At 48.4% G+C, this 53,820-nt stretch carries 49 protein-coding genes; 26 read left to right on the top strand and 23 right to left on the bottom strand.

The features are described 5' to 3' along the window. A partial coding sequence (locus HPY28_RS28455; protein WP_217444919.1) for a BclA C-terminal domain-containing protein occupies nucleotides 1-3,280 on the top strand: 3,280 nt, incomplete at its 5' end. A 146-nt stretch (nucleotides 3,281-3,426) separates the two neighbouring features. After that, nucleotides 3,427-4,569: a sensor histidine kinase gene (locus HPY28_RS28450; RefSeq protein ID WP_174231868.1), complete on the top strand. Its 1,143-nt coding sequence runs from the start codon at nucleotides 3,427-3,429 to the stop codon at nucleotides 4,567-4,569. 87 nt (nucleotides 4,570-4,656) lie between these two features. On the opposite strand, the gene HPY28_RS28445 is transcribed toward HPY28_RS28450, so the two are convergent. The 7 genes from HPY28_RS28445 to HPY28_RS28415 form a co-directional block, all read right to left on the bottom strand. Next, nucleotides 4,657-5,697, bottom strand: a complete 1,041-nt coding sequence (locus tag HPY28_RS28445; protein ID WP_069852956.1) for an acyltransferase family protein — start codon at nucleotides 5,695-5,697, stop codon at nucleotides 4,657-4,659. Between the two features lie 190 nt (nucleotides 5,698-5,887). After that, nucleotides 5,888-6,196, bottom strand: coding sequence for a hypothetical protein (locus HPY28_RS28440; RefSeq protein WP_017251885.1), 309 nt, complete (start codon nucleotides 6,194-6,196; stop codon nucleotides 5,888-5,890). 84 nt (nucleotides 6,197-6,280) lie between these two features. Then, on the bottom strand, nucleotides 6,281-6,487 hold the full coding sequence (locus tag HPY28_RS28435) for a cold-shock protein (protein ID WP_017251884.1): 207 nt from the start codon (nucleotides 6,485-6,487) through the stop codon (nucleotides 6,281-6,283). Nucleotides 6,488-6,641: 154 nt separating this feature from the next. Next, nucleotides 6,642-9,530 (bottom strand): ATP-binding protein, encoded by a 2,889-nt coding sequence (locus tag HPY28_RS28430; protein WP_174231867.1) that lies wholly within the window; start codon nucleotides 9,528-9,530, stop codon nucleotides 6,642-6,644. Continuing rightward, a complete protein-coding gene (locus tag HPY28_RS28425) occupies nucleotides 9,527-9,889 on the bottom strand; it encodes a response regulator transcription factor (protein ID WP_174231866.1) in 363 nt (120 codons plus the stop codon). The genes HPY28_RS28430 and HPY28_RS28425 overlap by 4 nt, the downstream gene beginning before the upstream one ends. Nucleotides 9,890-9,901: 12 nt before the next feature. Beyond that, nucleotides 9,902-11,524: a GGDEF domain-containing response regulator gene (locus HPY28_RS28420; RefSeq protein WP_017251881.1), complete on the bottom strand. Its 1,623-nt coding sequence runs from the start codon at nucleotides 11,522-11,524 to the stop codon at nucleotides 9,902-9,904. Nucleotides 11,525-11,634: 110 nt separating this feature from the next. Continuing rightward, the gene (locus HPY28_RS28415) at nucleotides 11,635-12,114 is read right to left on the bottom strand and encodes a hypothetical protein (protein WP_017251880.1); all 480 of its coding nucleotides are present in this window, start codon (nucleotides 12,112-12,114) and stop codon (nucleotides 11,635-11,637) included. Between the two features lie 77 nt (nucleotides 12,115-12,191). Here HPY28_RS28415 and HPY28_RS28410 point away from each other — a divergent pair, with 77 nt between their 5' ends. Continuing rightward, complete coding sequence (locus HPY28_RS28410) at nucleotides 12,192-12,395, top strand: YwbE family protein (protein ID WP_017251879.1); 204 nt, start codon at nucleotides 12,192-12,194, stop codon at nucleotides 12,393-12,395. 53 nt (nucleotides 12,396-12,448) lie between these two features. Here HPY28_RS28410 and HPY28_RS28405 read toward each other — a convergent pair whose 3' ends face one another. The 3 genes from HPY28_RS28405 to HPY28_RS28395 form a co-directional block, all read right to left on the bottom strand. Further along, complete coding sequence (locus tag HPY28_RS28405) at nucleotides 12,449-12,874, bottom strand: NUDIX hydrolase (protein ID WP_026043347.1); 426 nt, start codon at nucleotides 12,872-12,874, stop codon at nucleotides 12,449-12,451. A 124-nt stretch (nucleotides 12,875-12,998) separates the two neighbouring features. After that, entirely contained in the window at nucleotides 12,999-13,556 is a 558-nt protein-coding gene (locus tag HPY28_RS28400; protein ID WP_174226533.1) for a cysteine hydrolase family protein, read from the bottom strand. 227 nt (nucleotides 13,557-13,783) lie between these two features. Then, entirely contained in the window at nucleotides 13,784-14,332 is a 549-nt protein-coding gene (locus HPY28_RS28395) for a GbsR/MarR family transcriptional regulator (RefSeq protein ID WP_017251876.1), read from the bottom strand. Between the two features lie 260 nt (nucleotides 14,333-14,592). Between HPY28_RS28395 and HPY28_RS28390 the strand changes: the two genes are divergently transcribed. The 3 genes from HPY28_RS28390 to HPY28_RS28380 are packed head-to-tail and all read left to right on the top strand — an operon-like array spanning nucleotide 14,593 to nucleotide 17,605. Continuing rightward, entirely contained in the window at nucleotides 14,593-15,819 is a 1,227-nt protein-coding gene (locus HPY28_RS28390) for a quaternary amine ABC transporter ATP-binding protein (protein ID WP_173623817.1), read from the top strand. Beyond that, nucleotides 15,816-16,661, top strand: a complete 846-nt coding sequence (locus HPY28_RS28385; RefSeq protein WP_017251873.1) for an ABC transporter permease — start codon at nucleotides 15,816-15,818, stop codon at nucleotides 16,659-16,661. Before HPY28_RS28390 ends, HPY28_RS28385 begins: the two co-directional genes overlap by 4 nt. Before the next feature lie 17 nt (nucleotides 16,662-16,678). After that, nucleotides 16,679-17,605, top strand: coding sequence for a glycine betaine ABC transporter substrate-binding protein (locus HPY28_RS28380; protein WP_173623926.1), 927 nt, complete (start codon nucleotides 16,679-16,681; stop codon nucleotides 17,603-17,605). Between the two features lie 54 nt (nucleotides 17,606-17,659). Here HPY28_RS28380 and HPY28_RS28375 read toward each other — a convergent pair whose 3' ends face one another. The 3 genes from HPY28_RS28375 to HPY28_RS28365 form a co-directional block, all read right to left on the bottom strand. Next, nucleotides 17,660-19,081, bottom strand: coding sequence for a DUF1254 domain-containing protein (locus HPY28_RS28375; protein ID WP_174231865.1), 1,422 nt, complete (start codon nucleotides 19,079-19,081; stop codon nucleotides 17,660-17,662). Nucleotides 19,082-19,174: 93 nt separating this feature from the next. After that, a complete protein-coding gene (locus tag HPY28_RS28370; RefSeq protein ID WP_174231864.1) occupies nucleotides 19,175-20,659 on the bottom strand; it encodes an amidase in 1,485 nt (494 codons plus the stop codon). A 79-nt stretch (nucleotides 20,660-20,738) separates the two neighbouring features. Continuing rightward, nucleotides 20,739-21,590 carry a helix-turn-helix domain-containing protein gene (locus tag HPY28_RS28365; RefSeq protein WP_174231863.1) on the bottom strand — a complete coding sequence of 284 codons (852 nt, stop codon included), beginning with the start codon at nucleotides 21,588-21,590 and terminating at the stop codon, nucleotides 20,739-20,741. Nucleotides 21,591-21,713: 123 nt separating this feature from the next. On the opposite strand from HPY28_RS28365, the gene HPY28_RS28360 reads away from it, so the two are divergent. After that, a complete protein-coding gene (locus tag HPY28_RS28360; RefSeq protein WP_106834979.1) occupies nucleotides 21,714-22,331 on the top strand; it encodes a DedA family protein in 618 nt (205 codons plus the stop codon). 10 nt (nucleotides 22,332-22,341) lie between these two features. Here the strand turns inward: HPY28_RS28360 and HPY28_RS28355 are convergent, their stop codons facing one another. Both HPY28_RS28355 and HPY28_RS28350 read right to left on the bottom strand, forming a co-directional pair. After that, complete coding sequence (locus HPY28_RS28355; protein ID WP_174231862.1) at nucleotides 22,342-23,889, bottom strand: vWA domain-containing protein; 1,548 nt, start codon at nucleotides 23,887-23,889, stop codon at nucleotides 22,342-22,344. A gap of 158 nt (nucleotides 23,890-24,047) precedes the next feature. After that, nucleotides 24,048-24,965, bottom strand: a complete 918-nt coding sequence (locus HPY28_RS28350) for an alpha-helical endospore appendage domain-containing protein (RefSeq protein ID WP_174231861.1) — start codon at nucleotides 24,963-24,965, stop codon at nucleotides 24,048-24,050. Nucleotides 24,966-25,215: 250 nt separating this feature from the next. On the opposite strand from HPY28_RS28350, the gene HPY28_RS28345 reads away from it, so the two are divergent. From HPY28_RS28345 to HPY28_RS28320, 6 genes are all read left to right on the top strand, one after another. Beyond that, a complete protein-coding gene (locus HPY28_RS28345; protein WP_017251865.1) occupies nucleotides 25,216-26,280 on the top strand; it encodes an AAA family ATPase in 1,065 nt (354 codons plus the stop codon). 3 nt (nucleotides 26,281-26,283) lie between these two features. Further along, the gene (locus HPY28_RS28340) at nucleotides 26,284-28,083 is read left to right on the top strand and encodes a vWA domain-containing protein (protein WP_017251864.1); all 1,800 of its coding nucleotides are present in this window, start codon (nucleotides 26,284-26,286) and stop codon (nucleotides 28,081-28,083) included. A 123-nt stretch (nucleotides 28,084-28,206) separates the two neighbouring features. Then, nucleotides 28,207-29,412 carry a chromate transporter gene (locus HPY28_RS28335; protein ID WP_173623813.1) on the top strand — a complete coding sequence of 402 codons (1,206 nt, stop codon included), beginning with the start codon at nucleotides 28,207-28,209 and terminating at the stop codon, nucleotides 29,410-29,412. Between the two features lie 159 nt (nucleotides 29,413-29,571). Continuing rightward, a complete protein-coding gene (locus HPY28_RS28330; RefSeq protein WP_069852916.1) occupies nucleotides 29,572-30,171 on the top strand; it encodes a TetR/AcrR family transcriptional regulator in 600 nt (199 codons plus the stop codon). Nucleotides 30,172-30,236: 65 nt separating this feature from the next. Further along, entirely contained in the window at nucleotides 30,237-31,466 is a 1,230-nt protein-coding gene (locus tag HPY28_RS28325) for an MFS transporter (protein WP_017251862.1), read from the top strand. A gap of 198 nt (nucleotides 31,467-31,664) precedes the next feature. After that, nucleotides 31,665-32,738: a glycerophosphodiester phosphodiesterase gene (locus tag HPY28_RS28320; protein ID WP_017251861.1), complete on the top strand. Its 1,074-nt coding sequence runs from the start codon at nucleotides 31,665-31,667 to the stop codon at nucleotides 32,736-32,738. Nucleotides 32,739-32,777: 39 nt separating this feature from the next. Here HPY28_RS28320 and HPY28_RS28315 read toward each other — a convergent pair whose 3' ends face one another. Beyond that, a complete protein-coding gene (locus HPY28_RS28315; protein WP_017251860.1) occupies nucleotides 32,778-33,956 on the bottom strand; it encodes an oxalate decarboxylase family bicupin in 1,179 nt (392 codons plus the stop codon). A 180-nt stretch (nucleotides 33,957-34,136) separates the two neighbouring features. Between HPY28_RS28315 and HPY28_RS28310 the strand changes: the two genes are divergently transcribed. Further along, the gene (locus tag HPY28_RS28310; RefSeq protein ID WP_173623811.1) at nucleotides 34,137-34,892 is read left to right on the top strand and encodes a DUF4241 domain-containing protein; all 756 of its coding nucleotides are present in this window, start codon (nucleotides 34,137-34,139) and stop codon (nucleotides 34,890-34,892) included. A gap of 4 nt (nucleotides 34,893-34,896) precedes the next feature. Here the strand turns inward: HPY28_RS28310 and HPY28_RS28305 are convergent, their stop codons facing one another. After that, nucleotides 34,897-35,460, bottom strand: a complete 564-nt coding sequence (locus HPY28_RS28305; protein ID WP_017251858.1) for a YEATS domain-containing protein — start codon at nucleotides 35,458-35,460, stop codon at nucleotides 34,897-34,899. A 134-nt stretch (nucleotides 35,461-35,594) separates the two neighbouring features. On the opposite strand from HPY28_RS28305, the gene HPY28_RS28300 reads away from it, so the two are divergent. The 9 genes from HPY28_RS28300 (at nucleotide 35,595) to HPY28_RS28260 (ending at nucleotide 44,459) form a co-directional block, all read left to right on the top strand. Continuing rightward, nucleotides 35,595-36,182 carry a TetR/AcrR family transcriptional regulator gene (locus HPY28_RS28300; protein WP_017251857.1) on the top strand — a complete coding sequence of 196 codons (588 nt, stop codon included), beginning with the start codon at nucleotides 35,595-35,597 and terminating at the stop codon, nucleotides 36,180-36,182. 294 nt (nucleotides 36,183-36,476) lie between these two features. Further along, nucleotides 36,477-37,565 (top strand): ABC transporter ATP-binding protein, encoded by a 1,089-nt coding sequence (locus tag HPY28_RS28295; RefSeq protein WP_174231860.1) that lies wholly within the window; start codon nucleotides 36,477-36,479, stop codon nucleotides 37,563-37,565. Beyond that, the gene (locus HPY28_RS28290; protein ID WP_174226525.1) at nucleotides 37,562-38,716 is read left to right on the top strand and encodes an alkaline phosphatase family protein; all 1,155 of its coding nucleotides are present in this window, start codon (nucleotides 37,562-37,564) and stop codon (nucleotides 38,714-38,716) included. Before HPY28_RS28295 ends, HPY28_RS28290 begins: the two co-directional genes overlap by 4 nt. Beyond that, a complete protein-coding gene (locus tag HPY28_RS28285) occupies nucleotides 38,717-39,604 on the top strand; it encodes a carbohydrate ABC transporter permease (RefSeq protein WP_174231859.1) in 888 nt (295 codons plus the stop codon). Between the two features lie 10 nt (nucleotides 39,605-39,614). Continuing rightward, nucleotides 39,615-40,442, top strand: a complete 828-nt coding sequence (locus HPY28_RS28280; RefSeq protein WP_069852899.1) for a carbohydrate ABC transporter permease — start codon at nucleotides 39,615-39,617, stop codon at nucleotides 40,440-40,442. A gap of 32 nt (nucleotides 40,443-40,474) precedes the next feature. After that, nucleotides 40,475-41,800: an ABC transporter substrate-binding protein gene (locus tag HPY28_RS28275; protein ID WP_174231858.1), complete on the top strand. Its 1,326-nt coding sequence runs from the start codon at nucleotides 40,475-40,477 to the stop codon at nucleotides 41,798-41,800. A 27-nt stretch (nucleotides 41,801-41,827) separates the two neighbouring features. After that, the gene (locus tag HPY28_RS28270) at nucleotides 41,828-42,562 is read left to right on the top strand and encodes an HAD hydrolase-like protein (protein ID WP_174231857.1); all 735 of its coding nucleotides are present in this window, start codon (nucleotides 41,828-41,830) and stop codon (nucleotides 42,560-42,562) included. Next, on the top strand, nucleotides 42,559-43,491 hold the full coding sequence (locus tag HPY28_RS28265; RefSeq protein WP_174231856.1) for a sugar phosphate isomerase/epimerase family protein: 933 nt from the start codon (nucleotides 42,559-42,561) through the stop codon (nucleotides 43,489-43,491). Before HPY28_RS28270 ends, HPY28_RS28265 begins: the two co-directional genes overlap by 4 nt. A gap of 17 nt (nucleotides 43,492-43,508) precedes the next feature. Continuing rightward, on the top strand, nucleotides 43,509-44,459 hold the full coding sequence (locus HPY28_RS28260) for an NAD(P)-dependent oxidoreductase (RefSeq protein WP_371813555.1): 951 nt from the start codon (nucleotides 43,509-43,511) through the stop codon (nucleotides 44,457-44,459). Between the two features lie 46 nt (nucleotides 44,460-44,505). Here HPY28_RS28260 and HPY28_RS28255 read toward each other — a convergent pair whose 3' ends face one another. From HPY28_RS28255 to HPY28_RS28245, 3 genes are read right to left on the bottom strand one after another with little or no spacing between them, the layout of a single operon-like run. After that, on the bottom strand, nucleotides 44,506-45,654 hold the full coding sequence (locus HPY28_RS28255; RefSeq protein ID WP_173623803.1) for a Ger(x)C family spore germination protein: 1,149 nt from the start codon (nucleotides 45,652-45,654) through the stop codon (nucleotides 44,506-44,508). Nucleotides 45,655-45,656: 2 nt separating this feature from the next. Continuing rightward, nucleotides 45,657-47,183: a spore germination protein gene (locus HPY28_RS28250; RefSeq protein ID WP_017251847.1), complete on the bottom strand. Its 1,527-nt coding sequence runs from the start codon at nucleotides 47,181-47,183 to the stop codon at nucleotides 45,657-45,659. Continuing rightward, nucleotides 47,161-48,267, bottom strand: a complete 1,107-nt coding sequence (locus HPY28_RS28245; protein ID WP_017251846.1) for an endospore germination permease — start codon at nucleotides 48,265-48,267, stop codon at nucleotides 47,161-47,163. The genes HPY28_RS28250 and HPY28_RS28245 overlap by 23 nt, the downstream gene beginning before the upstream one ends. A gap of 113 nt (nucleotides 48,268-48,380) precedes the next feature. Between HPY28_RS28245 and HPY28_RS28240 the strand changes: the two genes are divergently transcribed. Genes HPY28_RS28240 through HPY28_RS28230 form a run of 3 tightly spaced genes read left to right on the top strand, consistent with a single transcriptional unit; the run spans nucleotide 48,381 to nucleotide 52,545 of the window. Further along, nucleotides 48,381-50,663 (top strand): DEAD/DEAH box helicase, encoded by a 2,283-nt coding sequence (locus tag HPY28_RS28240; protein ID WP_174231854.1) that lies wholly within the window; start codon nucleotides 48,381-48,383, stop codon nucleotides 50,661-50,663. Further along, nucleotides 50,653-52,035, top strand: a complete 1,383-nt coding sequence (locus HPY28_RS28235; RefSeq protein ID WP_174231853.1) for a ribonuclease H-like domain-containing protein — start codon at nucleotides 50,653-50,655, stop codon at nucleotides 52,033-52,035. The genes HPY28_RS28240 and HPY28_RS28235 overlap by 11 nt, the downstream gene beginning before the upstream one ends. 45 nt (nucleotides 52,036-52,080) lie before the next feature. After that, nucleotides 52,081-52,545, top strand: coding sequence for a hypothetical protein (locus HPY28_RS28230; RefSeq protein WP_017251843.1), 465 nt, complete (start codon nucleotides 52,081-52,083; stop codon nucleotides 52,543-52,545). Nucleotides 52,546-52,593: 48 nt separating this feature from the next. On the opposite strand, the gene HPY28_RS30625 is transcribed toward HPY28_RS28230, so the two are convergent. From HPY28_RS30625 to HPY28_RS28220, 3 genes are read right to left on the bottom strand one after another with little or no spacing between them, the layout of a single operon-like run. Next, a complete protein-coding gene (locus HPY28_RS30625; protein ID WP_254613219.1) occupies nucleotides 52,594-52,818 on the bottom strand; it encodes an alpha/beta fold hydrolase in 225 nt (74 codons plus the stop codon). A gap of 27 nt (nucleotides 52,819-52,845) precedes the next feature. After that, entirely contained in the window at nucleotides 52,846-53,049 is a 204-nt protein-coding gene (locus tag HPY28_RS30620) for an alpha/beta fold hydrolase (RefSeq protein WP_026043343.1), read from the bottom strand. Next, nucleotides 53,046-53,381: an ArsR/SmtB family transcription factor gene (locus HPY28_RS28220; protein WP_017251841.1), complete on the bottom strand. Its 336-nt coding sequence runs from the start codon at nucleotides 53,379-53,381 to the stop codon at nucleotides 53,046-53,048. The genes HPY28_RS30620 and HPY28_RS28220 overlap by 4 nt, the downstream gene beginning before the upstream one ends. Nucleotides 53,382-53,820 lie beyond the last annotated feature (439 nt).

The following is a 53,820-nucleotide window of genomic DNA, read 5'->3' as shown; positions in this document are numbered from 1 at the left end:
TGCAACTGGAGCAACTGGAACAACGGGAGCGACTGGGACAACTGGAGTGACGGGGGCAACAGGAGAGACCGGAGTAACTGGAGCGACTGGAACAACTGGAGAAACGGGAACAGCGGGAGCGACCGGAGTCACCGGATCAACAGGAGAGACCGGATCAAGTGGAACGACTGGAGCAACAGGAGAGACCGGAACTACCGGATCAACTGGAGCGACTGGAGCTACCGGATCAAGTGGAACGACTGGAGAAACAGGAGAGACGGGAACCACTGGATCCACCGGAGTAACCGGATCAACCGGAACCACTGGAGCAACAGGAGAGACCGGATCAACAGGATCAACAGGATCAACCGGAGCCACTGGAACCACGGGAGAGACTGGATCAACAGGAGCCACTGGAACCACGGGAGAGACTGGATCAACAGGATCAACAGGATCAACAGGAACAACAGGAACCACCGGATCAACTGGATCAACTGGATCAACTGGATCAACCGGAGAGATCGGACCAACCGGAGCAACGGGAGAGACCGGAGTAACGGGAGCGACCGGAACCAACGGAGCTACAGGATCCACGGGAGCAACTGGAACCACCGGAGCCACTGGAGCCACTGGAGCGACTGGTGTCACCGGATCAACGGGAGAGATCGGAGCTACTGGAGCTACTGGAACCACTGGAGAGACCGGAACGACTGGAACAACCGGAGCCACCGGATCGACTGGAACCACCGGATCAACGGGAGAGACCGGAACCACAGGAGAGCTTGGAACGACCGGAACGACTGGAGCCACGGGAGAGACCGGAGTAACCGGAACTACTGGAGCGACTGGAACGACTGGATCCACTGGAGAGACTGGAGAGACTGGAGAGACTGGAGAGACTGGAGAGACTGGAGAGACTGGAGAGACTGGAACCACCGGAGAGACCGGAGCAACCGGAGCAACCGGGGTAACTGGATCAAGTGGAGAGACCGGACCAACCGGAGCCACGGGAACAACTGGAGAGACGGCAGCCACAGGAACGACTGGAGCCACGGGAGAGACCGGAGTAACCGGAACTACTGGAGCGACTGGAACGACTGGATCCACTGGAGAGACTGGATTAACCGGAGAGACCGGACCAACAGGAGCCACAGGAACGACAGGAACGACAGGAACGACAGGAGCAACGGGAGAGACTGGAGCCACCGGAGCAACTGGAACAACTGGAACAACCGGAACAACCGGAGCCACCGGAACCACCGGAGTGACTGGAGCAACTGGAACTACGGGAGAGACCGGAGTCACTGGAACCACTGGAACCACTGGAACCACTGGAGAGACCGGAGTAACCGGATCAACAGGAGAGACCGGATCCACGGGAGAGACCGGAGTAACCGGAACCACTGGAACAACCGGAACAACCGGAACGACTGGAACGACTGGAACGACTGGAACGACTGGAACGACTGGAGAGACTGGAGTGACTGGAACCACCGGAACGACTGGAGCGACTGGAACGACTGGAACCACCGGAGAGACCGGAGTCACCGGAGAGACCGGAGCAACCGGGGTAACTGGATCAACTGGAACCACCGGACCAACCGGACCAACCGGAGCAACGGGAGCGATTGGAGCAACTGGAGCGACGGGAATAACCGGAGAGATCGGAGCGACTGGAGCCACCGGATCCACTGGAACCACCGGAACCACCGGAACCACGGGAGAGACCGGAACGACTGGAGCCACTGGAGAGACTGGATTAACCGGAGAGACCGGACCAACCGGAGCCACAGGAACGACAGGAGCAACGGGAGAGACCGGAGCAACTGGAGAGATCGGAACCACGGGAGCCACCGGAACCACCGGAACCACCGGAACCACCGGAGAGACTGGAGCAACAGGAACTACGGGAGAGACCGGAGTCACTGGAGAGACTGGATTAACCGGAGAGACCGGACCAACCGGAGCCACGGGAACAACTGGAGAGACGGCAGCCACAGGAGCAACTGGAGCGACTGGAGCGACTGGAACGACTGGAGTGACTGGAACAACCGGAGCGACCGGAGCGACCGGAGCGACAGGAGCAACCGGAGCAACTGGGGGAACTGGAGCAACTGGATCCACTGGAACCACCGGATCAACGGGAGAGACTGGAGCCACGGGAGAGACCGGACCAACAGGAGCCACGGGAACAACTGGAGCCACCGGATCAACGGGAGAGACCGGATCAACCGGAACGACCGGAACGACCGGAACGACCGGAGCCACTGGCACCACCGGATTAACCGGAGCCACAGGAACAACTGGAACAACGGGAGTAACCGGATTAACCGGAGCCACTGGAGCCACGGGAGCCACGGGAACCACCGGAGCAATGGGAGAGACCGGATCAACCGGATCAACCGGAGCCACTGGAACCACGGGAGCGACCGGAGTAACCGGATCCACGGGAACTACCGGAACCACGGGAACCACGGGAGCGACCGGAGCGACCGGATCAACCGGAGCAACCGGGTTAACTGGATCAACCGGAGCGACCGGATCAACGGGAGTCACGGGAACAACAGGAACAACAGGAACAACTGGAACAACTGGAACAACTGGAACAACTGGAACAACTGGAACAACTGGAACAACTGGAACGACTGGAGAGACTGGAGCAACAGGAGCCACTGGAGAGACCGGAGCGACTGGAGCAACTGGATCAACCGGAACGACGGGAACGACTGGGACAACAGGAGCGACTGGAACGACTGGAACGACCGGAACGACTGGAGCGACCGGAGCCACCGGAGCGACCGGAGCCACGGGAACGACTGGAACGACTGGAACGACTGGAACGACCGGAGCCACCGGAGAGACCGGCCCCACAGGAGCGACAGGTACAGTCTTCACCAACATCAACGCCTTCGGGGCCAACACCTCAGGAGCTCTCATAGCAGTAGTCCTAGGAGGAACGAATATCCCTCTACCGAACAACCAGGTGTTAGCAGGTGGCATTACGGTGAATATGGCCAATACGGTATTTACAGTTCCGTCTGCAGGCAACTATTTAATTTCGTATTCCATTAATACAACAGCTGCCTTACTGGTTAGCTCGAGGATCTTGATAAATGGGACTCCATACACGCCAACTATCATCGCACCAGCTGTATCACTTTCATCGTTCAATAATACCGTCATCGCCCCTCTCACCGCTGGAGCCACAATCACGCTGCAACTGTTTGGATTATTGGGATCAGCTACCCTTCTGACAGGGGCTGGAGCGACCTTGACGATTATAAAAATAAGTAATACGTAGTATGCAAAAGGAGCTACGATGACAAGTAGCTCCTTTCCCTTTGCTATTTCTTTTTCGTTAAAATAGTAAAAATATTTAGTTAATTAACGACAATAATAGTATAATAGGTTGGAAGGGGATTTGCCTATTATTCGGAGTGGGGATAGATGCCGATGGATGACTTGGCAGTATATTTGGACGAGCACGAGGCAACGATCGTAAAAGAATTCAAGCGACGAATTGCCGTTTCGGACAGTGATCAATACAAGGGATTGATCCATCTGAATGGGCGAGCACTGTATCGTATGGTTATTGAATATTTTCGTTCGGAAATCACTCTTGAGGATATTAAAGAATTGGCTTACAAGGTCGCATATGAACGAAACCGGGCAGAGACCAACATTGGCGATTTCGTTTCCAACGTGTGCATGGGCCGAGAAATGGTTATCGATCTTCTCCAAAAAGGTCCGTTTACGCCTGCCGCTTTAATGCCTGCCTTATTGAAAATAAACGAATGCTTTGATGTCTTTTTGGTTCACGCTGTTTTCAAATACACCGACCTCAAAGACAACGATTTAGAAGAGAAGAAGCTATTTATCGAGCGTTCTCACAAAGACAGGCTCACGATCCTGGGGCAAATGGCGTCCAGCTTCGTCCATGAATTCCGAAATCCGCTTACTTCCATTATGGGATTCTCTCGTTTGTTGAAAGAAGATTATCCGAATCTCCCTTACGTAGAGATTATTGAAAATGAGCTGCGACAATTGAACTACCGGGTTTCGCAGTTTTTGCTGGTCTCGAAAAAGGGAGCGGTCTATAAGCAAATGGAGGTTTTTAACGTTTGGGAGTTGTTCGATGAGATTCTTTCCTTCCTCTATCCGAATATCGTTGACGTGAATGTGGATATCAAATGCAGTATCGATCCTACCTTTCAACTAAAAGGGTACAAGGATGAGATGAAGCAGGTGTTTATCAACATCATTTCCAATGCGCTGGATGCGTTACATAAAAAAACAGGCGATAAGGAGATTGTCATTGAGGTGTCCCAAACGCCTGACAGGTCCTTGATTACCGTTTCCAACAATGGATCACCAATTCCACCTGACCTGCTCTCGGTTATTTTTGAACCGTTTTTCACAACGAAGGAGCTCGGTACTGGAATTGGCTTATACGTCTGCAAAGAAATCATTGAGCGGCACGGAGGAACGATTGCGTGCGAGTCTACTGATCAGCAGACGAATTTTTCTATGCAGTTCAAGCCCTGCGACACATGTACAAGTGGCTTGATGTCGATGAGCCAGCACATCTAATGCCACAAAAAAAGCGACCTATCCATGAAGGCACGATCATTAACAGACGTGCAGCATGAATAGGTCATTTTTTTGTGAAAAAGCTGTTTATTTGCTAGCGTGAAGCTGCCTGTGTGTTTGTCGTATGGTTTTGGAGATACGCTCCAGTTTGTTTACCAGCCAGACCAGCATGAGCGCCAACAAACAACTGCACCCGATAATGACGAGCAAGTACAGCAGCGAGTACCACGTGTTTTCAAACAGCCAAGCGACCTCGCCGTATTTTTCAAACAGATAATCTTTGAACATGATCAAAAAAGCAGAGTGGAACAAGAAAATAAAATACGTCAGCCCTTTTCGAAACTTGATGTGCAAACGATCGACGCGTTCCAGAAAGAAGACCATGAGCACGAGAAACGACAGAAGCGTGGCGAAGACAAAAGTCAAATGGACAGCCACATACAGCTTGTTTGAGACAACAAAAAACATCGCAGCCGCAGTGGAAACACCCGTCATCAGCGTCAAGATGGAGCGGTTGTTTCGCAAAAAGGAAAGGATCGATTCACGGTACCAATACAACACGTGCCCCATGTACAGGGTAAAAATCCAGCTCGGGAGCATATGACGCGTGGTAAGCCCGAACCAGCCCTGATGGATAAAGTTGATGTACACGTACTGAATACCGAGCAAAATCCAAATGACATACAAAATGTTGCGCTTGGTAATCACACGGCGAAACAGATAAGCAAAAATATAATACTGGCAAATCATAAACACAAAGTACAGATGGTCACCCGTTTTGCCTAAAACAATGTTCGTAAAGTCCTGGGCAGTATGAGGCATCCCTTTTTTCAACAAGTAATGGTACAGGACACCAGATACTAAATAGGGAACAAAAATATACAGAAGTTTCCCTGAAAAAAACTCGCGAGCAGTAGGGCTCTTGGCTTCTAAAGAATAAGCAGTCAAATAACCGGTGGCGATCGTCAACAGGACAGTCCCGTAGCGACTGATCTGATTGAGGGCCACGATCCAAAACGGATCTGTAAAAGAAAGGGCAGAAGCCGTGAAATGACCGACTACAACGAGAAAACTTGAGAAGAGCTGGATGTAAAACAGAGATTTCAAGATTTTTGAATCTGTATACATTTCGATATTCTCCATTTCATCGTTTGTCGGCTGACGTTGTCGCTCAAACAATAAACTGTGAATGGTTTTTATGATAATAAAGTTTTCTTTGATTCGTATTTGGACAGGGGAGGGGAGTTTTTGGAAAGGGAAAAAAGAAAGAAAGCCACACCCGCGCGCGTAGCTTTCGCACGAGTATGGCTTTCATACATTATTTCGGATTCTTTTTCATTTCATCGATGGTCTCACTGACCACAATCGCCAAATCGTCATTGCCAAACAGCGACAATACACCAAGGAGAGTCGCATCAGGAATGTCCTCTGCTTCTTCTTTGGGTACGGTATTGTCCAGCATTTGAGCGAGTAACATATTTTCCCCTTGAGCGGGGTAAGCGCGGCGGTATAATTCGCGTGCATCTAGACCGTGATTCACACACCATTGGGCAAAAACGAGAATCATCATGCCCTCGTCGCGCTGATAGGCTTGAATCACTTGATCTTCCATCTCTTTTCGGTTCATGGGCATACTCCTCTAACATTCGTACGTCATGAATTTATTGTAGAGAAGAGGAAGAATACCCGCAAGAAAAAAGAAAAGAACGACTCAAGAGTTCCGCCTGCTGCTGTGATTGGTTAGGACCGGCAGCATGCGCGTATCTTTTACCATACTAGAATGGCAAAAGGGGCAGCTCGGGCTCTTATCAAAGGAAAAGTTATCTCTCATCCAGCACGTACAGCCCTCATTACTGCACGTCCATACATCTGTTTCCTCTTCTTCGATTGGAACGACTGCTTTTTTTGAGAAATACACATGAACTCCTCCTTTGCAGGGCAAAAGTGCACAAAGTAACCTCTATTAATGTGTGATGGAAAGCGCATGAATATACCAAGATTTTCTTTGCTAGAAGGTAAAAATAAACAGGCCGCGCTTGCATAGCCGCAGCCTCTTTTGTCCATTGCCATCTTTATTGTTCATCGGGAATGAAGATTTGTCCCGTTGCTTCTTGATTCGTGATGGCCAGCAAAATCGCTTTAGACAAGGTATCTGGATGATAAGGCTTGATGAGATAACCGGTTGCTCCCAGATCAAATGCCTTTTTCTTTTCCTCAAAAGCACTGGAGATCACGATCGGAATGGTCCGTAAATCCGGGTTTTTCCGTATTTCCTCAATGACCTTCCAACCACTCTCGCCGTCCTTCAAGATAAGGTCAAGTACGACAGCATCCGGTCGCAGCTCCTCGATTGCAGTTACTGCTTCAGTCGCCGTAGAGAAGGAATTGACACGGAATCCAGAGCTCGTCAACTCATCACGCAACAGCTCGGTTAAGTTCAAATCGTCTTCGATGATCACAACGTTTCCATTGCATTGACTAGTTGGAGAGACTACCTCCTCCGTCCCCGCTAGATAGCTGGGGGACAAATTGTGCTCAGCCAGCGGAAGGGTAACTGTAAATGTACTACCTTTGCCCGATTCGGACGTAACGGCAACTTCACCATGGTGCATATGGACGATCTCCCGAACAATAGCGAGACCCAGTCCTGTCCCGCCGATCTCGCGGCGATCGGAATTATCTACACGGTAAAATTTGGTAAACAAGTGAGGGATAGCTTCGGAAGGAATGCCTAGTCCTTCATCCTGGACCACCACGAGCAAGCGATTCCCATCTTGTCGACAGCTCACCCGGACATGGCCACCATGCGGGGAGTATTTGACGGCATTACTGATCAGATTCATAAATACTTGACGCAGCTTGGCTTGGTCTCCATAAACAACGGTTTGCTCCGTTTGCAAATCGAGTTCAAATCGATGGAGAGGGGACTGGACTCGATAAAGTCCGAAAATATCTCGAATCACTTGATCAATCGCAACATTCTCTGGCTCATACGTCTGTTTGCCGGATTCCATGCGTTGCAAATCCAAGAAATCGTTGATGAGCGCAGTCAGGCGAGTCGCTTCTTGATAAATGGTCGCTATGTATCGCTGTTGACGTTCGGGCTTGAGTTCTTTCGTTAACAGTAGCTCCGCAAAGCCGAGCACACTGGCGAGAGGAGTACGCAGCTCATGGCTGACCGTACTGACGAATTCCGATTTCATTTGGTCGATCTCGTATTCCTTGGTGAAGTCACGGTAAACGAGCAAGGTACTCCATTTCTCTTGGTTCCGGTACAGTGGCTCTGCATAGAGCTGAATATAGCGTACTTGCGGTCCGGTCATCTGAAACACAATACTGCCAGAAGGAATAGCACCTTCGTCTAAAACGACAGATCTGACATACTGAATCAGCCGATCAGGCTCATCGGTTCGACTCTGTAGATGGGAAAGGAACTGTTCCAAGTCAAATCCTTGCGAAGCGAGCTGATGGTCGTAACACAAGAGCTCACAAAAATTCCAGTTCACCTGAAGTGTTTCTCCACTCAGATCAATAAGCTGAATGCCTTCTTGAACAGAATCGAGCATATCCTGCGTCATTTTACGCTGCCGCTCTGTCTCCTCATACATCGCGAGCTTGTCGAGTGCCAAGGAAATCTGCTTGGCGATGCCGATGATGACTTGTAGCTCCTGATTCGTGAATTTTCGACCGATACGGGAGCAGATGATACATGCAACGATTGTCTGCTGGGCATCTAGCACTGGGAGGTAAAGCTCAAATGTTTGTGACATTACCTCCGTGTAGCCGCGCTCAGCGTCAGTGCTTTCACGCATCAGGACATATGGCAGGCCCGTTTCCCTGATTCGTACGAACGGACCATCATCCAATCCATTGCGCAATTGCTCCAGACCATTCTGCGAAACGCCAAAGCTAGCTGCGTCCCTGTCAGTGTTCAACATGACGATAACACCTTTATCGGCATCCATGACTTCAGTTATATTGCGAATGATACTGGACAGTAGCTCGCTTTTATCCAGCGTATTCGACAAAGAGAGGATGAAACGGTTTTTCTTTTCCAAGTACCGTTCGTTTTCCTCCATCTTGCCCAATGCTTCTTGCAACTCTTCTTGCTGCATCATCAGTTCATCCTGCTGGGCTTGCAGCTCTTCGTTTTGCGCCATGAGCACTTCTTCTTTGGCTTGAATTTGCCTGATCAAATAGTCGAGGGAGCGGGAGAGTCTACCGATTTCGTCAATTCTGTTCAAATCCTGCAAAAGAGGTGTACCGCCATTAGCGAACTGTTCAGCATTTTGGGATAGACGAACCAACGGCCTGCCGATATCCCGCGTAGTTTGAATGGTGACTATTACCATGATCACCAGCACCATCAGCGAGTACACGAGAAACCAGGTGCTTAGCTGTGACAACTCTTCGAACAGTAGTTGGTTTTTCGTATATAAAAGCTGATCGTGCTCTTCCTGATACCGCCCGGCGTATTTAAGTAGGTTGTTCACTTCCTGATTCACGCCACTGGCCGAAGCTTTTCGCAGGGATTCAAAGTCTCCGTTCTTTGCATAACTCGAAAAAGTAGGAAACACATTGGCGAAAAAGTTCGTGAAGAAAGATTCGATCGAAGCGACAAGCGCTTGCTCCTCATCATTGAGCGGAAGCTTCTTAAATTTATCCAGCGCTTGTTCCAGCTTCTTTTTCTCAAGAAATAGCTCATTGTACTCAGATGGGCTCAAGAAAGCGTAATAACCCCTTGCGCGAAAAAAGATCTGGTTCGTGTGCTCAGCGATGTCTGCGACCAAATTTTGTTTTTCCTTGGTATTGTATATCTCCGTCTGATAATGGGTTAATGCGTTGCTATTCAAATCTTGAACGATGCCAGCGCCGGCAATCAGCAGTGACAGAAAAAGAAGCATCATCGCCATGAAGCGACGTGTGATGCTTTTTCTGATAAACGCCCAGAACCCCGTCATGCGAGCATTTCCTCCACTTTCCGGACAAGATCCATCGGGCTAAAGGGCTTCGGCATAAAGTCATCGGCACCAGCAGCCCGCATTTTCTCCTGTTCGGCATGTTGACTTTTTGCCGAGAGGATCAGGACCTTCACTGCCTTTTTGTCGTCCATCTGTTTGAGCTGCTGCAATACTTCATAGCCCGTCAGCTTAGGCATCATATAATCTAAAATGATCAAGTCGTACTCATTTTGACCGATTTTTTGCAGGGCTTCCTCTCCATCGCAAACGATATCGAGCTCATGTCCCTCATCCTCGAGCGTGTCGCCAATCAACATACGCAACACGGCCTCGTCTTCGGCCAGCATAATCGTTGCCATCTCACTACCTCCTTACAACATTCGCTTAACCAGTCGCTTGATGCGAGCCTCCAGTTCGCGTGTACGGAATGGCTTGGTCATATAGTCGTCAGCACCGAGCTGAAGGGCACGGACAATGTCTTGCTCTTCTGTACGACCTGTTAGCATAATCACCGTATATTTCTTGGCATTGGGCAAATTCCGGATTTTCTGGAGAACCTCGAGGCCATCCATCTGTGGCATCATCCCGTCTAAAATAACGAGATAGGGTTCGTGTCCCTGATGCCAGGTGGAGTCAAAAAAAGCTGCTCCTTCTTCGTAAGTCTGGATATCGACGTGTATCCAACCGTCAAAACTGGTTTTGATGGAATCGGCAAGCATCACGCGAATCATCGGATCGTCATCAATAATGGCGACCTTCAGTTTTACTTTAGGGGAGTCATGCGTTTCTGTGATTTGAGCGGTTTCAATCCGGCGCCGCCCTGCATTTTTGGCAGCGTACAAAGCAGTGTCCGCAGCTTCTACCCAATACGTATGCGGTTTATGAGGATCTTCTACTTGTACGATTCCACCGGAAAAGCTCAATGAAAACGTTCCTTCAGGAGCTTCGAACGTGAGCGAACAAAAAGCAGAGAGTATCTGCTCTAGGCGCATCTTTCCTGTCTGTACAGTCGTACGCGGCATCAGCAGGATAAATTCCTCTCCGCCGTACCGGAATAATACATCATGTTTTTCGGCGCTCTGCCCGATGAAAGCAGCAAAACGAGTCAGGACCTCGTCGCCAATCAGATGACCGTATGTATCATTGACCCCTTTGAAAAAATCGATATCTAAAAATGCCAGTGAGAAGGGGGTGTTGGTCCGATGGGCATCAGAAAGAAGCCGTTGGTACGTATCAACAAAAGAATTGCGATTGTTGACACCCGTGAGCTCGTCCAAAAACAAGATGCTGTTCATCCAGCGCTTCCGGCGAAGCTGGCGTTCGAGGCGTACGACCAGCTCTTCCATATCAAGCGGTTTGCACATGACGTCATCTGCGCCCAAACGATAGGCATTCAGACGGGTCTCCCGTTCGCAATCGATGCTGATAATGGTCGTAGGCACGTATTGCTTCTTTATTTTTTCGCTAATTGTCTGCATCACTTGGAAGCCGTCCGTTTCCGGGATGTTCAAATCCAGAATGAAGCAGTCAGGGTTCATGTCGTGAAAATAGTCGAGAGCCTTATGAGGATAGACCGTTGCGATGACAGACCAACTGCGTTTTTCTAAATATTCTTTTAGATACATAAGCAGGGTGACGTCATCATCCAGGATGAGGAGCAAAGGCTGTTGCTCACAAGGGGATTCCCGGTGAAGAGTGGGGTTCTCGATAAAAACTTCCTGTTCGGGTCGCTTCTCGCAGCATAAGGTGATCAGCTCTTGCAAAAACGCTCGCCATTCACTCGTTGGCCAATTCTTGGCAGGCATGTCGTCCATTTGTTCCAAGAGAAGCTGAGACAGATCAGACAAGTCGATCAATCCAATCGTCCCGGCGGTCCCCTTTAACGAATGGAGAAAGCGATACAGATCATCATGAGAGACGGGAACCTCCTGGTCGTACCACGTCTCAATCTGTTTATGGATATTCGTAAGAAGCGTATCTCTGTACTTGATCATGTCGTACCGTCCCCCTGTGTTGGGATGGCGCAAGCAGTCGGTCGCTTGCGCCAGTTTGATCAAAACATCTACAATTTGGTATGGTACATGTAGCAGGGAGAAGGAAGGGCTTATTGTTGCAGGGAAAATCCTTCTTCAATCAGATATTGCTCTGCTTCCACGTACGACTCAAAGGAAGCTTCCAGGTTCATTCCGTGGTATACGTTCCACAGCGCGTCTTCCTGTTGCAGCAAGAGCGTGCGGTTTTGCTTGTCGACCCATGTTTGCTCCAATTGTTCAGCTTCACCAGTAGCTTTTGGCGCTGGTTCACGCTTGATAGAGAGGGATTGGATCGAAGCCTCGACTACCTTGCGCAGCTCGTCCGCCGAGAAATCACGGATGTTGACATAGCCCTTGTCGTCTTTTTGGTAGCCCTTCAAAAACGCGGCAAACACAAACCCGTTGCCGTTCGGATGCAGATGATAGACCACGGTCTTTTTGTCATGAAGGCTTTCCTCATAATGAAAATTAACCCGTTTCAGGGAGACGTCATTCCGAGTCAGTTGTGGAAAAGATTCAATAATCGCTAGTTTTTCTTCAAAAGTAAGCATGGATTCCTCCGGTGAGATGGATTTGTTTGTCGATTATATCATAGGTGGGACACAGAACGAAAAAAGGAGAAGGGAAAATGAACGGAAAAAACCGAAAAGATATCGCAGCAGGTCTTGAAGTCGAGATTGTATTGAAACAGGACCAACGCACTGGCAAGCGCACCCGTGGGATCGTCAAGGATATCCTGACGAACTCCAGCACACATCCGCATGGAATCAAGGTTCGTTTGACGGATGGACAAGTAGGGAGAGTGCAAGAAATTATCCAAAAAGGAAAGTAATCTTCTTTACGAAAAAACGGACAGGCCACATGGGCAACTGTCCGTTTTGCTTTTCATGAACGGTTCCTGTTCTGCAAATGTTCGATAGCTGGTACGGCGAAGCAAGCCAGATTCGACGGAAGTGCATCGAGCGAAAACCAACGCATGTCCCCAATCGCCCCGTCTTCCTCTAAATTACGTGCTTCTCCACTCAGGATCGTGACTTCGTAAATGACCGAAACCCAATGCTCGCCATTTTCCGGGCGGATGGTTTCTGCGGTGCATAAGAGGGCCTTTATCTCAACATCGAGATTGACCTCTTCTTTGATTTCACGGATGACACTCGTCTCCAGTTGTTCATAGGGATCAACTTTTCCCCCGGGAATGCTCCACGTATTCTTCTCTGGATCTCTGTTTCGTAAAACCAGTAAAATCTCATTCTTGTCATTTAAGATGACAGCTCCTACGCCCAATCTTGGTATAGCGATAGTAGTCGACATGATTTTCTCCTTCACGAACGGCAAATTCGTTTCTTCCATAATAGCATGGACGAATCGTGGGTAAGACAAGGACAAAACAAGAAACCGCCTGAAAAGACGGTTTCGAGAAGTTCAGCAAAACGTTTTATCGGTAAGAATCATGGGTAGGGACGAAGACATCCTCCGTTGATTCCCGTACCAAAATAAATGGCTCAATATTTCCCAATCCATGCAGGCATGTATTGTGATGGGCGATGATCTGTTCCGCAGACAGCACTTTATTGTCCGACGTAGAGTGTCCGTCTTTGACGAGCGTCACATCATAGCCGAGTGTCGTCGCTTTGCGGCAGGCACTGTCGATACAATATTCAGTTTTGCACCCCGTGATGACAAGATGGTTAATCCCGAGTGCTTGTAGTTTTTCGTGCAGATCTGTTCCGTGAAACGAGTCTGTCGCTAGTTTTCGAATCACCGTTTCTGATGGCAGAGGTGCGATCTCAGGGTGGATGGCATTGTCGTCTGAACCGACTTCTCCGACATCATCATCCTGAACGTACAGAACAGGAATATCCTTGCTGTAGGCGTCTTCCCGTACTTTTTTCAATGTTTGGACAAGTGTAGCCGGCTGATAAACAGGACCAAATTGTCCCTCTATAATTCCCACTTGCGCATCAATAATCAGTAGAGCTGTTTTTCGAATCAATCCAATTCCTCCTAGGTGAAAGGGGGTTAGTGTTGGTGTTCCCCTTTTTGGTTGTTTGGTACACGCACAGCTTTATAAGAACGTCGATTCATGTCCTTTTTCATAACTGACCACTCCTTTCATCATAGAAGAGCATGAAAACTGCTCTGGATAATTGTACCACAAAAAAAGACTCATTCCTTACATATCGGCAGGTAAGGAACAAGTCTTTTTCGATTGCGAACTTCTTATGATTCATTTTCCTTTTTCGGTACAAACTGAAAGATATCATGTGATTCGAAGGAGTCGATCAAACGGGACAGCCACAGATAATACTCCAACCCATTTTCAATGCGCTTGATACTAAGGTCAACTTGTTCCTTAACTTCTTCCGTAAGCTCTTCTGATTGCTGGAGAGCGCGAAGCTCAAGGAGCGACTTTTTCAAGGCGTGTACATTATGTTCACAGGCGTGTCGCCACTTCACGGAAAAGAGGTCGATGAAGTTCTGGTACCAATCCAGATTGACCTCGTAATGATCCTTCCGTGTCCCTTTTTTCCATATCTTTTCTACCATATTTAAGTCCATCAATGTGCGGACGCCAGTACTCATGCTGGTTTTGCTCATGCCCAGTGCTTCGCCCATCTCATCGAGTGTCATTGACTTGTCCTGAAAGAGCAACGTGCCATACAGCAGTCCCGTTGACATGGTAATTCCATACAGATCCATGTTGCGAGCTAGCGTTTCAATCACGCGTTCCTGAGCTTTTTCGAGGATTTTTTCTTGATTGGTATCCATTTTGAAAAAAGCAGCTCCTCTAGTCATAGTAACCTGACTAGAATTGTACGTCTCCAAAAGCAAAAAGTAAATGGAGATATTGTACAGTATATACGTGATAAACTGAGAATACAGGAAGTAAAGTACGTAAAGTTTTTTCTGAACGCTGAAAATGCCCGATTATCCTGCCTCATCCAGTTTGAGGTAAAAAAAATGGCTGGTTACAATTGTAAGGGTAAAGAACAGTCCGGATGCCGGGCGTAAAAGTTGGAGGTGACCATATGCCCAAGATCAAAGTAGAGAATTTGACCAAAATCTTTGGACGCCAACCCCAACGCGCATTGTCCCAGGTGAAGCAGGGGAAGACCAAGCAAGAAATCTTGAAGGAAACGGGTCTTACCCTTGGGGTGAATCAAGCGAGTTTTGAGGTGCATGCAGGCGAGATATTCGTCATCATGGGGCTTTCGGGAAGCGGGAAGTCGACCTTGGTTCGATTGTTGAACCGGTTGATTGAGCCAACAGAAGGCAGAATCCTGATTGACGGTACGGATATCGTCAGTATGAACACGGAGCAGTTACAGGAAGTAAGAAGAAAGAAGCTGGGTATGGTATTTCAAAAGTTTGCCTTGTTCCCTCACAGGACGGTGCTTGAAAATGCGGAGTACGGTCTGGAGATTCAAGGGATGCCAAAAGCTGAGAGAGAGGCCAAAGCGAAAAAGTCACTCGAACTCGTCGGACTCGGTGGTTGGGAAGCAAGCTACCCGGATCAGTTGAGTGGCGGGATGCAGCAACGTGTGGGGCTGGCTCGGGCACTCGCGAATGAACCCGATGTGCTGTTGATGGATGAGGCCTTCAGTGCCTTGGACCCGTTGATTCGCAAGGACATGCAGGATGAACTGTTGGAACTGCAAAGCACCATGCAGAAGACCATTATTTTCATTACGCATGATCTGGACGAAGCATTGAAGATCGGGGATCGAATCGCGCTGATGAAAGACGGTGCGATCGTGCAGATCGGCTCGCCGGAAGAAATCATGACCAATCCGGCAAATGAATACGTAGAGCGATTTGTAGAGGATGTGGATCGTTCCAAGGTGTTATCCGCTGAAAATGTCATGAAGCGTGCGGAAACGATCACACTGGACAAAGGACCTCGCGTCGCATTGCAACTGATGCGAGACCGCGGCGTATCCAGTCTGTACGTGGTGGATAAACGAAAAACATTGCTGGGTGTGCTGACGGCAGACGCAGTAAACGGAGCTAAAGAAGCAGGACAGTCGCTGGAATCCGTGCTGCGAACCGAGGTACCGACTGTCGGACCGCAGACGCTTCTCAATGAGATGTTTGACCTTGTTGCGTTTTCGGATATTCCTGTGGCGGTTATAGGAGGACAAAACCGTCTCCTCGGCGTGATCGTTAAAGGAGCCGTCTTGGGTGGGTTGGCAGGAAAAGTTAATCAACAAGTTCCAGAGCCAACGAATGAAGAGGGGCAGGTGAATCCATCATGAGTCAAAACCAACTTTTTCCGAAGCTGCCGCTCGACAGTTGGGTAGAAACGATTGTGGATGGACTGGAAGAGAATTTGGGTTTCTTGTTCGACTTCATATCAGCTGGAATCGGTGGAACCGTTGACTTGTTTTCGTGGATTCTAACAGGAATCCCGTTTTGGGCCTTAATCATTTTGTTTACGCTGCTGGCGTATCGTGCTGGCAAAGTGGCAATTGCTCTTTTTACCTTCATTGGACTTCTTCTGATTCAGAATCTGGGTTATTGGGAGCATTCAATGGAAACACTTGCACTGGTATTGACGGCAGGGTTGATCTCGGTGATTATCGGGATTCCGGTCGGTGTCTGGTGCGCAAAGAATGATTCGGTGCAAAAGGTCGTTACACCGCTGCTTGATTTCATGCAGACGATGCCGGCGTTTGTGTACTTGATTCCCGCTATCTTTTTCTTCGGACTCGGTAAAGTACCGGGGGTTATCGCTTCTGTCATTTTTGCGATGCCACCGACGATCCGTCTGACCAACCTGGGAATTCGTCAAGTTCCTGCCGATCTGATCGAGGCTTCTGAAGCGTTCGGTTCTACCTACTGGCAAAAACTGACGAAGGTACAGCTGCCGATTGCCAAGACGACAATGATGGCAGGGATTAACCAGAGCATTATGCTTGCACTGTCCATGGTCGTGATTGCCTCCATGATTGGGGCGAAAGGTTTGGGGGCGGACGTGTATCGTGCTGTAACACAGATCAAGATCGGTGAAGGTTTTGAGGCGGGGCTGGCCATCGTTATTTTAGCGATTCTACTGGATCGTCTCACGCAAAGTGTTGGAAAGAGAAAAAACGCGTAGGAGGGGTTTTCATGAAAATGAAAAAAGGCGCCTTGAAAGGGCTGGCAGTCGCACTCGGACTCAGTATGGTGATGGCAGGATGTTCAAACGCGGGAACACCGCAGGGAAATCAGCCTGCCGAGGGTAACACGGGTACGTCTGCACCAAATAGCGTTGGAGCACAAGTGGATCATAAAATTATCGGAATCGATCCTGGCGCTGGTCTGATGAAAGCAACGGAAAAAGCCATGAAAGACTACGATCTGAAAGATTGGGAACTGGTGGAGGGCTCCAGTGCAGCGATGACGGCAGCTCTGACACAAGCCTACAAAGACAAAAAGCCGATTATCGTGACTGGCTGGACACCTCACTGGATGTTCTCCAAGTTTGAGATGAAATACCTCGAAGACCCGAAAGGCACTTTCGGTAAGGATGAACAGATTCATACCATCGTGCGCAAAGGACTGAAGGAGGAGCACCCAAGCGCATATGCATTCCTTGACAAGTTTTCGTGGACACCTGCGGACATGGAAAAAGTGATGCTCGATATCGAGAGCGGCAAAAAGCCGGAAGAGGCAGCAGCCGAATGGGTGAAAAACAATGAAGCTACCGTCAACAAGTGGGTAGAAGGCATTCAGCCTGCTGAAGGCAAAAAATTGACGCTCGCCTACGTCGCGTGGGATTCTGAGATCGCCAGCACGAATGTGGTGAAGACTGTATTAGAGCAAAAGCTGAAATATAAAGTAGAGCTGAGCCAAGTAGAAGCTGGCCCAATGTGGGTCGGTGTATCGAACGGCGATGTGGATGGGATGGTAGCAGCGTGGCTGCCAACCACGCACGCAGACTACATGGAAAAGCTGGGGAAAGACGTGGAGGACCTCGGTCCGAACCTGCAAGGAACCAAGCTCGGATTGGCCGTTCCAGCTTACATGGAGATCAACTCCATTGAAGATTTGAAGAAGTAACAGACTTAATACAGAAGGCACCGCTCACGATGGGGCGGTGCCTTTTTCGTTGTGTTATGGGAGTGGATTGCTTTCCATGACAGCGGGCCAAGCGTGCTGTTTGCCCAGCGTTGCAGGCTCCGGTGCAAATACCCGCAAAACGAGATTGAACTCGCCTTCAGGGAGCGGGAGCCAGTTGCCTTCCTTGCCTTTGGGCGGTTGCTGTTGCAAATACAGATCGAGGGAGCCATCCGGATTGTACGCAAGCGTTCCTGTATTGCTGCGAACGGATGCGCGATCGGCCGCTGTTTTGGCTAAAAACAGTTGGTTGTCATAGACATTGATCGACCAGAATGCAGACGTCTTGGGAAGCTGTTCCTTTGTAAAATGCAGCCTATAGCTTTTGACTCCTGTAAGAGGTTTTCCTGTTCCATCTGTCAATGCACGATAATAGGCTTCCTCGCTCGGCACATTGGCTCCAATACCGGAATAGGCGATAAAGGAACGGGCGAGAAACTGGTTTCCATATGTGCCGATGGGGGAAAAGAAGCCCCATCCATTACGGAAGGTGGCGTAGCCGGGAAAGCCATTTTGCACGATGGACGGAGCATCCTGTAGGGCACGCTGTAGACCCGCAAGTTTGGCTGGACCGAGCGTGGAAGGATCAAAGCCTTTTTGGACATCGATCCCGGCTTGTGTGAATTGATCGAGCAAGACGCGATCACATTCGGGCGGAGGATTGCTCTGGATCCATTTCGTCATGACGTGAAAAAAGGAAAGGGATGACAACACATCAGGGGGAAGCGCTTCGGGAATATGTGCCGTTTGCAATTTTGGGTGGACAGGGGCAATCGCGATTTGTTTTTCAAACGAGACAGCTTGCGGTAAATCAGCTTCACCCTTTACCTCGACACGGCCAATGAGCCAGACGGTATTCGTAGGGGCGTAGATCACAGGTATATGGGCAGGGGTAGGCCCTTTCCATTGTGGGCTTGCAATGATATATTGTCCGGCCTGCTGTTTGGTAGAACGATTGGAGACATTGCGAAACGTATTCGTGTAGGCATCCAGCATTTGCACGGTATAGTAGCGGTTTTGCGGATTGGCGGGGACAGTCAATCGGACGGGCGTCTCTGACAAATCCAGCCATGCGCTCATATACAATGTATCGGAGTTTGGCGTCACGATATCCCGATAAGCTGGGGAAGCGAGTGTGTCCGCATAGTAAAACTGGTTAATCGGCGACCGATTTTTGACCATGGCTTCCATCGTTTTGGCGGACATCACTAATGGATAGCCGTAGATGTATGCTTGTATGCCGAGCGAGTAGGCGAGTCTCTCCTGCGATTGAAGAAATGACTTCGTTTGAAAGAGAGGTGACTGTTGGACAGATGGAGCGGTTGTGGTCTCTTTTGCAAATGACAGGCCAGACAGGTAAAGCGTCAGGCAAAGCAGGGAAACGATCAGTATCAGGCGCTTTTTCAATAATGGAAGCATAAAGCCCCTCCTCATTACCAGAAATGGGGTTCGCACTGGTAGTTATCTTCATAGGAAAGGGGCTTTATGCAAGTTGGGCTGGAATATTTATTCTCAATGCGGCTCCACAGAAATTTCAGGCGCCCGCCACTCTGGGCAGGTCGCATACAATTTCGACGCTCCCTGTAGCAATTCCCTATCACGCCATCGCTTGCCCACACACTGTATACCAATAGGAAGACCTTGCTCATCAAAACCGATCGGCATCGTCACGACAGGGCTTCCGGTGACATTAAACAGACTCGTATAAAAAGTCGTAGCGGCCCAGTAGTTTTGCGGGTTCTCGTCTACGTACAGTGGTTTGGTGTAAAGAGGCTTGTAACCCCACACTCTCGATTTTGCCATATGGGGAAAAGCTGTCGTGCAGCTAACCGGACACAAGAACAAGTCGCAGTCAGCTATGAATTGCTCAAAGCTGCGAATGAGCTGCTCCCGAATGGTTAAGACACGCATGTAGTTTTTGAACGTCAGTGGGATGAGCATAGTAGCGGAGGGAATTTGGCGATAAATCGGCATCGTCATGAGATGAGCCAAACCGCGAAGAATCGAAGGTGTCGTAGAGTTTAACTCCGCGTCGATCATTTTCCCCCATGTTTCCCAAGTCTTGCGTACATCCAAAGGTGGTGCCGTCACTTGTTCTACGCGCATGCCTTGTTGCTCTAACATTTTGACGAAGCGACGCAACTGATCGCGAATGGCTCGACTCGTTGGGTAGCCGGGCAGCTCTTCCATCCAGCGAATGTGCAGGGGCTGCTCCTTGAGGGGAGGGGGCAAGACTTGTGGTCCATGAGGCAAGCCAGCGTTGCCGTTTCCACCACTAATGATGGAAAACGCCACTTCCAGGTCTTCGATCGAACGGGCTACAGGGCCATAACAGGCCAGATGACGAGACGAGGTATAATCAGACATTCCTTCAAATCCTGGCATGTGTCCTGCTGCCGGAACGGCTCCTTCTGTCGGCTTCAAGCTAAAGACGCCACAGAAATGAGCCGGAACACGCAACGAACCGCCAATGTCACTGCCAATATCCAAATAGGAAAGCCCGGCAGCAACTGCGGCTGCCGATCCTCCGCTGCTACCGCCTGTTGTTCTCTCCAGATTCCATGGATTATTCGTCCGACCGTAAATATCATTGTCTGTTTGCATGTCCATCAGAAGAGGAGGGACATTCGTTTTGCCCAGGATGATGGCTCCTGCCTGCTTCAGTCTGCGGACGACTGCCGCGTCGTGTTGTGGAATATAGCCTTTGAGAGGTGTGAAGCCAGAAGTAGTGGCGAGTCCTGCTGTGGCAAAAGAATCTTTGATTGTGATGGGTACCCCGTGAAGAGGTCCGCGATAGATACCTTCCCCTATTTCTTTGTCTGTTTGTTTGGCGGCTTCGATCGCAGACTTTTCGTCAGAAGCGACGATAGCGTTCACTTTGCCATTGAGGAAGTCGATTCGTTTAAAGATATGTCGGGTAGCTTCCTCGGCGCTTATTTTACGCTCGCGAATCCAAGTGCCCATCTCCGTTGCTGTCAAATCGATCAGTTCTTTCATTCGATTCACTCCTTTTCACACGTACAGCGTACGACAGGAAAACGAGGAAAACTTGATCGAAAATGCGAACCGCTACCGACTATTCCCTGGTCAGAACGGGTATATAAATGAAGCAAAGCGAATCAGGATGGTCATATCCGAGAAAGTGGTGATCGTAGTATTCAAAATCGTAGCGGGCATAAAACTGGTCGGATGCGTGTGTCATCCAGCTCCCGTAAATGTATTGATACGTCAGCTTGATATTTTGCACCGGTCCTTTGTGAGGGAACACTAGATAACTAGATGCAGGCAGTGTGAGTGATTCCAGTCCGTCTGTGCCATCATGCTCCGGAGTTTGCATGGCAGCAAAATAAGAAAAGCTCAGCTCCAGTCCAAAAGCATCGGGGTAGCGTAAGACACCATAACGCTTTTGATTTGGCTGCACGCCGATGGTCTGCCCAAATTGGTTCCAGCAATGGACGATATCATGTAACGAACAAGTAGCTTGAGAGTAGCCTACGAGATGCAGTGCTTCGTGGGCAGGGACATAGATGGGCTCAATGGACTGCCGCTGAATATTTTCCAAATACGGTAACTCCATGCGCTCCAACATCATGTATCTCGGCATTTTTCCAGATCGACGAAGAGCAGAAGGAGGCAGACCAAAGCGTTTGGTAAAGGCACGAGTAAAGGCTTCGTGAGAATCAAAGCCGTATGTAAAGGCGACCTCCGTCACGCTCTTTTGTTCGAGCGACAGCGCTTTGGCAGCCTCGGTTAAGCGTCTCTTCGAAATGTACTGGCCGACAGTTTCTCCTGTCACGTGAAAAAACAAGCGTTGAAAATGGTACTTGGAATATCCGGCGGCTGATGCCACTTCATCGAGTGTGACTTTTTCTGTTATCTGCTTTTCGATAAAAGAGAGGGCACATGTTATTTGTTCTATATAGTTCATGACGTCACCTGAAAAAGGAAATAAGATCTTTTTTAGGATACCATATGCCCTGATCTGATTTTTTGTAAAAAAGCCAGAATGTCAAAGAATAGGGAGAGAATACAATGAAGTAGGACAACATTATTGGAGGTAGCCGTGGAGCAGCATCTGGATCTTTTTTTGATGAAATATGGATATGTCGGCATCTTTTTTTCGCTCACACTTGGTGTTGTGGGGCTCCCCATACCCGATGAGGTACTGATGACGTACGCTGGCTATGCGGTTTCCCGCGGTGTTTTGCACATGCCGTTAACGGTGCTGAGCGCCTTTTTGGGAGCGGCAGTAGGGATTTCGATCAGCTATGCGATCGCGTGGAAGTGGGGGCTGCCGTTGCTTATGAAGGTTGGACCGTACATGCATATTACGCCGAAAAAAATAGAGTCAACCCAAAAGCTGTTTGCCAAGTACGGTCCATACCTGTTGCTCATCGGCTATTTTTTGCCTGGCGTTCGTCATGTTACCGCCTATTTGGCAGGAGTCTCCGCAATGGGGTTTCGACGATTCGCTATTTTTGCTTACGCTGGCGCATTTCTTTGGAGTGTCACTTTTTTACTGTTGGGACAGGCGCTTGAGAAAGAGTGGCTCAAAGTCGTCGTCTATATACGTCATTACGGCATCACATTTTTGCTAATCGGTTCGGCGATTGGAATGATGGTTTATATTTGGATGAGGTACAGGAACAGCACCAGGACCAGGACATAAGGAAGAAGAGTTAGTTCCGGATAATAGACATGCTATCGCGGACCAAGCTGACAAATTCCAGCTGTTCCTCACCGGTGGCTGTCGATTCGGCTAGCTTGAGTACGTCGGGAAGCGAGCTTCTTTCGGAAAAGGGGCTATCCCGCAATATTTCCGCGTACTCGGCAACGGAAGCCAGGAAAGTCAGCTCAGGTGACAGCGCGCTTTGCACTTGTACGGGCTCGGCAATTTCCTCTACTTTTTGGGAAACGATATTGTGATAGCGAATCCGTACCGTCCCTAGATCTGTTTTTGCTGGGGAAGCAAGCTTGACTTCGTAAAGGGCGGTCACGCTGTGCCCAGCACCGATTTCACCTGCGTCTGTCTTGTCGTTACGAAAATCCTTGTCGCGGACATCGCGGTTCTCATAGCCGATCAAGCGATACGAGTCTACCTTCTTAGGGTCGAATTCTACCTGGATTTTTACGTCACGAGCGATCGTTTGGAGGGTGCCCGTCAATGATTCCGTAAAAATGCGGCGCGCCTCGGAAAACGTATCAATGTAGGCGTAGTTGCCTTCTCCTTTATTCGCAAGCTGCTCCATCAGGACGTCATTATAGTTTCCCATGCCAAAGCCAAATGTGCTCAAGTAAATGTCTTTTCGCGCATAGTCCTCGATCGAACGCAAAATGCCCTCGGCTCCTGTTTCTCCTACGTTGGCCACACCGTCGGAGCAAAGAATTACCCTGTTTATAGCGCCGCGCTTGAGGGATTTAGCCGCCATTTCATAGCCGAGCATGAGCCCTTCTTCCGCGTTGGTGGAGCCTTCGGGTTGGAGTTCAGCGATTGCAGATAATATCGCGTTTTTGTTTTCAGTAGAGGTAGGAGGCAAAAGAACCCGTCCTTCAGATCCATAGACGACGATTCCTACAGAATCTGTGGGTTGTAACTCATCCACGAGGACATTCAGACTTCTTTTTACCAGCTCCAATCGGCTTTCCCTATTCATCGAGCCAGATACGTCAATGACAAAGACGAGGTTTGCAGGCTTTCTGTCTTCGGCTGCAATTTCCTTTCCTTTGATGCCTACGCGAACCAATTGGTTGCCTTTCTGAAAAGGAGAGGGGCCGCCATCCACTTGAACGGCAAATGTTTGATTGGTGGGAGCCGGATAAGCTGCTGGAAAATAGTTGATGAATTCTTCCACCCGAACAGCCTCTGCTGGAGGAAGAGTACCGTCTTGAACAAAACTGCGCATGATCGTGTAGGAGCCGGTATCCACATCTGCGGCAAAGGTAGACAGGCGATCTTTTGCAGTAGAGACAAAAGTATTGGCGCCATAGTCTTTGAAGTACATATCGTTTGCAGGTGGGGCAGATGTCTTTTCCAGGACGTAATCAGCCAAGGCGCTTGAACTACTGCGTGGACTTGAGCTTAGGGTTTCTTTATTCTCGCTTTTCTGGGCAGGTGCTGGTTGCTGGCTCTCACCCGTACCGCTAGTCGCCAATTGACCATTCGAACTACACCCAATCAATGATGCGACGAATAGGGTGATGCCACTTACTTTCACGATTTTTCTCATCTTTAGATATTCCCCCTTTGCCTATGTGACGTGGTAAAAAAAGGAATGTTACATAAGGAGGAGAAGTAGGCTTGTCCGCAGCAAGAGCTTCACTCGCAACGACAGCCAGGATCGAGTCGTAGCTGCGGCTCCGAGTGGCGAAATGATTTATGTTTGGATTAGTCGGCAATCTTCACTAAAGTGAGGAAGCCAGTCACCGTCGTCGTTCCGTCTGCGAAGCTTTGCAAAAACTGGTCTGCGATACCTCCCGTACGGAATATGTCTACGATGTCACCTGCTACTAATCGGGTGAAAGAGGTAACCATGCCGAATGCATTTCCATCCCCTGCACTATCCGCACTGCTTGAAGTTCCGGCAGAAGCTGTAATATTAGCGCCATTCCTTCTGATAATGAAAGACACTTCACTCGCTTGTGCAGTAGTAACACGATAGCTGATGAGATAGATGCCGCTTGTAGGTACGGTCACTTGCCCGCCAGCGAGTAAAAAGCCGAGTGAATTGTCTGCATTCGACACATTCAGCGGGACGATCGTGTTTGGCGAGATATCGATAGCGGAGGATAGCCAGAAGTTGCCGAAAACACTGGAAACAGTTCCTGTCGCGCCTGTTACCCCCGTGGCCCCGGTCAAGCCGACTCCTGTTGCCCCCGTTATTCCTATCCCAGTCGCGCCAGTAGCCCCCGTAGCCCCTGTTGTTCCTGTTCCACCTCCATCTGCTCCGGTGGCTCCTGGTAGACCAGTGACTCCAGTGGCTCCCGTTGGTCCTGTGAGACTAGCGATAAACGATGCTGTTAATACGGAATTCAGCTTGTTGTACAGCAGAATCTCTTTCTTTGTTATCTCTCTGAGCGTATTTACTACACTAGCATTAACGTTCAGCAAATCACTAATGGTTGCAGGGGGACCTGTTAATCCTGGAAGCGTACCAAGGACATATTGAAACTTTTCCGCCTCTGCATTAATGATATGGCTTAACCCTAGCTCTTCCATTGCGATAGATGCCAGTAGCAAGTTTGCGACTTGGCTTTGTGTGATGGTAATGAGCGGGGTAATGTTGGGGATATTTGCTTGTGACAAATGAAACGTCCTCCTTCTTTCTTCACGTCCTTTCATCCTATTCCGATAAGCTGCATAAGGGGATTGGTCGGTTTCATTGTTTTTATTCAGGTACGGTTTACCATGTGATGCCTTTCTTTCTTGCTCCTTATTCAATCTTCTTGTAATATTAGGAAATATTTGTGGTGTGACGGTCGCTCTAGTCAATGGAAATCAATTACGAAAAGAGGTAGATTGCTGCAAAAATCAATCAAACAAGAGAGGTTATAAAATGAATCTAGGAATTCAAGTCACGCAAAATCAACTGATGGATGTGCTGCTAAACGTTGCGGTAGCTCGTCCCGTATTTATTTGGGGCGCACCGGGAATCGGCAAGTCGTCTCTCGTCGAGGCGTTTGCCGAGCAGGTGGGCCTGCCTTGCGTATCGTTATTGGGTAGTCAGCTGGCACCTGAGGATATTATTGGTGTCCCACAGATTGTAGATGGGAAAAGCAGATTTTGCCCACCTGCGCAAATTGCGCGAGAAGAACCGTACTGCTTGTTTCTTGACGAATTGAATGCATGCTCGCAAGAAGTGCAAAAGGCGTTTTACAGTCTGATTCATGAGCGGAGAATCGGGGATTATCATCTGCCAGAAGGGTCCATTGTGATTGGAGCAGGAAACAGAGCGCAGGATAGCGCGATTGTCAAACCGATGTCGTCTGCTCTGATCAACCGGATGTTCCATGTCCAATTGCTAGTCTCGTATGAACAATGGATGAAGTGGGCTTACAGCAACGGCATCCATTCCTACGTGCTGCAATTTTTAGAGGTGCGCCCGGACTATTTGTGGTCGCAGCCACCGAAGAGCGAGGAACCGTTTTCTACTCCGCGTTCCTGGCACATGCTATCTGATGCCCTGAATGAATTCGGTGAGAACTTGACGACAGAGATGGTGGGGGTACTGGCCTACGGTTGCTTGACGCCCCAGCATGCTGCTCAATTTCGGGCTTTTCACAAGAACATTCAAGGCAAATATCAGCTCAACCGTATTTTGGAGGGAGAGGCTTCTTTCCCGACGGCTCCAGAGGATCGGGACGTCCTGTATTTTCTGGCGGATTCTTTCCGTTCGCAGATCAAAAAAGAACTGCCAGCGGATAAAGCCTCTGTTGGGGAGCAGCATAAACGGTTTGCGCACCGAGCGAAAGCTCTCTTGAAGGAGCTCGCTTCCATTTCACTGGAAATGGCACAGATGATAGTGGCGCGGCACGAGGATGGCGACGGATTGCCAGACTGGTTCGTTGTGGAGGTCATTCGTGATTTACCGCGATTGGCCATGGATAGGAAGGGCAAATAGCCTATGGCCCGAGGAGTTAAAAACGACCCGTCGACGCAAAACTACGAGCAGGCCGTACATTTTTTAAGTCATCACCCGATGTTTGGTCCACTGTCCTCGCGAGCGCACTTTATTCGTTCCGAGCGAAGTATTTGTCCAGATAACGGTTGGGTAGTCGTGACCCGGGAAGGCAGCTTGTACGCGCATCCGAAGCGCAGAGGGGAAGTCGGGGAATGGATTTATGTTCTCGCACATGCACTGCTGCATTTGGGCTTCGGACATTTTGTGGAAAAAGGGCAGCCGATTTTGTGGAACATCGCATGCGATTGTTTTATTACGCGTTTTTTGAGAGACATGAAGCTGGGGAAGCCTCCTGCTGAAATGGCCTTTGAGCTGGATAAATCGGGAAAGAGCGAAGAAGAGCTGTATGACTGGTTCGTGGAGCATGGGGTGCCGGAGCATTTGAAGCTGTTTGGAACGGGCGGGGAAAAACAGGCAGATATGCTTTTCTCAGATAAATACGTCCGGTACACCTACAATCGAGATGTGAAGTGGGAGCGGCTCTTGGGGATTGGGCTGGCGCAAGCGGTGCAAAGTGCTGTCAGCGTAGCGGGCGGTTATTCCGATGCTCTTGGGAATGAAGAGAACCAGCTGTCTGAGGCACAAAAGGCCAAACGTTGGTTCATCAATCATTATCCATTGCTGGCTTCCTTAGCGAGTCATTTCACGATTATCGAGGATTCGCAGATCTGCCAACGGCTGCAAATCTCGGTGGCAGCCATTGATGTCACATCCAACGAGATCTTCATCAATCCTGCGGCGGGCTTGGATGAAGAGGAATGCAAATTCGTGATGGCACACGAGCTTTTGCACGCAGGGCTTCGCCACCATGAGCGATGCCAAGGACGCGACCCGTATTACTGGAATGTCAGCTGCGATTACGTGATTAATCAATGGCTGATGGAACTCGGTGTGGGACGTTTTCCGCAAATTGGCGGACTGTACGACCCAGACTTGAAGGGACTCTCGGCAGAGGCGATTTACGATCGAATCGTGACGGACATGCGCACATATCGCAAGCTCTACACCTTACGTGGAATCGGCATGGGTGATATTCTGGATGGTGACGATCCGCGTTTTTGGGAAAAGGGTCCGGGAACGACGCTGGATGATTTTTATCGCAATGCGATGTCGCAAGGCTTGATCTACCATCAGGAGAAAGGACGAGGGCTTTTGCCTGCGGGTTTGGTAGAAGAGATTCGCGCCTTGGGGCAACCGCCTATTCCGTGGGATGTTCAGCTTGCCCGTTGGTTTGACGAGCATTTTCCTCCGTTGGAAAAGAGTCGCACGTATGCAAGGGCAAGCCGCAGACAGTCCTCTACACCTGACATTGCCCGTCCTGCCTGGAGCTTTCGGGAAACGGATCAGCTGGCACGCACGTTTGGTGTCGTGATTGATACATCCGGCTCGATGGATACCAAGCTGCTCGGCAAAGCATTGGGGGCAATCGCGAGCTACAGTGAAGCACGAGATGTTCCGTATGCACGCGTGGTCTTTTGCGATGCGCAGGCGCATGATGCGGGCTACCTTTCTCCCGAGGACATTGCAGGTCGTGTCAAAGTCAAAGGACGCGGGGGAACGATCCTACAGCCGGGCATTGACATGCTGGAAAAAGCAACCGATTTTCCAAAGGACGGACCGATTTTGATCATTACCGATGGGGAATGTGATCGGATCAAAGTAACTCGTAGTCATGCCATCATGCTGCCGAAGGGGAGTAACCTGCCGTTCGTGGCGAGAGGACCGGTATTTCGAATGGAATAGCAGGGTTTAGGCTCCGTATCGATGATGCGGGGCCTTCTTTATGATCTTTTTACAATGAAAGGGTGGGAAAAGCGATAAAATAGCTTGTATGATGAAGCGGAAATCGGAGAGGTGTACAGCTAAGTGAAAAATAATCTCCTAGAAGAAACCGGGCACAAAAAAAGTAGATGGGAAGCTGTGTTTGAAGTTTTGCTCGTTTCGACCAAGCTGGGATTGACTTCATTCGGCGGTCCCATCGCGCATCTCGGTTATTTTCACAACGAATACATTCGCCGAAGAAAATGGATGGATGAGCAAAGCTACGCGGATTTGGTTGCGCTTTGTCAGTTTCTCCCTGGTCCCGCAAGCAGCCAGGTAGGGATCGGAATCGGAATCATGCGAGCCGGATTGTGGGGAGGGGTTGCTGCATGGATCGGCTTCACTTTGCCTTCGGTATTGGCGCTCCTGATCTTTACGTTCACTTTACAAGGTGTGGACAGTGGCAGTGCTTCTTGGATTCACGGTCTTAAATTAGTAGCTGTCGCGATTGTTGCTCATGCCGTATGGGGGATGGGACAAAAGCTTGCCCCGGATCGAACACGGGTGACGATTGCGATCATCGCTGCTACCATCACACTGCTGTGGCATTCTGCATGGAGTCAGGTCACAGTCATGGTTCTAGCAGGAATAGCAGGGGTGCTTATCTTCCGGCAGCAAAAAGTTTCGGATCTTCCTGAATTTCGTGTGCCAATCAGTCGTGCACTAGCCATTACGTGCTGGATCGTTTTCTTCGGACTTTTGTTGGTGCTGCCTATCCTACGAGAGAGTACAGGCTTTTCCTTGCTCGCGTTGTTTGAGAGCTTTTTCCGTGCGGGCTCACTTGTTTTTGGTGGAGGTCACGTTGTATTGCCTTTGCTTGCGAGAGAGGTGATCTCGACAGGTTGGATGACGGAAGAAGCTTTTCTTACCGGCTACGGGGCTACTCAAGCCGTACCGGGGCCATTGTTTACGTTTGCCGCTTATTTGGGAGCCATGATTGCAGGCGGAGTCGGTGCAGTAGTGGCTACGATTGCGATTTTTCTACCAGCCTTTTTACTCGTCATCGGCGCATTGCCGTTTTGGAATGCCTTGAGGAGAAATTCGAAAATCCAGGGAATGCTGGTAGGTGTGAATGCTGCAGTCGTCGGGATTTTACTGGCAGCCCTGTACGATCCGATTTGGACGAGTACCATTCTTGCTCCGCTGGATTTTGCGGTAGCGGCTATTTTGTTTATCATGCTGGAGCACTGGAAGCTGCCGCCATGGCTGGTTGTGGTTACCGGGGCTTTGTACGGTCTGTTGCTGTCTTAGACGGATGTCTTTTTCTTCTCCTCCACTATGTTGACCCAAACCAAAATGCCCTTCATAGCTCTGTCTTATCGCATAAGAAGGTTTGCCAAGTATGTTTGTAGCGCTTATAATACTGAATGAAAGTTCAGTATTGCTGGATGGGAAGTTGGTGAAGGAGCATTGAATAAAAAGAAACAGCAAACGGAGCAGACAAAGAAGAAGATAGCGGATGCATCCAGAATTTTATTTATGCAAAAAGGCTACAAGGCCACATCAATAGAAGATATTGTGAAAGCTACTGGATACAGCGGTGGTAACATTTATTATCATTTCAAGAGCAAGGAAGGGCTGTTTTTACATCTGATTGAAGTTTGGAACAGCGAATGGGAAGAGAAATGGCTGGCCAAGGAACAGCTCTACACGACCTCGATCGATAAATTGTATGGAATAGCCGAACATTTTGCGACCGATTTTATGAACCATCCGTTGACCAAGGCTGCTGATGAATTTTTTGACATATCGGAGAAGCCTTCGGATGTGGAGGATCGTATCAACGAAATGATCCAAGGCTATATTGACTTTAATCAACAGTTGCTCCAAAAGGGGATCGATAACGGCGAATTTGAAATGACGAATGTAACCGGAGTCGCCATTATCCTGGACAGCCTGATGTTTGGTTTAAATCAACACTCGCGACGAATGGAACGAGAGGAAGCGCTGGCGACTTTTCGGTTAGCGATGGATGTGTTTTTATTTGGCATTGTCAAACCGTCCCGCTAGCTTTTTTTACGCGATTATCTAGAATAGATATTCAGTGTTTTGGTGATGGATTGGAGGAATAGTAAATGGCTTTATTATTAAAAAATCAGGGAGCCCTCCTGATTCTGATGTTCAATATTTTCCTTGTCTTTACGGGGATCGGGCTTGTTATACCGATTATGCCAAAGTACATGGAGAGTTTGGGAATTACCGGGGGAACTATCGGCTTGTTAGTGGCAGCTTTTTCGCTGACGCAGCTACTTTTTTCCCCAATTGCCGGGCGATGGGCCGATTCATTCGGAAGAAAAAAGATCATTGTAATCGGCCTGGTCGTATTTGCTATCTCAGAAGGGCTGTTCGGAATAGCGAATTCTCCAGTCCTGCTGTTTGTTTCTAGGTTGTTAGGCGGCATCAGTGCCGCTCTGATTATGCCGGCCGTAATGGCTTACTCAGCAGATATTACAACGAATGAAGAACGAGCGGCCGGGATGGGGTATATTACGGCAGCCATTACGACTGGTTTTATTATCGGTCCAGGCATTGGAGGATACATTGCTGAATTTGGTATTCGTGCACCTTTTTATACCGCAGGAATTGCGGGACTGATTGCTGCATGTATCACGTTGTTAATCCTCAAGGAGTCGAAACCCACGGAAGATTCATTATCTGACTCTCATTCTAGTGAAAAACAACGAAGCAGTCTTCTTTCCCAGTTAATGTACTCCTATCGAGAGCCTTATTTTTTCAGTTTGATCATTGTGTTTGTCATGTCTTTCGGACTGGCTAATTTTGAAACGGTCTTTTCCTTGTTTGTCGACCACAAGTTTGGATTTGAGCCGAAAGATATCGCCTTTATCATTACATTCGGGTCAATCGCAGGTGCAGTGGTCCAGCTTACTGCTTTTAGCTGGATCATGAATCGCTTTGGCGAGAAAAGGGTCATTTCAGTCTGTCTGCTCTTTGCTGGTCTGTTTATTGTTCTGACGCTTTTTGTTCACGGATTTTGGATGATTTTTGCCGTTACCTTTATCGTATTTCTGGCAATCGATATTTTGCGACCGGCCATCAGTACCCAAATGTCGATGCTTGCAAAGGATCAACAAGGCTATGTTGCTGGTCTTAACTCGGCCTTTACCAGTCTTGGCAATATTGCAGGTCCTATCGTAGCTGGATTTTTATTCGATGTGGATATCAACTATCCGTATGCGCTAGCATGTATGGTTTTGCTTATCTGTTTCGTCTTATCGCTAAGAGTTAAAAACCGCAACCTGAAGGATGCCAATGCGGCTTCCAGTCAAGTATCCATTCATGGATGATGAGGTAAATGGGGTACAATAATTAAATGAAACAGCGGCGAGTCTAAGACTTTATGTTCAGGTCTTAGTTCGCCGCTGTTCCATTATTCGGGTTCGCGTAAATAAATCTTTCATGATTACTTAATAGAGATAGAAACGGAAATTTACATCATTCATTTATAGTGGGAACGGTAGTACATACTGTAAGGAGTGAAGCAAATGATGAAGAAAAAAGTGATGGTAGCAACTGCCGCCCTTATGATGTGTGTAGCACCAGTCGCCTCTGCCGCCGGAAATCCGCACTGGTCAAAAACTTCTCCCAAAGAGTTCGATCTTCAAGCTCATCGCGGAGGACTCGGACTCACGGTAGAGTCCACGTTGGCGTCGTTCTCCCACGCCCTTGAATTAGGAGTGACCACGCTCGAGCTCGACGTGCAAATCACGGAGGACAAGCAGGCAGTGATTACGCATGACCGCAAGATTTCGGGTGCCAAGTGCCGGGATACAGGCCCACTTTTCGCTGGCGATCCTGAGTATCCGTACGTTGGCAAATACATAAAGGACCTGACCCTCGACCAAATACGCACGCTGGACTGTGGCACACAGACATTGCCGCAATACCCAGGGCAACGCCCAAGCCCAGGTGCCGAGATGCCGCTGTTGAGCGATGTATTTGACCTCGTTAAAGACTACAAGGCCAATCATGTGTGGATGAATATCGAGACAAAGGTAGAGGCGGGAGCGCCAGAACAAACCGCTCCGCGTGAAGATTTCGTACAGATCGTTGCTCGCGAAGTCCGGGATGCCGGGATGCTTGATCGGGTATCGATCCAAAGCTTTGACTGGGGGGCGCTCATGCGCATGAAAGAGGTTGAGCCGCGCTTGCCGATTGTGGCACTGACGAACGGTGCGCAATTCCTGCAACCAGGTCAACCAGGAGCTTCACCGTGGCTGGGCGGAATCGACATTGACGACTTTGGAGGAGACCTCGTGGCGGCGGCCCACTCGTTCGGTGCAGACGCGATCTCCCCTGTGCATGGCTCTCCACAGAACGGCAAAGTCACCGACGAGAATTATGTGCCCTATGTCACGAAGAAAATGGTAGAGGACGCGCACAAGGTCGGGATGAAGGTGATTCCGTGGACGGTCAATGACGCACCTACGATGAACAAGCTGATCAACGATGGCGTAGACGGGATCATTACAGATTACCCGGACCGTCTGCGTGAGGTCATGGAGCAGCGTGGTCTGAAGCAACCGAAGAGCTACAAGACTCCCAAAAAAGAGAAGTAAAAAGAAGACCAGTCCATTCGGGCTGGTCTTTTCTCGTATTCACGGAACATAGCCATATCCAGGATATTTGACAACGGGCCATTTATCCTTGCGCAAAGCATCTAATAGTTCAGGACCTACACACAAGTTGGAAGCGACGAGTTCATGTGGGGTGAGCGCCATCCATTGATTCAGCGACACATCGACAAAGCGGTCGCTCTTGAACATTTCCAAAAACCACACTGTTTCCGTCCCGGTATTTTGGATATAATGCCCAGTCGCAAAAGGAACGTAACCGACATCACCTGCTTGGTAGTCAAACGTTCGAGCGTTTCCGTTTCCGATAAAAACCGTCATCCGCGCTTGGCCTGAAATGTAATATTGCCACTCGTCGTTATTGGGATGCCAATGCAACTCTCTCATGGCCCCGGGACGTACCTCTACGAGTGCTGCCGCGATTGTCTTGGAGATTGGGAAGTTGCGGGAATCGACGATGCGCACACTACCACCAGGTGTAATGAGGGGGCGTTGGGCGAGTAAACGGTGGGAAAAAGGGAGGGGGACGGTTCCGTATGGAGATTCCACTTGATCTGCTTCGATGGAACCCGGAACCTCGCTCTGATAAATGTACACTTGCTTGTCAGGAATGTCGGCAAAGGCTGATTCTGGTACACCGAAATTTGCGGATAGCACATCGGTTGGCGTATGCGCAAACCAATCGGAGATCGATAGCGTATTCAGATCGGAAAAATGCCCATCGTCGAAAACGAGCAAAAACTCGCAGCCTTCCTCAAGCCCCTGAATCGAGTGGGGGATGCCGGGAGGGAAATACCAGAGATCGCCTTTGCCGATATCTGCGATAAAATTCCGTCCACGTTGGTCAACAGATGTAATTCGTGCACGGCCGAGCAGCATGTAGGCCCACTCCGCCTGCTGATGCCAGTGCAGCTCGCGCACACCGCCTGGCGTCAGGCTCATGTTTACACCCGCAAGTGTAGTGGCGATTGGCAACTCGCGTATGGTGACTTCACGGGACCAGCCGCCATGATTTAATGTCATCGAGGCATCTGAGAAGGAAAATTTCAGATTGGGCAGCAAGCCCGCATCTGTGACGGGAGGAACTAGCATATTCGGATTTTGCCGATCACGCATGACATTCCGTGGACCGAGATCGACCCATCCAGTCCCGTCACTTCTCATCGGCTGGGGAATTTGATCCCCCTTGGCTGGCGGATTCATTCGGGCAACCTCCTTCATCCTTGGACAGGCATAGGTTTTGTCGTACTTCATCCACTAACCATGCCTATGCATCGGATTGCCCGTTATGCAAACAACGAAGCCGTTCTACCTTTTCTATGGGTGATTTTGTATAATTTTAGGAGTGATTGACAACTTGACAATTTTAGGATGTGTATAAAGATGAAAAAGATTCCAAACGATCAATGGCTAGCAAAATATGAACATAAAAAACAGATGTTAGAGCCCCAAGTTGATTTACACACCTATTTCACATCAACGGAGATCAGTGGGAAACCAATTAACTTGCTTTCTTTGGGGGAAATCACGATTCCCACTGGAGACATCATCGTTCGTGATCCGCTTGTGTATCTGGAGAGAAATAGTGTTCCGTATTTTCGAAAAGTCCCTACAGGAACCTTTCCATTAACTGTTTGTGTGGTAACCGTTGAAGAAGACCACTACAGATATGCAGCTGCTAAGGTGGAGTTCACAGATAAAACTCCCCAAAAATTTACGGAAGCCCTCATTGGAGACGAGGATTTCGAAAATCTAGCAGAAGGCGAATATTTTGGGTTTAATGTGGACGCAGGCCTTGCTACTGTGGTAGATGTCAAAACAAGAGATGCTTATCTAGAATTTTATGATCGATGGAAAAAAGACAATCCAGACGGCAATATTTATGACGATTATTTCGCTGGTGTTTTTGCACAAAGTTACAAAGACCATCCAAAATACCAAAGAAGCGCTGGAGATTATATAAACTGGACGATACCAGGTACCGATTTATCCGTTCCGATGATTCAGACTGGATTTGGAGACGGAGCCTATCCTGTCTATTTTGGGTTGGATGAACATGATCAGATATGCCAGCTGGTTATTCAATTTATTTGTATTGAACTCGCATTTGGTGAGGATGACAGCGAAGACGAAAGCTAGCCTCTCACCAATCATTTTTAGAAGCAGTATCTCGCTTATCTTTTTTGGGAAATAGAAAATAGCTGGCTGTAATCAACAGATCAATCCCCAGAACAACGGTCCATAGCCGGAGAATATGCCATAAAGAAGCAGTTCGTTCCGCATCATCGATAAAGTAGATGGTTCCCGCTAAGAGAGCCGCCCCAATTACATAGGAGAAGAGATGTCTAAACCAGCTGTTGGCGTAATGCTTGGCATACTCCATGCCGTATAACTTGGGCTTCGCCGTACCTTGCTTGGTGACGTACTGCTGAAATTTTTCATCCGCCCATTGAATCATGCTTTTTCCAAACGCAAGCGATACCCCGATATAAACGGCAGCCAGCGCATGAGGAATCGTAGCGGTAGCCCCACGATACAAATCCACGCTCGTAACGACGAGCAAAACTACATCAACAACAGGCGTCAGGGCGAGAAGAAAGAGCCCGGCCTTTTTTTGTTTGAGCACGTACCTTGTGAAAAGGCCAAGTACAATGACCACCCAAAATGCGATTTCGCATGCGACAATCATCCATGCAACAAAATTCACTAGAATAGGTCCCCTTTTCGGAAATTTTTATAATACAACTGTGCTAATAAAATGAAGTTTATCATCAAACTTAAAATAATACAATTGTATTATCAAAGTTGCTTGTCCCTTGCAAATCTTGTTAAAATACAACTATGCCAAAAATCATCGATCATGAGAAAAGAAGAGAACAAATAGCAGAAGCAACGTGGCGTGTCATTGTTGAGCAAGGAATGGAGGGAGCGACGGTAAGGGGCATAGCAAAAGAAGCAGGACTTTCATTAGGTGCTCTGCGACATTACTTTGCAACACAAGATGAACTGTTGATGTATGCCATGCAGCTCGTAAAAGAAAGGGCGACAGCTCGAATTGCTGAAATCTCCGCCAATGAAAAATGGGCGCCAAAAGAGAGAATCACCAAAATCTTTCTGGAGCTACTCCCTACGAATCAAGAAAAGATGGTCGAAATGGAAGTGTGGTTTGCTTTTACCGTGTACTTCCGACACAAGAAAGAAGGCTTTGATGCACAGCACGACGGGATCTATGCCGCCGTCCGCAAGCTGTTGGACTCTGCTGATCAACTAAATCTATTACGCAAAGAGCTGGACAAAGAGATGGAAGCAGAAAAGCTCTATGCCGTCATCGATGGTCTGGCGCTGCATGCCTATCTTGAACCGCAGCGTGTCAATGGGGAATGGATTACGAAAGTGCTAGAGCATCATCTTGCATCCTTGTTTCATTAACTGACTTTTACACTTCTTTTACGAAAAAGATGGTCCATTCTTCAAACAAGATAAGAAACACATACAAATACGCTCATAAAGAAAAGCAATCGGATCAAGGAAAGGTTGATCTGATTGCTTTTTTTCGTCATGTGCGTTGGTTTACAAAGAACACAATGGGCTTTGATACGCAGTTAACAATGCTGGATTACGATGAATGTACAAATATTTTTGAACAAAAATTTGATTGTTGGTGTGAATATGAAAAAAATAACAATTGTCCAATAAAGATTGAATGATGAAGGGGTTTTCAATATGTCGAGTATTATGCTGAAGTCATTGTCCAAGCAATATACCAACGATAAAAACACCCTGGACGATATCAGTCTGGAAATCAAAGACAAAGAGTTCCTGGTGTTATTGGGACCGTCCGGATGTGGAAAATCTACGCTACTCAGAATGATTGCCGGGATTGAAGAGATCACCCAAGGCGATGTGTACATTGGCGATGTTTGTGTCAATGAAGTGGAGCCAAAGGATCGGGGAGTTGCGATGGTGTTTCAAAACTATGCCCTTTATCCTCATATGACCGTATACGAAAACATGGCATACGGACTGAAAATAAAAAAGATCAAAAAAGCAGAGCGAGAGAAGCGCATCAAGGAAGCAGCGGATATTTTGCAAATTGATCATTTGTTAAAACGGTTCCCCAGCCAATTGTCTGGTGGGCAAAAACAGAGGGTCGCCATCGGGCGGGCCATCGTGAAGGAGCCAAAAGTCTTCTTGATGGACGAGCCGTTGTCTAATCTGGATGCCAAGCTGCGAAATGAAATGAGAATGGAGATCAAAAAACTACATGAGCGCTTGGATTCGACGTTCATTTACGTGACACATGATCAGGTGGAGGCGGTTACCTTAGGGGATCGAATCGCGATTATGGCGGAAGGCAAGTTCCGACAAATCGGAACGCCGATGGAAATCATCGATTGCCCAGTGGATATGTTCGTTGCCAATTTCATCAGCTCACCCCCCATCAATTATATGGAAGCGAGTTTGATTCAGCGAGATGGCCGGGTCTATGTGGAGGTAGACGGGGTGCTGCTGGAAACCAATCTTCCGCTCAACGTGATGGAAGAAGCTCCTGAGATTGTCGCGGGAGTCAGACCAGAGCATTGCTTTCTCACCGAAAACAGTGACGATGCACTCGCCATGGAGGTACTGCTCACGGAAATTATCGGAACGGATGTGTTGGTCCATCTGACGTATAAAGGGAGCAATTTCATCGTGAAAAAAAGCTTTACCCAGACGTATGCAAAAGGGCAAAAGGTGAACGTAGGGATTAGTGCTGACCATGTCCATGTATTTGACAAGCGTACGCAAAAGAATCTGAGGTGCCGCCCATGAATGTACTCATCTCGTTAGACGGCATCAGCTATCAAAGCTTTGAACCTTACGCGCAGCAGTGGATAGAAAATGGTTACTCCTTCTGCCAAAAACTGATCACGACCTTTCCTTCGGTCACATTTACCGCGCATGCGGCAGCGATGACTGGGAGCCACCCGGGTAAGCATGGTGTCTTTGATAATATCGTAGCTCGCCCGGAAACGATGGAAAGAGTGGCGTTGTATGGCGACCACGAGATTCTTTGCAACGAAGCACTTCATAAGCAGACGATTTTTCATTCGTTGGCGAGACAGGCAGGGACGAGCTGCTGCATTCATTGGCCCATGACGTCCGGAAATCCGTATATTCACCATTTGATTACGGAATCGGGCAGCAAAAAAAAGCTGAAGTCAAAGGTTTCCGTAGAGGAAATCGATCATGTCGCACTGCGTGAAACGATGCGGGCGATCAAAACGGAAGCCTATGATTTTATCGCGGCAAGGTTTGTCGGTTATGATGCGCTGTCGCACCAATATGGGAAAGACTCGGCTGAGGCAATGCGGTGTCTTAAGGAGCTGCTTACGTATCTCGATCAAATCGAGCAAACGTTGAAAAAGACACAAAAACCATTCAACCTGATCATTTTCTCGGATCATGGTCAAAGTGATATTCACTCGTTTTTTTACCCGAATGAGATTTTGGCCAAAAGCCAGTGGAAGCAGCATTTTCGAAACAAACAAATCAAATTCGTCGGGGACGGCAGCGGGGCGTTGTTGTTTTATAGCTCGTTAGATTATCAGCAAAACAAAGAAATCATGGCGTTTTTTGAACAGATGCCAGAAGTGCATCGCTTTTATGAGCTGACAGGGGACACTCCCTCAGCATGCAGTCCATTCGGCATCCTCGATTTGAAGCATACGGTATGCGGCGAAGATATCGCGTTTCCAGAACAACCGAAATACAAGGAGATGAAAAGCCTGCACGGGTATCATCCCGCCAATGTCGATGAAATGAATGGTTTTCTCTTGTGCTTAGGGGATGCATTTACGAAAAGCAAAGTAATTGAAGAAACAAACATCGAAAACATTGCACCCACACTGGCGCAGTTGTTCCGAATTGCTCATCCATGTGACGGGCAACCGATCAAAGACATCTTCAAGGAGTACGAGTAAATGGGCAGACCAATCAGCAAAACGATCAAGGATAACGCATGGTCGCTTGGGTTACTTTTGCCGACACTGATTCCGTTAGTTATTTTTTGGATCTACCCCATGATCAAAACGTTCCAAATCAGTTTTACCGACTGGAACTATATTTCACCTGACTACAACTACATAGGGCTGGAAAACTACCAAAACTTGATGAGCGATGCTTTCTTCGGGAAGGTGCTGCTGAATACCTTGGTGTTTACCTTTTTTACAGTCGTTCCGCCGATTCTTTTCGGGCTGTTCGTGGCAATCCGGTTAAACAAAATACAGAAGCTTCGCCATTTCTTTGTGGCGAGTGCCTTTTCATCGTGGATCACGCCGACTGTGGTCGTGTCCATGGTATGGGTCAGCATATTCGATACCGATTCGGGGATTGTCAATTATGTCCTGAAAGGTTTCGGTATGGAGCCAGTAAAGTGGCTGGGTGGACAAACGACAGCGATGATTGTCGTCATTATCGTCACCATCTGGCAGTACATGGGGCTGGGGATCTTGCTACTTTCCTCTGCTCTCGCGAAATTGGACCCGGAAGTGGAGAAAGCGAATGATTTGGATGGAGGGAGAGGATTACGAAAATTATTCAGAATCACCTTGCCTGCGATCTCACCAATTCTTGTTTTTTTGTTCGTCTTTTTTACGCTGAATTCTCTCAAAGCCTATGATCAGATTTATATTTTGACGCAGGGTGGACCTTCAGGAGCGACTTCGACCATCTTGTACTACTTCTACGTACTCGCTTTTGAATATTTTGAAACCGGACCAGCTTCAGCGTTGGCGTTGATTTTCTTAGGTATGTGTCTCTTGATTAGCGCATTGAATTTCTTCTTGTCCAAACTACTGTTTACCAAATGAGGTGGGAGCTGTGTCCTTGGCAAAATTAAAAACAGGCATAAATTATGCAATGTTAATTTTGTTAAGCGTACTGATGGTGTTTCCGTTTCTCTGGATGTTCTTGATTTCGATCAAGCCTAAAAGCGAGGTGTACAGCGGGAGCCTGCTGCCTTCCACCTTTCATTTTGAGAATTACATCCGTGTATTCACGGAAACGAAGATGTTGCTTTATTTGTGGAACAGCATTTCTGTCAGCCTGATCATCATCGTTTTTCAAATTTTCACCGCGATTTTTGCGGCTTATGTTTTCGCGACGGCGCAGAAAAGATGGGTTCGTTACTGCTTCGTGCTTATTTTAGCAACGTACATGCTTCCATCTGCGGTAACGTACATTCCATCCTTTATTTTGCTGTCAAAAGCGAATTTGCTGGATACGCACATTGGTTATGTTCTCAGCGAGCTCATTAGTATCTTCGCTATTTTTTTTCTGAGGCAATCGTTCGCCCAGGTGCCAAAGGATGTGGTGCATGCAGCCAAGCTGGATGGGGCGGGGCATCTACGACTCATTTTCACGGTGTATATCCCGTATTGCAAAAATGCGATTGCTTCGCTTGTGTTGATCACATTTATTTACAGCTACAACAACTATATGTGGCCTTCGCTCTTGATCAAGTCGGAGGAAAACATGTTTGTCACGATTGGCTTGCGGAGGCTGTTCATGAGTCAGGCGGGCTACGGGATGGACTTCCCACTGGCGATGGCAGCGTGTGCGATTTCACTAGCACCTATGCTGATCCTGCTCGCAATCGCAAGCAAAAGAATCATTCATTCCATGGCTAATCTGTATGTCAACAAATAGACCAAAACCGCTATTTATTGGGAGGAGTCATTGTGAAAAATCAGAAGCGAAACACCAAGAGCGTCATTCTTTCCATCCTGAGTTCTGCGCTTATTTTTACCGGAGCCGTCGGTTGTTCGAACAATGCCGCGTCTGACAGCAACGCAAATGCAGCGGCTGGCCCTAACGAGAAAATCAAGCTGGAGTTCTACTACGGTCTCGGCGGCAAGCTCGGGGAGACGATGCAAAAAATCGTGCAGGACTTTAACAGCAGCAATGAAAAATACGAGGTCGTTCCGATTGTCCAAGGTGACTACAGCGAGACGTTGCAGGCACTCCAGGCCTCGCTGGCAGCAGGCAAGCCCCCAGCCTTGGCGATCAATGCGTATCCGGAATTTATGAAGCTGGCGAAAAGCGATGCATTGCTGCCATTAGATGAAAGGATCAATCAGCCGGAGTATAAAAAGGACGATGTTCTGCTGCTAGAACAAGGGAAGTACAACGATGCGATGCTGGGTGTTCCTGCTTATGTCAGTACGCAAATGATGTACTACCGCAAAGATATTTTTGACAAATACAAGATTGACTACAATGCGCTCACGAGCTTCGAGCAATTGGCGGATGCAGCCAAGCTCATCAAAGAAAAAGAGGGAATTAACGGCTGGTCCATCATGTGGTACACGGAGCATATGATCGACTACGCTCGTTCAGCTGGCGGCGATATCGTGAGCGAAGAAGGCAAGACTGTCACGATCGACTCGGAAGAATGGGTGTATGCGTGGGACAGCATTCGCAAATACATTCATGAGGACAAAATCATGGATACTGTCTATGGCGGCAATGGCTGGGAATGGTGGTACAAAACCATCGACAACGTGATGAACGGAAAATCCGCAGGCTACACAGGCTCTTCCGGTGACGGGGGCGATCTGGATTTCACCAAGGTAGCAACTGGCATGCAAAAAGGCTTCCATGGACAACCACCTAGACCAGTCGCCATTTCCGTCATGTTCAACCTGTTCAAAGCATCCTCAAAAGAACAGCAAGAGGGCGCGTGGGAATTCGTGAAGTACTTCTCGGAAGCAGAAAAAACAGCGTACTGGGCCGTAAACACAGGCTATATTCCTATTCGCGACAGCGCCGTGAATACAGAGATTTACCAGAATAAATTGAAAGAAAATCCGTACTTCTCGGTACCTTTGGAACAGGCGAAAACGAATGGAATAGCTCCTTTTGTAGACCCGACAGGCGGCAAAATTTATGCGGAAATTGAGTTGGCGAAGGACAAAGTGCTGATCGAAAACGTTCCTGCCGCAGAAGCGCTCAAAGTAGCGAAAGAAAAAGCACAGAAAGAACTCGACAAGGCATTGAATCAATAAAACATAGCGAACAGGAGAGATGGAAAAATGAAAAACGACATCGCATTGGCAGTATTTGATCTGGCAGGAACGTTGGTAGAGGACGATAACGCCGTGAGAGATTGTCTGCATAAAGCGGCTGTGGAATACGGATTAAACGTGACACCCGATGAAATCAGCACGCATATGGGAACGAACAAGATTCATCTCTATCAGTATTTGATTGCGAGAACAAAAGGAAATAGGATCGACTTCAAAAACTTTGAAATTGATATCGACAATTCGTCGTTCGAGGACGCTGTCAAACTGTACGAACGCTATACCGAATACATGATTGCGTTTTATCAGGAAAATTGCCGCGAAATCGAAGGTGCAACCGAAACGCTGAAGTGGTGCCAAGAAAATGGCATTAAAGTAGCGACTGGGACAGGCTTCCATAAAGACATCAACAGCGTCATTATGGAGTCGCTCGGTTGGGTGAAGGACGGCTTGATCGATTATGCAGTAGACCTGGATATGGTACCAGAAGGCAAGGGACGCCCAGCTCCGTTCATGATTTTCAAAGCCATGGAATATTTGAACGTACAAAACGTCAGACAAGTCATCAAGCTCGGCGATACGCCAGCGGATATGCTTGAAGGCTACAACGCAGGTTGCAAAGCGGTCATCGGCGTGATGCAAGGCTCGACCCCCATCGAGGTATGGGGCAAGTACTATCATACACATGTGCTCGACACGGTAAAAGAACTGCCAGAGCTGATTTTGTCCGGTAAAATCGTATGATCTACCCTGTGGAGAAAATGGCGAGTATCGGAATCGTTTTGCCGAAGCTGTTTCCTTTTTCACAAAGCAGGCCTGAACAGATGCTTCCGAGTCTTCTTACGATCCTGGAAGACCCATTCTTTACAGCGGTAGAAGTGTCCTATATCGCGGACAAAGAGACGAGGGAACAAGCGGCAAAGTATATGGCGTACAGCGGAGTCGAGGTTATTTTCAACGGTGGAGATGCAGCCAGAGAATTGCAGATTGATCTCAGCTCCTTGGACCCGGTCGTTCGCAACAAGTCTATTCAATCAGGCAAGATGCTGATCGATCACTGCTATGAAATGAACGCAAAAATCATGCATATCGTAACGGGTAAGTTTCAAGGCGAGGAAAACAAGTCGAAAAACATCCAGGCGTTTATTGCTTCGGCGATGGAGCTGTGCAAGTACGCAAAAGAAAAAGCCGATACGTACGAGCTGTGCATTTCTTTGGAGATCGGGGATCGATATGTCGACCGCAACTATTTACTCGGACCTACTCATGAGGCGGTGCATGTAGCAAACGTGATCCGCAGTGAGTACGACAATTTTGGTCTCTTGCTGGATCAAAGCCATTTGCCGATTATGGGCGAGGACCCGCACAAATCCTTGTGGCTGGCCAAAGATTATTTGACGCACATTCATCTCGGAAACTGTTACTTGAAAGACAGGCAAGCCAGCTATTTCGGGGATAAGCACCTCCCGTTTCACGTCGAGGATTCAGAGGTTGGTGTGAATGAGCTGACGGCTTTCATCACGACGCTCCATGACATTGATTTTTTCAAGAGCCCAAAACCGACTAGGAAGCCGGTCATGACCTTTGAGGTGGGGCGCTTTGAGGATGAATCGCCTATGCTGGTAATCGCCAATGTAAAACGTGCTTTTTACGAAGCATGGGCCAATGCATAAACGAAAAGACTGGGGCTGTGGCAGAAGTGAATGTATTGATTACGGGATACTTTACCGACTATTCCAAGCAACGCGTGACACAAGCGTTTCCGCAGGATTGGCGCATCCAAATTGTGGAGCCTGAGCAGATCGAGTTATTTATCAAAGAAGCAAATGTGTTGATTCCCGAGCATATCCAAGTAAATGAAGAGTTGCTGAACAAAGCGCACAACTTGAAGTTTGTCCAGACGGGTGCGGGCTTTGACAACGTGGATATTGAGGCGTGCACGAAGAAAAACATTTGGGTGAGCAACGCGGCTGGCGTGAATGCAAACGCAGTAGCCGAGCATATTATGGCGCTCATTCTTGGGTATTACAAAAACATCTCTTATCTCGATCAATCGATGAAAAATCGAGAGGATGAGACCAAGCTCGTCTACGTCGGTGGCGAGCTCGCAGGAAAAACCATCGGAACCATCGGCTTTGGTGCCATCGGCTCTCGTGTAGCGGAGCTGGCAAAAGCCTTCCGAATGAAGGTGCTGGCGTACGACACCAACCCGAACAGGCAGAGCGATGATGCTGAAATGGTTGATCTGGACACGTTGATTGCCCAATCTGACGTCATCACCCTGAACATTTTTCTGAATGAATCCACGAGACATTTAGTGGACAAGCAGTTTTTAGCCAAAATGAAAAGTGATGCACTGCTCGTCAATACAGCGAGAGGGCTGATCATTTGTGAAGAGGACTTGATCGAAGCATTGAAAAACAATGTGATTGGCGGAGCGTGCCTCGATGTGTTCACACGGGAGCCTCTCAGCGTGGACAGTGAGTTGCGTGCTTTGAAAAATGTCGTGTTGACCCCACATACAGCAGGCATGCCTGACGGAACCAAGTTTCACGAGAAAAGGTACCAATTTTTTGTGGAAAACATAGATCGAATCCAACGCAATGAAACACCGCACAATCATTTGAATCAACTTTCCTAAACAAAAAAAGCCGGGATCAGTCATCAGAGACTGGTCCCGGTTCGTTTTAATGCTCCCGTATCTTCGAGAGGTTTCCTCCGAATAGCTCCAGCTCTACGTCCAGACGGGAAATCGTATCGGGACGAAGAGGCAGCTCCCCATTTTTCGTAAGCTTGTGCCATGCCTTGGGATTCTCTCGATATAAAGCATCTGACAATTGAAGAACATCGATTTGTGATTTTTGTCCCAAAAGGTACGTGTGCATGATCTCCTCAGAAATGCTCTTCTCCGCATATTCGCGTAGTTTCTTTTCAGGAATGGCTTTTACCAATTGGGGCATGTTTGCCTTCGTTTTCACCTTGAGCTGAAACGTTACTTTGTCATTTTCCACTTTGGGGGTGATGGACGGTTTGATCTTTTCCATGACAAGCGTTGCGATGGGGTGGCCATCATGATATACCGTAATCCCTGGTCGTTTCGTATCTTTATCCAACCAGCGTAGACCCATGATGTCAGCACGTGGCATGCATTGTTTCAATTTCTTGTTATGCAAAAAGCAGACGCCACTCATGATCAGTTTGGGGTGCTTTTTTTTATCTTCGGTCCACTGAACTTTGTTGATCCCTATTTCGGGCAACTGCATGGTCTGCCCACTTTCTTTCCACTTCCAGATAAACTTGTATAGATACATAGGAGCAACGACCGAGCTTTGTCTGTATACATCCTCCGGGTCGTTCAATTGGGAATACAGGACAGAGATATTCAAAATAGGCTTGGCGTTAAAAATATCTTCGATGGGTTCTTTTGTAGCAAATGTCCAGATTGTATAGCGGAATTCGTAGTAACGGTCGACGACATCCAATAATTGATTGACGACATCCTGCTTCAGGGCAGCTTCGGAAAAGACAATAGCTTTGATGTGGCTCCAGGAAAGTCGCTGTTGTGAGGTCGGGTACAGATTGAATATCGCTTCATCCAGCGTTTTCCCTTCTCCCTTACCGATGGAAATGGATTGAGGCAGGCGTTGTCCACCTGCTTCTTGCTTGGCAATATTACCGAAGCTAATGATTTGCGTATAAAACACAAATTTCCCCTTCACATAGTCAACTCCAATAGAATTGACGTAAATCAAATGCTCAATTTCCCTGGCACCCCAACAACCGCTTAACATGGCACAGATCAAAATCGTCGTGAAAAAGCAGCGAAGTTTTTGCATTGCTATTGTTGATTCTCCTCGCTTGATCTGTTTTTCTGTAGCATGTGAGGGACCTTGTACCATTTTCCCCATGGGATCCGAAAGATTACTTTCCACAAATCCTGAAAAATAGGGGGAGAGAGCGGCTCCAAATAATAAACCCCAAATGATCGCAGATTGGTTAGGTACAGCACGATCATCCCAACTGAGATGAAAAAGCCAAACAGCCCGGCCATACCAGAAATGACCAAGATGATGAGTCTGAGCAAGCTAACCGTACCGACGAGGTCTTGATTGACCAGTGAAAAGGTGGAGAGAACGGACATCGCCACAATTACGAGAATCCCGGGAGCTGTTAACCCTGCACTGATGGCGGCTTGACCGATGATCAGACCGCCAACCACGGATAAAGTTTGACCAAAAGCCATGGGAAGACGTATACCGGCTTCACGAAATAATTCAAACAACAGCAGCATGACGATTGCTTCCAACGGGACAGGAATGGGGACGCCCTGTCTGGATAGGACAAGCGTTGCCACCAGTGTGTAAGGAAGCTGATCCTGATGATAAGTAATCAAGGCAATCCAGAAGCCAGGAAGAAACAAGGCCACTAGGAATCCGAACAATCTCATTAAACGGGTAAAAGCGCTATACCAAAAATACGAGTAGATATCTTCCGGTGTATTAAATAAAAAAGTCAAGGTCACAGGAGCGATCGTGGCGATCGGGGAGCCTTCCACAAAAATAAGAAACTTCCCATGCAACAGCGCGTTAACTGCAAAATCAGGCCTGCCTGTATACTCAAACAGAGGAAACAACGGTATGCGGGCGCCTGTTAGCATATCTTCGAGCTGCGTATTGCTGATAATCGCTGTTACTTGCAGTTGTTCAAGCTTGGTTCTGATTTCATTCAATGTTTCCGGGTTTATCTTATTTTTGAGGAACAGCAAATTGACTCTTGTTTGTGTCTCTTCACCTAGTCTGTACTCTTCTACCGCTAACCTATTGGTTTTTAATCTTTTCCGGATCAAGCCGATACTGATGTGCGGCTCTTCGGTAAAGCCATCTCGCGGTCCTTTCACAGAGACCTCTGTAGTTGGTTCTTCCGGAGTGCGCTGCGGCGGGTTGGAGAGCTCCATCCAATAGAGCTTGTTAAACGAAGGAAAGAAGAGGAGGAGTTCCCCTCCGAATACTTTTTTGACAAGGAGGTCCGGATTGCGATCGTCGAGAATCGCTTTCAAAAATAACTCACTGTATTGCTCAAGGCCTGAAGCACTCAGCGGGGAAGTCGTTTGATACATGTGGGATAGCTTCGGAATCACATATTGGTTGATCTGTTTGATATCGCATAGACCCTCCGAATAAATGATGGTAACGTCAGACGAATTCTGCTGATCTTCTGTGGAGGGGAAACGAACCGAATCTATGATGACATCTGCACAAGAGGCAAACAATTGCCGAAAATATTGTTCGGTTAAAGGCTGATCGTTTGGGATGGACGGTGGATGTTCGTTAGGGACGAAGACATCATTCCCTCGGACTCTCCTCATAGATCATACCCCTCCTTCGGCTGGACCAATGTACGAGCACGATGATAATGAACGAGTAGAACAACATCGTATAAAACATAATTGGAACGATATAGACGGTTAGCATGTCCAGAAACGCGTTATCGCTGAAGGGTAGAACGGCAATGGCAATCAATAGGGAATAAAGCAGGACGAGGACAACCAGTTTTTTCGCTTTATTTTCCATTCGAAAGATATCTAGGATGAGAAAGATCGTCAAAGACATGCGAATAAAAGCACCTGAAAACCACTGGTAAATACTTAAGAAATCCATATGCTCAATGTAGCGGCCAATATTAACCAAGCGCCATTCTTCGTAAGCAGGATATCTCAGCTTCTCCGACTCGCCAGTGCCGAATTCGGCAATTGCCCCCGTAACAGGTCCAAAGGTCAGTCCTATTAACACGATGGCAAGAATCAAGAGGGGCAGCAGCGAATACTTGGAGCGAATATGCTGTTGCATAAACAGAAGGATGATCAGTTCAATATAACCAGCTCCGACAAAGACCATGCCTTTCCACACAGGAAGCATCCCGAACTCCAGGAATGGTTTCAACAACATATAGCTTTTATGCGCGTAGTTGGAAGACATGACGAAGAAACCGAGAAAGATGACAAGCGGCAGGAAAAGGACCGCTGTGTTTGCGATAGAGCGTATGCCCAAGTATGCATTGCACAAGCAAATGCCAGCTAGCAAAAGGGCAATGAAAAAAGTGGGCATCTTGGGGGAAAAAGCGACGTGTATCCAGGTAACGGTATCTCTCATCGTAATTGCACACATCATGAATAAATAGACACATGCAATGCCTGCCAATATATAGGAAACAACAGGATGGTATGCTTTTTTCAGCAAAAGAAAAAGATGCTGCTGACGAGTTTTGGCAATTGCCGAATACAGAAGGCAGGTCCACACAAGAAAGATGACACCTGCCAAAATAACCGATATCCATGAATCCCGTTTTGCGGCATCTAATAAAATGGGGATGACAATCACATGGTTCATTAGGCCAATGGTGAGCATCAACATACAGACAACTTGAAAAAAAGTCAAAGAACCTTGTTTCATGCACATACCTCTACATACTTGAGTTGATAGTAGTATCTGTTCAAAGTGGATCTTTATTCCATGTTTACATGCCGAACGTCCATTCGTAAAATGGAAGCAAGAAGGTGACGAAAATGAATGTGAAAAAAGATATCGCAGCCATATTGGATCGCATAAAAACAGAGGAACGATTTCGCGATAACATTGCGCATTGGAGGGTCATTCCTGCTCGGGAAGCAAAGTCTGTTCCATTTCCAGATGAACTGGACGGACGAATTCGAGATGCCCTGACGAATAGAGGCATTCCCTCCTTATATACGCATCAAGAAACGTCTTTTCGCCATGTGCGCGAAGGTAAACACATCGTCGCGGTTACGCCCACGGCTTCTGGCAAAAGCATGTGCTATCATTTGCCGATCCTCCAGACGTTATCGGAAGACACACAGGCTCGGGCTCTTTACTTGTTCCCAACCAAGGCTTTGGCGCAGGATCAAAAGTCGGAGTTGCACGAACTGATTACGGAAATGGGCCTTTCGATCAAATCCGAAACATATGATGGTGATACACCTGCAAATATCCGGCAGATGGTACGGAAGGCAGGAAATATCGTTATCACCAACCCAGACATGCTGCATTCCGCTATTTTGCCCCATCACACCAAGTGGGTGTCCTTTTTCGAGCATCTCAAATACATCGTGATTGACGAGCTGCATACATATCGCGGCGTTTTTGGCAGCCATGTCGCCAATGTCATTCGGCGGTTGAAGCGCATTTGTGCCTTTTATGGGAGTCACCCGCAATTTATTTGTACGTCGGCTACCATCGCCAACCCGAAGCAATTGGCAGAAGCACTGACAGAAGAAGAGGTAGTGCTGGTCAACAACAATGGTGCTCCGTCTGGCATCAAGCATTTCCTTTTCTACAATCCGCCTGTGGTCAATAAGCAGCTCAATATTAGACGCAGTGCCACATTGGAGGCGCGAGACATTACCGAGCAATTTTTGATCAATGGCATACAGACGATTTTGTTTGCGAGAAGCCGTGTACGTGTAGAGATTTTGCTGACGTATTTGCAGGAGCTGATTCGTCGCAAGCTAGGGCCAAAAACGATCCAAGGGTATCGTGGCGGCTATTTGCCGAGCCAGCGCAGAGAGATCGAACGCGGCTTGCGCAATGGTGACATTATGGGCGTGGTCAGCACCAATGCGCTGGAGCTTGGGGTAGATATCGGGCAGCTTCAGGCGTGTGTCATTACTGGCTATCCGGGCTCGGTCGCAAGCACATGGCAGCAAGCAGGACGGGCAGGAAGACGGCAGGGGGAATCCGTCGTCGTGATGGTCGGTAGCTCCACGCCATTGGATCAGTATGTGATCGCCAATCCAGAGTACTTTTTCGACCGCAGTCCTGAGACAGCGCGGATCAATCCCGATAACCTGATCATTTTGGTGGATCATCTCAAATGTGCGGCATACGAGCTGCCGTTTCGTGAGGGTGATACATTCGGTCGCGCGGAAATCGTGGAAATTCTGGAGTTCTTGACCGAGGAGCAGGTGCTTCATTACTCGCGGGGCAAGTGGTTCTGGATGAACGATTCATTCCCGGCCCACAACATCAGTCTGCGGTCAGCCTCGCAGGAAAATGTCGTGATCATCGACATCAGTGAACGGGGAAATGAGCGTGTCATCGGGGAAATGGACCGCTTCAGCTCCATGACGCTCTTGCATGACGAGGCTATCTACCTGCATCAAGGGACGCAATTCCAGGTGGAAAAGCTGGACTATGAGGAAAAGAAGGCGTATGTCCGGGAAGTGCAGGTCGATTATTACACAGATGCAAACTTGGCCGTCTCGCTGAAGGTATTGGAGCAGGATCAGTCCCGTCGTCATGCGCAGAGCACGTTGGCTTATGGAGAAGTAGCTGTGAATGCGATGGCGACGATCTTTAAGAAAATCAAGTTCGAAACGCATGAAAATATCGGTTCGGGACCGATTCATTTACCAGAAGAGGAACTGCATACAAATGCGGCGTGGATCGGTTTTTCCGAAGCGCTACTCGGCGAGATTGGGACAGAGGATGTGGAACGCGGATTGGTTGGTTTGGCGCATGTGTTGCAGCACGTAGCCCCGCTGTTTGTCATGTGCGACCCGATGGACCTGCACGTGATACCGCAACGTAAGGCCGTTCATTCGCAGGAGCCGACGATTTTTCTGTATGACCGTTATCCGGGAGGCATCGGTTTGAGTGAGCAAGTATATAAGGAAATGGAGACGATTTTGACCCAGGCAGAGCGGATGATTGTCTCTTGCCCGTGTGAGTCAGGCTGTCCGTCTTGTGTGGGAGCGACAGATGACGGCAGCAAGGGGCTAGCCATGACCTTGCTGCGTATCGCGCAAGGGGGAAACACTTATGTCTCTTAAATCCAAGCTTCAACGGATGAAGGGACATCTCTCGCTGGAAACGGACAAATCGGTAGCGCCAGCAGTCGAATCGGAAACGGCCATTCGCCAGAAAGAGCCGGGGGAAGAGCCGAGGGCGGCTGTACCAATGGATAGCAGCGCCGAGTTACAGATACCTTTTGCTGACAAGTGGAAGGAAATGCAGGCATCGCCCTACATCTGGGATGATGATTACGTCATGATTCGAGAAGTTCGCTATCCGATTGATCAGCAGCATGGCGCTTACGCCTTTTCCGAGCTGCGTGAGGCGATCCGTATGTGGGAAGCGGCTGGTCGAGAGCATCCGCTATCCGCTGCGGGTAGGAGGCCAGAAGACTTGCTGTTCTTCGATACGGAGACGACAGGGCTGTCAGGCGGGGCAGGCAATGCGATTTTTCTTTTGGGATACAGTCGCATAGAGGGCGAGCATGTCGTGGTGCGCCAGCATTTCCTCCCGGGCCCGCATGCAGAGGTGACCTTGTACCAATCGTTTTTGGAGCAAGCACAGAAGTCCTCACATCTGGTGACCTTTAACGGAAAGTCCTTTGACTGGCCGCAAGTTCGGACACGGCATACACTGGTGCGCGATCAAGTGCCTGCTTTGCCTACCTTTGGTCATTTTGACCTTTTGCACGGAGCGAGGAGACTGTGGAAGGCGGAGCTAGAATCGTGCCGATTGGGTATCATTGAGCAGGAAAAGCTGGATGTTTTTCGCGAGGATGATTTGCCCGGCTATTTGGCACCGGTGCGGTATTTCGACTTTTTGCATGCTCAGGACCCTGATGTCATCGAAGGCGTGCTGCGTCATAACGAGACGGACGTCCTGTCTCTGATCACGATGTACATTCACATGACGCGGCTATTGGTAGGGCAAGGGAGTGCAACAGTATCTATCGAGGAAAGCTACGAAATTGCCAGATGGTACGACGCGCTTGGAGATCAGGAAGCCGCTATGGCAGGCTATCGTCTCGTCGCAGACAGTGAGCATGCGTGGAGTAACCGGGCCAAGCTCGCCATCGGTCATCTGTACAAAAAGCAAAAGGATTGGCAGCAAGCCCTAACCGTTTGGGAGTCGTGCATCCAGTCCACCGGATATGTCCCGGAAGAGGTGTATATTGAGACTGCCAAGCTGTACGAGCACCAGCTGAAGGATTGGGAGAAGGCTTTGTATTACACGAAGCAAGCGTATGAGCAGTGGAAAAAGCGCGGGAGTCTGTTGCGAAACAGGTCCAAGGCCGACGCAGAGGCGTATTACAAGCGGATGGATCGGTTAGAAGCAAAGCTACGCGGAAATGAAGCGGAAGAAGAGAGCCTGTTGTCCGGATTTTTGGATTGGGCGGATGAGCAAGAGTGATGAGGGACTGTAGATCGAAGACCTATCGATCAGAGGGGGAGTAGGATGAGACAGATTGTCTTGATTCTATTTGCGATGCTACTCATTAGCATTGGCGGTTGCTCTGCGAATGACGACTGGGTTCATACATTTACGGGGGAGAGCGACAATTGGAGCGTGGTCATGGAGATCAGGCCGACTGAGAGTGAACACACACATGTTGTTTATCCATTTTACTTGACGAAGAAAATGGAGAATGACGTCACGAAGCTGCATTTCGAGGCTCATCTAGTTAACGGTAATCCAAGCGGCAATTTCGACCACGATTATTTAAAAAAGCTCAATGATAAGCAATCGTTTCTGCTTTTTAAGGAGTACCCGAACCTTCTCTCGACTGATTTTCCTGCAAAAGATACGCCGAAAGAACAGCTGGAATACTACTTCTCCGAATTGAAGATGGACTTAAAATGGACAGATGAACGGGGAGAGCATCAAGAACAAATCCCCCTGAAGCTGCAAAAAGCCCCCTGACGAAAAAGGGGCTTTTACTGCATGTTCCGAGCAAACGGTCTATGGTGTTCATTCACATCTATTTACGATTGCTTTTGCCAAAACATCTGGAGCCATCACAACTGCGGAATGATCTTGCCCGGCTAGCGTTTGATGTTTAGCCAGAGGCAACAGTTCGGAGAGCGCTTTGGCTGCGTCATCGAAAAACGGCCCGCTGTTTTCCCCTGTCATGATGAATGTTGGGGCGTTCACTTTCCAGCGATCGGCTGTCATTAATGATGAACGGTGGTTCATGCAGAAAGAGTTCTTGAACTTGAGAGCCTAATTGGCTAGCTGCTTCAAGGGCCAGCACGGCGCCGGATGAACTGCCGAACAAATAGGCGCTTCCGCCGCTTCATGGATCAATGACTCGATATCCTCCACTTCGCGTTCGACGGCATATGGGGCGGTATCAGAGCTATGTCCGCGCCCGCGACGATCGTAGTTGTAGACGGTAAAATGAGCGGCAAGCTGCTTACCTGTCATGGCTTCTCCTTTCGTTTGTAGTCGAGCATATAGTCCTCGAAATTGTCGAGCCGTTCTTCCCAAAGAATGCTGAACGAATCGAACCATTCGTCGAGTTCCTGAAAGGGTTTGGCTTCGAGGCTATATATTCGCTGCTGCGCCTTGGTGCGGGAGCGTACCAGCCCAGCCTCGCTCAAAATGCGCAGATGGCGAGATACCTGAGGTTGGCCGATGTTGAGGGCTTGAACGATTTCGCTGACAGAGTGCGGCCCCTGTTTTAACAGTTCGATAATGTTAAAACGGTTCGGCTCGGCGATCGTGAGTAATGTGACTTGCATCGGTGTCGTGTTCATGGACTGAATATACATCATTATGTATATATGTATCAATGTATATAAAGTTTTAAAATCCACTCCAAAAGGGGGGCAGCTTGTTTGCGAAGGCAGTTACAGGAGGAGAATTAGGTACAACCGGTGGAGAGATTCAAGAGATCGCATGGAAAACTCGACAAAAGATGTAGAAGAGTAGCTTTGAATGAACGTAAATTGTTGAGATAGCGGGCAGTTTAATCTGATTTAAAGGTATTGAAGCGTAAGGAAAGAGATAGAAGATGAGGACTCAAATCTTATTTCCAATTATTTCATTTGATAAAGCAAACAGATCATGCTATATTGGTATTCCGCCTTTCAAAAAGGGCGGCACAAAACAAAACGAAACACTCCAAAATTACCTGTTGACTTAAAATAAACATACATGGTATATTGTGAGTCCGGCACTTTTGAAGTGCTCGTG

Source organism: Brevibacillus sp. HB1.2 (assembly GCF_013332495.1).
Classification (GTDB): Bacteria; Bacillota; Bacilli; order Brevibacillales; family Brevibacillaceae; genus Brevibacillus; species Brevibacillus porteri.
The sequence above is the reverse complement of the archived record's forward strand: the minus strand, read 5'-3'. Positions and strand labels throughout refer to the sequence as shown.

Coding starts and splice junctions, on each gene's coding strand:
- HPY28_RS28440 (WP_017251885.1), bottom strand. CDS start 6,196: ATGAACCGAAAAGAGATGGAAGATCAAGTGATTCAAGCCTATCAGCGC.
- HPY28_RS28375 (WP_174231865.1), bottom strand. CDS start 19,081: ATGCTTCCATTATTGAAAAAGCGCCTGATACTGATCGTTTCCCTGCTT.
- HPY28_RS28365 (WP_174231863.1), bottom strand. CDS start 21,590: ATGAACTATATAGAACAAATAACATGTGCCCTCTCTTTTATCGAAAAG.
- HPY28_RS28445 (WP_069852956.1), bottom strand. CDS start 5,697: ATGTATACAGATTCAAAAATCTTGAAATCTCTGTTTTACATCCAGCTC.
- HPY28_RS28420 (WP_017251881.1), bottom strand. CDS start 11,524: ATGATCAAGTACAGAGATACGCTTCTTACGAATATCCATAAACAGATT.
- HPY28_RS28410 (WP_017251879.1), top strand. CDS start 12,192: ATGAACGGAAAAAACCGAAAAGATATCGCAGCAGGTCTTGAAGTCGAG.
- HPY28_RS28345 (WP_017251865.1), top strand. CDS start 25,216: ATGAATCTAGGAATTCAAGTCACGCAAAATCAACTGATGGATGTGCTG.
- HPY28_RS28290 (WP_174226525.1), top strand. CDS start 37,562: ATGAATGTACTCATCTCGTTAGACGGCATCAGCTATCAAAGCTTTGAA.
- HPY28_RS28255 (WP_173623803.1), bottom strand. CDS start 45,654: ATGCAAAAACTTCGCTGCTTTTTCACGACGATTTTGATCTGTGCCATG.
- HPY28_RS28270 (WP_174231857.1), top strand. CDS start 41,828: ATGAAAAACGACATCGCATTGGCAGTATTTGATCTGGCAGGAACGTTG.
- HPY28_RS28380 (WP_173623926.1), top strand. CDS start 16,679: ATGAAAAAAGGCGCCTTGAAAGGGCTGGCAGTCGCACTCGGACTCAGT.
- HPY28_RS30625 (WP_254613219.1), bottom strand. CDS start 52,818: ATGAACCACCGTTCATCATTAATGACAGCCGATCGCTGGAAAGTGAAC.
- HPY28_RS28300 (WP_017251857.1), top strand. CDS start 35,595: ATGCCAAAAATCATCGATCATGAGAAAAGAAGAGAACAAATAGCAGAA.
- HPY28_RS28315 (WP_017251860.1), bottom strand. CDS start 33,956: ATGAATCCGCCAGCCAAGGGGGATCAAATTCCCCAGCCGATGAGAAGT.
- HPY28_RS28320 (WP_017251861.1), top strand. CDS start 31,665: ATGATGAAGAAAAAAGTGATGGTAGCAACTGCCGCCCTTATGATGTGT.
- HPY28_RS28425 (WP_174231866.1), bottom strand. CDS start 9,889: ATGGCAACGATTATGCTGGCCGAAGACGAGGCCGTGTTGCGTATGTTG.
- HPY28_RS28340 (WP_017251864.1), top strand. CDS start 26,284: ATGGCCCGAGGAGTTAAAAACGACCCGTCGACGCAAAACTACGAGCAG.
- HPY28_RS28250 (WP_017251847.1), bottom strand. CDS start 47,183: ATGAGGAGAGTCCGAGGGAATGATGTCTTCGTCCCTAACGAACATCCA.
- HPY28_RS28230 (WP_017251843.1), top strand. CDS start 52,081: ATGAGACAGATTGTCTTGATTCTATTTGCGATGCTACTCATTAGCATT.
- HPY28_RS28450 (WP_174231868.1), top strand. CDS start 3,427: ATGCCGATGGATGACTTGGCAGTATATTTGGACGAGCACGAGGCAACG.
- HPY28_RS28235 (WP_174231853.1), top strand. CDS start 50,653: ATGTCTCTTAAATCCAAGCTTCAACGGATGAAGGGACATCTCTCGCTG.
- HPY28_RS28295 (WP_174231860.1), top strand. CDS start 36,477: ATGTCGAGTATTATGCTGAAGTCATTGTCCAAGCAATATACCAACGAT.
- HPY28_RS28285 (WP_174231859.1), top strand. CDS start 38,717: ATGGGCAGACCAATCAGCAAAACGATCAAGGATAACGCATGGTCGCTT.
- HPY28_RS28220 (WP_017251841.1), bottom strand. CDS start 53,381: ATGAACACGACACCGATGCAAGTCACATTACTCACGATCGCCGAGCCG.
- HPY28_RS28385 (WP_017251873.1), top strand. CDS start 15,816: ATGAGTCAAAACCAACTTTTTCCGAAGCTGCCGCTCGACAGTTGGGTA.
- HPY28_RS28390 (WP_173623817.1), top strand. CDS start 14,593: ATGCCCAAGATCAAAGTAGAGAATTTGACCAAAATCTTTGGACGCCAA.
- HPY28_RS28325 (WP_017251862.1), top strand. CDS start 30,237: ATGGCTTTATTATTAAAAAATCAGGGAGCCCTCCTGATTCTGATGTTC.
- HPY28_RS28430 (WP_174231867.1), bottom strand. CDS start 9,530: ATGACGGGGTTCTGGGCGTTTATCAGAAAAAGCATCACACGTCGCTTC.
- HPY28_RS28240 (WP_174231854.1), top strand. CDS start 48,381: ATGAATGTGAAAAAAGATATCGCAGCCATATTGGATCGCATAAAAACA.
- HPY28_RS28415 (WP_017251880.1), bottom strand. CDS start 12,114: ATGCTTACTTTTGAAGAAAAACTAGCGATTATTGAATCTTTTCCACAA.
- HPY28_RS28355 (WP_174231862.1), bottom strand. CDS start 23,889: ATGAGAAAAATCGTGAAAGTAAGTGGCATCACCCTATTCGTCGCATCA.
- HPY28_RS28265 (WP_174231856.1), top strand. CDS start 42,559: ATGATCTACCCTGTGGAGAAAATGGCGAGTATCGGAATCGTTTTGCCG.
- HPY28_RS28395 (WP_017251876.1), bottom strand. CDS start 14,332: ATGGATACCAATCAAGAAAAAATCCTCGAAAAAGCTCAGGAACGCGTG.
- HPY28_RS28245 (WP_017251846.1), bottom strand. CDS start 48,267: ATGAAACAAGGTTCTTTGACTTTTTTTCAAGTTGTCTGTATGTTGATG.
- HPY28_RS28370 (WP_174231864.1), bottom strand. CDS start 20,659: ATGAAAGAACTGATCGATTTGACAGCAACGGAGATGGGCACTTGGATT.
- HPY28_RS30620 (WP_026043343.1), bottom strand. CDS start 53,049: ATGACAGGTAAGCAGCTTGCCGCTCATTTTACCGTCTACAACTACGAT.
- HPY28_RS28405 (WP_026043347.1), bottom strand. CDS start 12,874: ATGTCGACTACTATCGCTATACCAAGATTGGGCGTAGGAGCTGTCATC.
- HPY28_RS28310 (WP_173623811.1), top strand. CDS start 34,137: ATGAAAAAGATTCCAAACGATCAATGGCTAGCAAAATATGAACATAAA.